This window comes from Bacillus sp. FSL R5-0654 (genome assembly GCF_038008745.1).
Taxonomy (GTDB): Bacteria; Bacillota; Bacilli; order Bacillales; family Bacillaceae; genus Bacillus; species Bacillus safensis.
The window spans coordinates 1091132-1148802 of the sequence record NZ_JBBOZV010000001.1 but is presented as its reverse complement, the minus strand read 5'-3'; the positions used below and the strand labels follow the sequence as shown (position 1 = coordinate 1148802).

Sequence of the window (57671 nt, the reverse complement as noted above, 5' to 3'; positions counted from 1 at the left end):
GCCGCACCTTTCATGAGATTGTCTATGACCGACACGATTGTCAGTCTCCCTGTTCGCTCATCTAAATGAAAGCCAATATCACAGAAGTTACTGCCGTATACTTCTTTCGTTTGTGGATAAACGCCGTGATCTCTCACTCTGACAAAATAGGAATCTTCATAAAAGTCTTTCATTCGCTTCATCAATTCTTCTTTTGTGACATCTGTTTTTAATTGTGTATACATCGTCGCCATAATCCCTCTTGTCATCGGGACAAGGTGCGTAGAAAATGTGACGTTCGCCGTCTGTGGATTCCATTCTCTTAATATTTGCTCTATTTCTGGCGTATGCTGATGCTCATTCACCTTATAAATTTTAAAGTTATCGTTTAGTTCTGAAAAATGCGTGCCAAGTGAGGCAGATCGTCCGGCACCGGACACCCCTGTTTTTGCATCTATTATAATCATGGATTCATCGATGACATTCTGTTTGATGAGCGGTGCTAAACCGAGAAGAACTGCGGTAGGAAAGCAGCCCGGGTTGGCAATCACTTCAGCCTGTTGAATTTTGTCACGATTCAGTTCGGATAAACCGTACACCGCTTGTTGAACAGATGCTGTATCCGCTGCCCTTCGTTTATACCATGCTTCATAGGTTGCTCCATCTTGAATGCGCAAATCACCTGATAAATCAATGATCGGCACTCCTTGATTCATAAGCTTTGGCGTCAGTTCACTTGATACGCCTGCTGGTGTCGCTAAAAACACAGCATCTGTCTCTCGCACAATGGCAGCCGGGTCAATGGCTTTTAATGTTTGGTCAGTAATCGTTGTCAGATGCGGATAAGATTGACTGTATGATTGCCCATCACCACTTGATGAATACAATATACATTCCTCCACATGCGGGTGATGCTTGAAGATACGAACCAATTCCGCACCACCGTACCCTGTAGCACCTATAATACCTATTTTCAACGTCAATACACCCTCTTGATCTTTGTGAAATTATTTAACATTATAACATGTATAAAAATTAATTCAATTGTATATTTAATATTTGTTTTCATTTTTTTTCAACAAAAAAACCGCATATCTTCATGAGACATGCGGATTTATCTTTCGTTTTTGATATAGAGGACCATGAGTGCACTGCATAAATATAATATGGAGCTTGCATAAAAAATGAAGTAAACGGTAAAGAAATCAGCAAACAGGCCGCCAAGCATAATGGCAATGGATGAAAATAGGGCTGTACAAAAATGATAGTGACCGACTTCTTTCATTCGTTTGTTCTCTGTTGTGAGATCAGTAACAAGCAATTTCTCCCCGTGTTTTTGAAAGCCGCCAAGTGCACCAAGTGCAAGCTGGATTATATACACTTGCCCCACTTCTGTTATATGCGGAAAAAGCAGTAAAAGAAACGCCATACCAAACGAATGAATGATTAAAAAGATCCTCCTGTCGGTGGTTTCTGGTAGTTTCCCTAATAGTAAATGAATAAACGCACCGCTTAAACCAAACAGACCATAGGCGAGTCCAAACTGTGAATAGCTTGATCCAACATTTTTAATAAAAAGAATGTAAAAAGGAAATATCAAACTGCTGGCGAAAAACAGCAGACTTTGTGAGTAGACAAACCATTTCATTGCTTTTGCATTCATTGTGTATTGTACCTCTCATAAAAGTAGTTGGTAAACGTACCATCTGGATCTGCTTGTTTTTTCTTTTGGAAAAATACATCAGTTTTAGGGTAAGCCCTCTTCATTTGCGCCTTCGTTTGATAAGGCATGTACGGTAAGTAATAGCTTCCATCGTGCCGCAGCGTGATATCTGTCATTTTTCGAATGATCCGCTCTGCTTCCGCTTTCTCTCCTTTTTCAAACCCGTAATTCACTAAAAGCACGAGGGCAAACATATCTTGTTTCGCATATGAGAGATCCGCTTTTTCATTTTTTTGAACATAGCGTATTGTGATATTCATTAGATTCAAATCTTCCTGTTGTAAAAAGGCTCTCATGTCATCGATGTACGCACGAAAACGGTCAACTGGGACGAAATATTCCTGCAGCACATCCGTGTCTGACTCATTTTCATATTCTAAAAAGGCTGAATCAGACCGCATCACATTGTTTCTTGTGATCAGCTGATCATTTTGACTTAGGAAATACTTCTTTTGCAAATTCCAGAGCAGATCTTTCCCCATATCAAATCTTCTTGAAAGGCCGAGCATAAATTTTAATGGCATGACGAGTTGATCTTCCTTAAGCTCTTGATATGATTCGATTTCTTGATCTGAAGTGAGAGAATAATTCGTCACATACATCTCTTTCAAAAAGTTTGTTTTTGCTGTGGAGATTCTGGCAAGATGCATGCGTACTTCTTTATTGTGGTTGACATGCTTTTGAAAATATTCCGTATACTCATCGTAACCCAGAGAGGTTGTCTCCATTTTATATAGTTCATCTTTTGTTAAAGATAGCTCAGCATCTAAAATGACACCGAACAACCCGTATCCCCCAATGACAGCAGTAAATAAATCATCGCCTGGTTTCACCGTGATAATCTCTCCGTCTGCTTTTAACAGCCTAAAGGAACGTACTGTATCAATGAGTGACCCGTAGCGAATGTCACGTCCATGTGCGTTTGCACTTAAAGATCCGCCAATTGTAAAGATATTTTGCGATTGCATTACCTTCACAGCAAGACCGTATGGATTCACATATTTTTGTATATCATCCCATGTAGCGCCGCTTTGAACCCGAATCGTTTTCTTCTTTGGATCAAACGCTAAAATCTGGCGGTATTCCGTCATATCGAGCACGATGCCGTTTTCATAATATGTGTGGCCGCCCATGCTATGCTGTTTACCGGCAATAGAAATCGGCAGGTGTTTTGCTTTTGCTTCTTTTAATACTTCTTTTAACGTGTCTATTTCTTTTCCTTGAACAACTTTTTTGATTTTGACAGGCATGAGATGACTGACATCTGTAAAAGCCTCAAGGTCCTGTTTTTTGTGTGCCTTGCCTTCTCGTATGGTGATTGATGCACAAAATGCAGCAGCATATACGATCAAAAGAACGATCCATAGCCATTTTCGTTTCATGATAGGTACTCCGTTCTATAAAATTACATCCATTATATCAAGCTACACTCTTCCTCCATCTTAATTTTTCATAAAAAAACCTGGCATGAGTTCAACTCATACCAGGCATTTTTCATTTTGCTTATTGAATACCGAGCGCAATTTTTGCGTATCTTGACATTTTGTCTCGTGTCCAAGGCGGATTCCATACGATGTGAACTTCTGTTTCTTTTACTTCTGGAAGATCACTTAATGCTTTTTTGACTTCATCCACGATAATTGGTGCAAGAGGACAACCCATTGATGTTAAGGTCATGGTGATATCCGCTTTTCCATTCTCATCAAGATCGACATCATAGACAAGTCCAAGGTTGACGATGTCGACATTCAGCTCAGGGTCAATCACCTGTTCTAGGGCGCCTAAAATATTTTCTTTCAATGCTTCATCCATGATATCCACTCCTTTTTCCATTAGTATAACGTACTTTTTCTTCTGACTAAACGTTTGTGCTTTTCAGATGTGTCACAAACCAATCAATCGTTTCAAACATCGCTTGTCTTGAGACTTTATGGCCTGCTTGTCCATCAGTAATAAAGCGAATCAGATGCGGATCCTGCTTATATTGTGTGGCCGCTAACTCATCATATAGGGATTTTGCGTGCCGGTAAGGGACGACAGGATCATTTTCTGCATGCCAGAATAAGAGCGGTCTTTTGTTTAATCGATCCGTTTGCAGCGTTAAATCATATGGGCGCAAGGCGTCTAATTGCAGATGAACCTCTTCGTCTGTAATGTCTTTCATTAACCCTTTGTGACGCATGTCCATGATTTGTGCTTTTAGAAACGTCGTATAGTTTGGACTTCCCATCAAGCTGACAGCGGCTTTGATCCAATCATGTTTGGCAAGTGCACCAAAGGTGGTGATGCCGCCCATGGATGTACCCGCAACGCCTATCAGATCGGCTTCAATCAATTGTTTTTCTTGAAAGTATGTTTTAAGTATATCGATTTCACGAATTTCGTTCAGCACAATTTCCCAGAACTTTGATGCCAGTTCCTCTAAGCTGAGGTTTTCTGACCTTACACCATGATAAGCACAGTCAGGCAAAATGACTCTCATGCCTTTTTCCGCCAAATGGAAGGCGAAGTGTAAATTATGCTCGCGTGCACTTGTAAATCCATGAATAAAAAATACAAGCGGCAGCGGTTTGTCTTTATTTTCAGCTTTTACGATATGTAAAAATGGAATATCGCGCGTAATTTGCTCATCAATGGTGATCACAGCCTATGAATCCTCCTTTATCATTCCCGTCTTTGTTTATTTTAACATGTAGACAACAAAGATGTGATAAAGATACACTATAGAAAGAGGCGCTAACATGAAATTGCCTCCTATCACTTACAGATCAAAGGAGATTTTATGGAGACTAAACCTTATCTAATCGCACTTGACCTGGATGGCACATTATTAAAAGATGATAAAACCATTTCTGCGCACACACTTGACGTCATTCAAAAAGTGAGAGACAGCGGTCATCACGTCTGTATATCAACAGGCCGGCCATTTCGATCCAGCTCTCCTTATTATCAGCAATTACAGCTTGATTCACCCATTGTGAATTTTAACGGAGCGTTTGTCCATCATCCTCTTGATGAAAAATGGGGCAGATTTCATACGTCACTTGATCTTCAAGTGGTCAAACAGCTTGTAGACATTAGTGAAGAGTATAAAGTGCACAATGTGTTGGCTGAAGTGTTAGACGATTTGTATTTCCATTATCATGATGAAAAACTCATTGATATCTTTAATATGAATGCAAACAAAGTCACCGTTGGAGACCTTAGGGACAACCTTGGAGAGAATGTGACGAGCGTGTTAATTCATGCAAAAGAAGAGGACGTCGGAGCCATTCGAAGCTATTTATCAGATGTTCATGCAGAAGTGATTGATCACAGGCGCTGGGCTGCCCCGTGGCACGTGATTGAAATCATTAAAACAGGCATGAACAAAGCCGTTGGACTGCAAAAGATCAGTGATTATTACGGTGTTCCTAAGGAGAGGATTGTGGCATTTGGAGATGAAGACAATGATTTAGAAATGCTTGAATTTGCTGGTTGCGGTGTAGCAATGGGCAACGGAATTGATGCCGTGAAACGTGTCTCAAATGAAGTCACTGATACAAATGAACAAGACGGAATTGCAAAGTTTCTAACGAATTACTTCTCGCTTTAATTTTTCCATTCATACATAGCAGATGGAAGCGGGCATACTACCGTTAGACAGGTTGTCCTGTCAGCTTGTGTAAAGGGGCGGATTCCGAATGGGTAAAAGAAGCAAATCGAAACGCTTTATACAACAAGGTAAAGATTCAGTCAGTCTTCATGACGCACGTTTTCCTTATCGTTCGACACTTGAAGAAGCGTCAGACAGAGGGAATATGAAGACTGATGCTTCTGGAGGTTCATTGTGAGAAACGAACTTTTTGATCAAGCCAAATCGTTTACTGAAGAAGCTCTTACTTCTTCATTTTCATCTGGGTTAGAGCGTCAGCAGGCAGTGAAACGGGCGAAAAACGCCGTATCGTCTGCATTTGCCAATTCGACAGATGCAGAAAGAAACCAGCTGCATACCTTCCAAGACTTGCTCGATGATCTCTAACATAAAAAAGCTGTCCACAATAGATGGACAGCTTTTTCTGATTCCTGCACTTATTTGACTTGGAATGTTTTCTTCTCCGTGATTTGTTTCAGCCCTTCTGCTTTTCCTTTAAACGTTACGACTGCTTCGTATGTTCCGGGCTTTACACCGTTTGACCATGTATCTTGAAAATCATAGGCCTCGCCTTTTTTCAGCACAAAAGTTTGGATGGCCTGTGTGAACATACGGTCTTTCGAATAGCGGTATTGTTCATTCCCGTTTTCGTCATACACACTAAGCTCGAATTTTTGGCTTGTGTTAAAGGTAAATTCAAAATCTCGATCTGATTCATTTTTCAGTGACATGTTAAATTGAACTGAAGAACCTTTCTGGACGGGGTCTACTGTGAGCTCAACCGTTTTTTCTCCCATTTGACCGGATACCTCCTTGTCTGGTTCATCCTTTTTTTGTTGTCCACAAGCGGCTAAAAACAATAGAATGAGAAGAAGCACCAACCCTTTTTTCATCTGCTACCCACCTTTTAATCTCGTCTGAAAAATCCAAGAATATTGGTTGTCTGCACAATATTTGTAAAGGCTTTTGGATCGACTTCTTTAATAATTTGTTCAAGTTCATATAGCTCATACCTTGTAATGACGATCACCATCATTTCCTTTTGTTCGTTGGTGAATGCGCCTTTTGCAGGTACAGTCGTAATGCCTCTGACCATTTTTCCATAAATGGCTTCTTTGATTTCATCTGCTTTCTTCGTGACAATCATCGCGGTCAGCTTCTCATGTCTTGTATGGATGGCATCAATGACCCTTGTGGTCACATATAATGTGACAAGGGTATATAATGCTTTCTCCCAACCTTGTAATAATCCTGCTGTAAAAATGATGATTCCATTTAAAATGAAGAAATACGTGCCAACTGGTTTATCCTTCCATTTCGCTAAAACCATAGCAACAATGTCAAGTCCGCCTGTCGAAGCCCCGTATTTGAGCGTGATTCCAATCCCTACTGCGGATATGACACCGCCAAACACAGCATTTAATAAAATATCGTGGGAAACACTCGTTTCTGGTAAAATGCCAAGGAAAATGGTCGTCAGTGCAACACTGATGATGCTGTACAAAGTAAAGGAACGGCCAACTTTCATCCAGCCTAAAATGCCGACTGGAATGTTCAAAATAAATAATAGAATCCCTGTTGATACATAAAATGGCGCATATTGATCGATTAAGCTGGATAACAGCTGGGCTACCCCTGTAAAACCGCTCGCATATACGTCAGCTGGGATTAAGAATAAATTCAGTCCAATCGCATTGAGTAATGCACCAATAACGACGACAATGAGTTTTTTTGCTTCTCCAATGAACATGTTGTCATTCCTCCACTTACCATTCTCTCTATGGTTTTCCCTAAAATTTAGAATTTGAACACGAAAAGATGATTTCTATGATATAGTTAGGCTAAAAAGATGTAAAATATGGCTTATTTTTTAGAAAGAAGGGATTTATATGACTGTTCATATCATAGCAGACAGTGCTGCTGATCTGCCTCTTTCTTATTATGATGAACATAACATAACGCTCATTCCGCTACGCGTGTTACTTGGCGAGCAGGAATTTGAGGATTTGATCACCATTGAACCAAAACAAGTATTTGATGCGATGAGACAAGGAGCCAGTCCAAAAACGTCACAGGCTTCACCAAACCGGATCAAGGAAACCTTTGTTTCCGCCGCTCAAACCCATACATCTGCCATCTATGTCGCTTTTTCATCAGAGCTTTCAGGTACATACCAGACAGCTGTGATGATGGCAAACGAAGTGAAGGAAGAATACCCTGATTTTGATTTACGAATCATTGATTCTAAATGCGCTTCACTCGGCTATGGGCTTGCTGTCAAACACGCTCAATCACTTGCCATTGACGGAAATACAATACAAGAAATTGAAACGTCTGTAAAGCATTTTTGTGAATCTTTACAACATATTTTTACTGTAGACGATTTATCGTATTTAGCAAGAGGCGGAAGAATCAGTAAAGCGTCCGCATTTGTTGGCGGTTTGTTAAGCATTAAGCCCATTTTACATGTCGAAGATGGAAAACTCATCCCGCTTGAAAAAATCCGCGGACGTAAAAAGCTGCTAAAACGCATTATTGAACTAATGAAAGAACGCGGAACGGATTGGTCGAACCAAACGGTTGGTATTAGTCATGGTGATGATGCTGCACTGGCGGAAGACATGAAACAGCTGATCGAAGCCGAATTTCATCCAAAGGAAATTGATATTCAGATCATCGGCGCCGCTGTTGGGTCCCATTCAGGACCTAGTACGCTTGCGATCTTTTTTACAGGCAAATGATCAGAAAAAGCACCCTTCCCTGACTCAACACGGGAAGGGTGCTTTTCTTATGAAAGTTTAAATCGCTGCACGGTTTCATTTAACCTCGCCGTCATACTCATCAATTCTTCGACCTGTTTGTTCATTTGATGGAACGATTGCAGCTGTTCATTGGCTGAGGCAGAAATTTCTTCGCTGCCAGCTGCTGTTTCTTCTACCACTGCACTAATATTTTCAATCGAGTGCAGCACTTGTCCGCCAAGTTCTGTTGATTGCATAATTTGGTCATTTAAGACCGCCATTTCTTGTTTAATATGCTGCGCTTTTGTTTCTATATCTTCAAAGGAGTGTGAGGTTTTGTCCATCGCATCCTGCTGCTGAAGTGAAAGCTTGACCCCTTCTTGGACCGTTTGACTAATGGATTGAATGCCTCTTTCAATATGACTGACCATGTCAAAGATTTGTCTTGTTGCATTAGACGATTCATCGGCAAGCTTGCGAATTTCATCCGCTACAACAGCAAAGCCTTTTCCAGCTTCGCCTGCTCTTGCCGCTTCAATGGCTGCGTTTAAGGAAAGCAGGTTTGTTTGGTCCGCAATGTCAGAAACCGTTTTGGCCATGGCCGAGATTCCGCTGGCGTATTGCGTGAATTCTCCGGCTGATTCTTCGATTTGTCTCGTCGCATGTGTATTTTTTTCAATCGCTTTTTTTGTTTCTGTTAACGTGTGCTTTCCGCTTTCTACGGCTTCGATGGCATCCTCTGTACTGCGGATGACCGTTTGTGAGCGTTCGGAATTTTTACGTCCATGCTGGTCCATTTTCTCAATCAAGCTGACGCCGTGCTGGAGATCTTCTGAAATCGCTTGTGATCCATTGGCCATTTCGTCTGTCGAAACAGATACTTGATTCGCAGACTCCATCATCTTTTTGTTTTCATCATTCAGGTGGATCGAGAATGTCTCTACTCGACTTGAGACATTGCTGATTTCTTTAATCAGACTAATCAGCTGCTCGGTCATTTGATTAAAGGATTCATTCAAGCCGCCGATTTCATCCTTACGCTGAATATCCATCCGCTCCACAGCAAGGTTGCCTTCTGCGATCTGCTTTGCTCTGTAGGATAATGATTTGATAGGTGTCACGATGGATCGTGTTAATCCAATATTCAAAAAGACAGCAATGACAATTAGTGTGAGGGCTGAGACGAGTGCACTTGTGATAATCCATTGGACATTGTCTGCTGCAGCCTCTAGATTTTGTTTATACGCTTCTTCTGCCCTTTTATTCATCGTATGCACATCGTTTAAAACGCCATCAATTCTTGCTGCCACACGTCTTGCATCCGATGCGTTTTTTTCACCAATGGCATTGTTTGCTTCCTTGGTCCACGTGTCATATTTTGAATTTAACCTAGTTAATGCCTCTTTGTTCATATTTCCTGCATGTTTGTTTAACGTTTGCAGCTGTTTCTTTGCTGTAGAAATATCGTTTTGAACGATCTCTAGCTGTTCATCTGAGAGTGTCATCGAATAATTGGTCATGGCTTGCTCGACACTTTCAAAGCCTGCCTTCGTTTTTTGTACATTTAATAGGGTTTGGACATCTGTCTCATTTGATGATTGGATTTTTGTCATGCTGACAATGATAAAGGCAATAACGCCAACTGCTAAAAGAAGTGAGATAAGTGAGTTGAGTAAAATTTTGACGCGTAAGCTCATGATGCGCCTCCCTCTTCTTTTAGAAGCGTCTGTTTCAGCCCATTTAATTTTTTAGTCAATGTCTCAGCATTTTTCAAAACCCGGATTTTTGCCATATCGATTCCATCATTGCTTAAGTCATAGACAACATGCCCGCTTTTCATTTGATTGTTCTTAACGAGCTGTTCGCTGAATTGATATACCACTTCATCGACTTTTTTCACCATAGACGAAATGACCGCTTTTTCAGCAGTATAGTACTGATCGCTGTCTACACCAATAGCATATTTACCCTGTGACTGTGCTTCTTTTAATACACCGACACCTGAGTAGCCGGCTGCGGCATATAGAACGTCTGCTTTCTTTTTGATCATGTCTTTGGCTATTTTACTCCCCTTGCCTGCATCACTAAACGTACCGGCATAGGTGGATAAGATCTTAATTTTCGGATTGACTGATTTAGCGCCTTTTTGAAATCCTTTTTCAAAACGATGGATGACATCTGCGTCAACACCGCCAACAAATCCAATGACATCGCTTTTCGTTGTCATTGCAGCAAGTGCTCCTGCTAAATAGCTGCCTTGCTCTTCTTTAAACGTCACAGAGGTCACATTTTTCAGCTCAGATACGGCATCAATAAGCAGGAACTGCTTCTTCGGATATTTCTTCGCGACTTTTTCTAGGTCTTCTTGCATACTGAAACCTACACCAATGATGAGATCATTTCCATCTTTCACGAGCTCTGTCAGCCCTTTTTCATATGTATCAGTTTCTGCAATTTCTCTATAATCAAATTCAATGCCAAGCTCATCACGTGCTTTTTCTAATCCTTTAAATGATGAATCGTTAAATGATTGATCACCAAGACCATCATCTGTGAGCATAACGCCAATATGCTTCGCAGTTGATTTTGGCGCCCCTTCCTGTTGATTACCGCATGCGGCGAGCATCATAAGCATGGCTGCCATCAGAAGTAATGATATTTTCACTTTCATCCAAAAACACACTCCTTTTATCATCCTTACTCCTTTTTTATCGGATTTGAGGGGCGTTGTTTCAATGATATAGTGAAGGTTTTTCATGACTTTTTTCATAGAAAAAATCCATTATTTAAGACAAAAATAAAAAAGTGAGCAAATGCTCACTTTTTCTCGTATGTCCAGCCTTCTTTTTGGTAAACTAGATCATTTTTCATGAGATGACCTAGTGCTCGTTTAAAGGCTGCCTTGCTCATTTGAAATCTTTCGCGGATATCCTCTGGATCACTTTTGTCTCCATAAGGCATGGCGCCATTTCTTGTTCTCATATAGGTTAAAATTTCTTCTGCATCGACAGATAATGCATCCTGTTTTCTAGGAAGCAGAGAAACGTTTACGGTTCCATCCTCTTTCACTGCAATGACGCGTCCTGTAACGGTCGATCCTAATCTTGGCTCTTCCTTTCGTTCCGTGCGGTGAATAAACCCTCGCACGCCTGTATCTGTCAGCATAAAGGAACCTGTCGCAATTAAACGATAAATGGTTCCAGTGATTTCTTTGTTCATTAAGGTTTCTGGTGCCTCAGTAAACAATTCACTGATCACGTCTTCTGTGGCTGGTTTTGCGAACATTCTGCCGTAGCTTGTGACTTTCAGCATACAGTAGAGTTTGTCTCCTTTTTTCGGCCATGCTTCCTCAAAAGGCGGGAGATGTTCTGTTGCAACAAGTGCATCCTTTGACAGCCCAACATCGACAAATGCGCCCATGTCTTCTACCACGTCCACGACTTCTACCCAGCCGTATGTATGTGCGTTAATTGTAGGTATTTTCATCGTGGCAGCGAGTCTTTCTTCATGATCTACATATAAGTAGACCTCTACTTCATCTCGGTCACCAATATCTTCTGTCATTTCACTGCGGTGTAAGAGGACCGAATCTTCACCGTCTGTCAAAAAGTAGCCGTATTCCATTTCATTCTCTATTTGCAAGGTCAGTTGCTCACCTGGTCTCATGTTCTCTTCCTTCCTATCTGCCCATAAAAGAGCGTTCGTTCATCTTTTGATTCACTCTATTCTACTATACTTCTCCCCGCATGAACATCTCTAGTTCTGTTAGCTAAAGTGGACAAATTGGACACGATTTATACGGTTGGCGGCTGTACTCTTTGATAAAGTTTTCTTCTTCTGCTATTTGCATGATAAAATAGACGCAATATCTAAACTTGGAGGTCATGTGTGATGGCAAAAGAAAGCTCATTTGACATTGTATCGAAGGTTGAACTGCCTGAAGTGCAAAACGCTGTTCAAGCAGCACTGAAAGAAATTAAAAACCGTTATGATTTTAAAGGAAGTAAAAGTGATATTTCTCTCGAAAAAGAAGAGCTCGTTCTCATCTCTGATGATGACTTCAAACTTGAGCAGCTAAAAGATGTGCTTGTGACAAAACTGATCAAACGAAATGTTCCAACTAAAAATATCGATTATGGAAAAACTGAGCATGCCCTAGGCGGTACAGTGCGCCAGCGTGCGAAGCTCATCAGCGGGATTGATCAAGACAACGCCAAAAAGATTAACGCGCTTATCAAGCAGTCTGGTATCAAAGTGAAATCACAATTTCAAGATGACCAAGTGCGTGTGACTGGGAAAAATAAAGATGATTTACAAGAGGTGATTTCTCTTATGCGCAAGGCTGATTTGCCGATTGATGTCCAATTTATAAATTTTCGATAAATTTCAAATTTTCCATTGATTATTTCTGCATTTTTCGTTACAGTTGATGGAAGTTCAATTCATTGACATGTTCATATTGCTTTCTTATCAAGAGAGGCAGAGGGACTGGCCCTGTGAAGCCTCAGCAACCGGTGTAGTAGAAATCTATTTTCTATGACCAAGGTGCTAAATCCAGCAAGCAACTGCTTGGAAGATAAGGAGAAGAATTACGATACAGCCAAAAAGTCTTCTTCTTATCAGAAGGCTTTTTTTGTTACATAGAAATAAGGAGGAATACAATGGGCCTATTACAAGACTTACAAAACCGCGTACTGATAGCTGACGGAGCGATGGGAACACTTTTATACTCTTACGGCATTGACCGCTGCTTTGAAGAATTAAATTTATCGAAAGAGGATGAAGTGAAACGCGTGCACGAAGCATATGTGCAGGCTGGCGCTGACATCATCCAAACGAACACATACGGCGCGAATTATATTAAACTATCCCGCTACGGCTTAGAGGAAGAAACGAAACGCATCAATACAAAAGCAGTACAAATCGCAAAAGCAGCCGCAGGCTCTGCTTATGTACTCGGAACAATTGGCGGCATTCGGACGTTTAACAAAAATGCCTACTCTATAGAAGAAATCAAACGAAGCTTTAGAGAGCAGCTGTACATCCTATTAAATGAAGAGCCTGACGGATTGTTGCTTGAAACGTATTATGATATAGAAGAAGCAAAGGCTGTTCTCCAAATTGCCCGCAAAGAAACGACTCTTCCGATTGTCATGAACGTCTCTATGCATGAACAAGGAGTCTTGCAGGATGGTACCCCGCTGAGTGATGGTTTATCTGAGTTATCAACTCTTGGTGCAGATGTCGTCGGCATCAACTGCAGGCTGGGCCCTTATCACATGATTCAGGCACTCGAAGGCGTTCCACTTTTGGAAAATTCACATTTATCTGTCTATCCCAACAGCAGTCTCCCCTCTCTTGAAGCAGGCAGACTCGTCTATGATACAGATAACGATTATTTCCGAAAAAGTGCACTTGAATTTAGAAATCAGGGCGCACGTATTATCGGAGGCTGCTGCGGAACAACGCCCCAGCATATTAGCGCAATGGCTGAAGCGGTCAAAGATTTAGCGCCGATCACTGAAAAAGAAGTAAAGGTGTTAAAAGAAGAAATCATTTCAATCCAAGATCAGCGCACTGAACCAGGTCTTGATGAGCTGGCTGTGAAAAAACGTTCGATTATCGTAGAGCTCGATCCGCCGAAGAAGCTGAACTTCGAAAGATTTCTCGTTGCTGCAAATCAATTAAAGAATGCTGGCATTGATGCGTTGACGTTAGCTGATAATTCTCTTGCGACTCCGCGCATTAGCAATGTCGCTTGCGGCGCATTATTAAAGCAGCAGCTTGATATGCGTTCTCTTGTTCATATCACATGCCGCGACCGTAATTTGATTGGGCTTCAATCTCATTTAATGGGGCTCGACACCCTTGGATTAACCGATATTTTAGCGATCACAGGCGATCCATCTAAAATTGGAGACTTCCCAGGTGCAACATCTGTATATGATTTAACCTCCTTTGATTTGATTCGTCTCATCAAACAATTTAACGAAGGCCTTTCTTTCTCAGGAAAGCCTCTTGGCAAAAAGACCAATTTTTCAGTGGCTGGCGCGTTTAATCCAAATGTGCGCCATATTGATAAAGCAGTCAAACGTCTTGAGAAAAAAATCGAATACGGTGCTGATTATTTTATTTCACAGCCTGTTTATTCTGAGGAACAGCTTGTGAAAATTCATGAGGAAAGCCGCCACTTGGATAAACAGATTTACATCGGCATTATGCCATTAACAAGCAGCCGAAATGCCGAGTTTATTCATCACGAAATTCCAGGCATCAAATTATCTGATTCTATTCGTGACATTATGGCCAAAGCTGGCGAGGATAAAGAAAAGCAGCGAGCAGAAGGCTTAGCGATTGCCCGCTCTTTATTAGATACAGCCTGCGAATTGTTTAATGGCATTTATTTAATTACTCCTTTCCTTCGATCAGATTTAACAGCAGAACTGACCACCTACATCCATCAGAAAGAAAAGGAGTCTAACATCCATGTCAACTATCACTGAACAGCTCAAAAAACGCATCCTCGTCTTTGATGGGGCAATGGGCACAATGATTCAAAACGCCAACCTGACAGCAGAGGACTTTGGCGGAGAAGAGTATGAGGGCTGTAACGAGTATTTGAATGTGACAGCCCCTCACATCATCTCTAAGATCCATAGGGAGTACCTCGAAGCAAATGCTGACCTCATTGAAACAAATACGTTCGGCGCGACAGAGCTCGTCCTTGATGAATATGGGCTTGGCCATCTTGCCTATGAACTCAATGTTCGAGCTGCGCAGCTGGCTAAGGCAGAAGCAGACCGTTTCTCCACACCGGAGCAGCCTCGTTTTGTTGTAGGCGCAATGGGCCCAACAACGAAAACATTATCTGTGACAGGCGGCACAACCTTCAGTGAGCTCGTCAGAAACTATGAAGAGCAGGCCCGCGCTCTGATTGACGGAAAGTGTGATGCCCTTCTTTTAGAAACAAGCCAAGATATGCTGAATGTAAAAGCTGGATTCAAAGGGATTCAAGAAGCCTTTCAGCAGACGGGCATTCAATTACCACTCATGGTATCAGGAACGATTGAACCGATGGGCACCACCCTTGCTGGTCAGGATATTGAAGCCTTTTATATCTCTCTTGAGCATATGAAACCCATCAGTGTGGGCCTTAACTGTGCGACTGGTCCAGAATTTATGACAGACCACATCCGCACGCTCTCCTCCATCGCAAAGTCAGCGGTGAGCTGCTATCCGAATGCTGGTCTCCCAGATGAAGAAGGCCAATATCATGAATCCCCTGCCTCTCTAGCTAAGAAAATCGCCGCCTTTGCTAAGGAAGGCTGGTTAAATATTGTCGGCGGCTGCTGCGGGACTACACCTGCGCATATTCAAGCATTGTCAGAGGAAGTACGCACGCTTCAGCCGCGTCATATCAATCGCGAATCACCGCAGCATACCGTATCAGGAATTGAGCCCCTTATTTATGAGGATTCGATGCGTCCTCTTTTTGTAGGTGAACGGACCAATGTCATTGGTTCTCGCAAATTTAAACGGCTCATTGCGGAACAAAAGTTTGAAGAAGCAGCAGAAATTGCTCGTGCTCAAGTGAAAAATGGCGCTCACGTCGTTGATGTGTGTCTCGCCGACCCAGACCGTGATGAGGCAGCAGACATGGAAGGCTTTTTACAAGAAGCCATGAAAAAGGTGAAAGCCCCTTTTGTCATTGATTCAACGGATAAACACGTGATTGAAAAGGCACTCACCTATTCTCAAGGGAAAGCCATCATCAATTCCATCAACCTTGAGGATGGCGAGGAACGCTTTGAAGAGATTCTTCCTCTTGTAAAGCTATATGGCGGTGCACTTGTTGTTGGCACGATTGATGAAATAGGAATGGCCGTGACAGCAGAACGAAAGCTTGAAATTGCTGTACGTTCTCACGATTTGCTAACGAGGAAGTATGGAATTCCCGCAAGTGACATCATTTTTGATCCGCTTGTCTTTCCTGTAGGCACTGGAGACGAGCAATATATTGGCGCCGCTGAAGAAACAATCAAAGGCATTAAAATGATCAAGGAAACCCTGCCTGAGTGCCTCACTATTTTAGGCATTAGCAACGTATCTTTCGGACTTCCGCCTGTTGGCAGAGAAATCTTAAATGCTGTCTATTTATATCATTGCGTGCAAGCAGGACTTGACTATGCCATTGTCAATACAGAAAAGCTTGAACGCTTCGCTTCCATTCCAAAGGAAGAAATCAAACTAGCTGAAACCTTGCTTTATGAAACAAATGATCAAACACTGGCTGAATTCACCCAATTTTACCGCGGTAAAAAGAAAACGGAGAAAAAACCAAAGGTCTCCTTATCACTTGATGAAAGGCTGGCGCTCTACGTCGTCGAGGGAACGAAAGAAGGTCTCATCGATGATCTATCCCTTGCTTTGGAGCATTATGAATCGCCGCTTCATATCATCAATGGCCCGTTAATGCAGGGAATGGCTGAAGTTGGTCGTCTTTTTAATCAAAACGAACTGATCGTAGCCGAGGTGCTTCAATCGGCAGAGGTTATGAAAGCATCTGTTTCGTTTCTTGAGCAATATATGGAAAAGCAGCATGCAAGCGGGAAAGGAAAGATTCTTCTTGCGACCGTAAAAGGAGATGTCCATGATATCGGGAAAAACCTTGTCGACATCATTTTGAGCAATAATGGCTTTCAAGTGGTCGACCTCGGTATCAAGGTGACACCTCAAACATTGATTGAAGCTGTGCAAAAGGAAAAACCAGATATGATTGGATTATCAGGCTTACTTGTAAAGTCCGCACAGCAAATGGTACTAACCGCTCAGGATTTACAAAAAGCAAACATTTCTGTTCCTATTTTGGTCGGCGGTGCTGCCCTTTCTCGTAAATTTACAAAAATGAAAATTTCGCCTCATTATGATGGGCCTGTTCTTTATGCAAAAGATGCTATGGACGGACTGTCATTAGCCAATGAGTTAAAAGCAAATCCACTGCAATTTCAAACAAAGCCGCCAGAAGAGCCAGCGGCACCTTTCAAGGAAAAAGAAGGAAAGCAGCCGAAAGCTGTCATTGAACTACTAGAAAAACGCGCAGCCCTCCCGCAAGCACCGGTATTTACGCCAGAAAATACCGCACGCCATTATGTGAGGGACATCGATTTGCATCATATTATGCCATATGTGAATGAACAAATGCTCATTGGTCATCATCTCGGTTTAAAGGGAAAGGTCAAAACCTTATTAGCTGAACAGCACCCAAAAGCATTGGAATTAAAACAGCTTGTCACAGATCTTCTAAACGAAGGCAGAGAGAAAAACTGGTTTGCGCCAGCATTTGTGTATCAATTCTTCCCTGCCAGTTCAGACGGAAATGATTTGCATATTTATGATCCCGAAGAACCTGACCGCATCATTGAAACGTTCCAATTTCCAAGGCAGGAGAAGCTCCCGTACCGCTCTATTTCTGATTATGTACGGAAAAGTGATGAAAACGAGAAAGATTATATTGCCTTATTCGCCGTCACAGCCGGCGCGCGTATACGTGAAGTCGCGCAGCAATTTAAGCAGGAAGGAGATTATTTAAAAATGCATGCTGTCCAAGCTCTGGCACTTGAGCTTGCAGAAGGATTGGCTGAAAGAACCCACCAAGTGATTCGTGACAAATGGGGATTCCCTGACCCAGTCGATTTTACAATGGAAAAACGATTCCAAGCGAAATATCAAGGGCAGCGCTATTCCTTTGGTTATCCAGCGTGTCCAAATCTTGAGGACCAAGAAAAGCTGTTCAAGCTGCTTCAGCCTGAAAAAATCGGCATCCATCTGACAGAAGGATTCATGATGGAACCTGAAGCATCTGTTTCTGCGATCGTCGTTTCCCACCCTGAAGCTCGATATTTTAATGTTCATTAAGACTAGAACCTCCGTCATTGGGAGTTCTTATTTGATACACGCTGAGAGGAAAAGGATCTTCCTTTTCCTTTTTCTTATGCCTTCATATGGTACGATACATATAGATGAAATCAGCTAAGAAGGAGTTGCGTGTATTGGAAAACGTTGTACAACGAACTTTAACACTTGATGACATACCCGATCTTATCGCATTGTCAAAAGAGGTCGACTGGCCTGATTACAATGCAGATGAGCTTACATCTCTTTTAACAAACGGATATTTTACAGGTTTTTCAACAACAGATGGACAAGTGATCTCATGTGCGGGACTTTTCCAATATGATAAAGCAGCATCAATTGGTGCCGTTATTGTATCTGAGACGCATCGCGGCTTAGGCCTTGCGCGGAAAATGATTGACACCCTGCTTCGCCGAAGCGATCAAAGTGTTCCTGTCGTTTTAACTGCTACTGTACAAGGACAGCCCGTTTACGAAAAAATCGGATTTCAAACGGCCGGCTATATTCATACATACAAAGCACAGACCACGAATCCATCGGCTTTTCGTGTGTCAGGCGGGATTCACCTTTCTCCTGCTGATGAAGCGGACCTTCCGTCTATTGAAGCACTTGACGAAAAAGGTGCAGGCACCAATCGATCAAGCTTTATAAGAAAGCGAATGGAACGAGCATCGTTCCGGCTGATCGCAAAGAATGCGCATCATGAAACAACTGGCTTTGCATTTGGCATCGAAACCCCTGCTAATCTAATGATTGGACCGCTTACAGCAAACGATGAACAAACCGCTCTCTCGCTCATCCAATCACTCATCTCGTCTTATTCAGGGGCAATTCGTTTAGATATGCAGGAAGAAACTGCTGAACGCCTGCATGAAACACTTGTTGAAGCAGGATTTACGAAAACAAACGTAGCCCATTTTATGATGATTCGCGGGAAAGAAAAACTAAATGATCCCGCCCTTTTCTATTTTCTTGCCTCTCAAGCATTTTCTTAAAAAACAAACAAGCTGTAGACACTTAATGTCTACAGCTTTTCTATTACTTCTCCCCAACTGACGAAAGAACATGAGCGAGTGCATTTGTGACCTTCCCATGCTCTGATGCATGCGGGCGGTCATCACCATCTCCATAGCCATAATCAATCATTCGATTACGATTTAAGCAAAGCTTTGTCAGCTTCGGCTGGAATAGATCAAATAATTCAAAACGGTCTTTTAGCTGCGGAAATTGCTTTTGATACTGCTGAATTTCTTCCGCAAGCAAACGCCAAAGAGTCGTTTCATCTAACAGATTGTGATTGTCTAATACGTTGGATACATAACGCAGATTGCAAATAAATAATCCTGTAAAGATAAATTGCACTAGACCTTCTGGCGGCTCACTGCGCAGCACTTCTTTTAAATCTTCTTCTAGTGAAGCTAATTCAGGCAGCGGCTGGTCACTTATATTCACATCATCAACGAAATCTTTGATCGCCAAACGATGCGGCTGATGATTTTTTAACACAAGAATTGTATTTTGCCCATGCGGTGAAAAAACTGTGCCGTATTGATACATAAAGTGCAGCAGCGGCGGCATCACGACATGGAAGAACTTCGCCATCCATTCTTTTGCTGAGAGACCTGATTTTTCAATCAGCTGCTTGATATACGGCTCACCTTCATGATCCTCGTAAGTAAGTGCCGCAAGTGTAACAGGGCTCTCCCCTTCTTCTAAGTACGTATAAATGCTTTCTCTAAAAATGACACCGAGCATCTCAAGATATTGATACGGCGCACCAGGCAGTTTGCTGTAGTATGGATGATCGACATTGATACTTGCATTTTCACCTGGTAAAATGACGCGGCACACATCAGATAAAAATGAGTCTTGATCGGCAATCCCTTTAATATGCGCTGTAATGCGCGGGGCAATGACCGTACGTTCTGATGGGAGTCCACGGTACACGAGCGTATTTAAAATACTCATTGGCAGTTTAATATGATGCTTGTCTTTATTTGAGATATTTGTAAAGGTTCTGATCGACTGCTGCGGGATATATTGATCCAGCCCCTCTCCCAAATACACAATCCGGCGCAAGGCCAAATCTTCAGGGAAATGCTGAATAATCATATGCGTCCACTGCCACTGATGAACAGGCATCATATAATAGTCAGCTGCATTCAGTCCTTCATCCTTTAACACACGCTGAAATTGACGAATCGTGACTTCATCTAATTCTTTGGCGATCACCTGCTCATAGTTTTCATGATCGACTGCATGGAATGTCGCAAGCTCTCTATGTACAGCAATCCAAGACAGCTGCACACATTCCTGCCGTTCTGGTGCATAGGCTAAGTAATCATCGTAGCTGAATCCTATACGTCCTTTGTTATACACAATCCAAGGATGGCCTGTCATTTCTCCTTCAATCCATGCATAATCCGTATCTGTCAGTTCATCCGCACGAAGTGCTTTTTTCGACAGCAAATGGACATCGGCTAACAAAGTATGGTGAAGCTCTTTGATAAGATGGCCTGTTGTGTCAGAGGACATTGGGATGATCGGCTGAATGTCTAGTAAAAACACAATGGCACTGACATCCTTTGACCATTTTCCATCTTGACAGCACTCAATTGATTCAGCGATTGTATCAAAACTATCAAACAACCGAGGTTTTGCCAGATAACGATATTTCTTATGTTCGTGAATGGTTAATTCATACTGCGCGATGCCATCCTTACAATCCAGCTCAACAGGATGAAGCATTGCCTCATACATATATTCAGACAGCATTTTAGCCACCATTCGCTGGTTTGCCTTTTTCCAAGCAGCAGGATTCACCGCTTTTTTCAATTCATCTTGCACATTCATCGCTTCATCCTCCTTAACCTTTGATTTCTTCAAATGTGTGTGCGTTCTTGTGTGTACCAAATGTCTGGAAGACGTGCTTTTGATAAAGTGGATACACAGTTTGACGAGCAAGTTCATTGATGATCACACTGTTTCGATAAGCCCCCAGCCCCAAATCTGGTGCGCCGACCCCATGAGTATGAAGCTCTGCATTTTGTACAAAAATATCATTTTCACCCATCATATTTGTTTTCAAACGATATTCACGTTCAACTTGGAATCTCCCTTGATCATCCCATTGAATGTGATGAGAAATAGGGTTGATAAATGGCGGCAGAACGGATTGATAGCCAGTCGCCAATACGACAATATCCGTCTCATGTGTAAAGGATTCTTCCTTGACCCATTGCGTGCATGAAAGTGATAACCCGCCCGCTGTTTCCTCAATCAAGTTGACCTCTGTCATGGCTTGAAGCACTGTGTTCAGCTGGTTTCCGCAGGCAGAACGTTCATAAAGCAAATGATAAATATCACGAATCATCGCCGAACTGATACCTTTATACAGCAAGTCTTGCTGTTTTAATAACGCATCCTTTTTGGCTTGCGGAAGCTCATAAAAGAAATCAATATAGTCAGGGGAGAAATACTCAAGTCCAAGGTTTGAATATTCCATTGGGAAAAATCCTTTTGATCGTGTAAACCAGTGAATATCCTTTGCCTCATCATCTGATAAAATGTCATAAAACACTTCTGCCGCACTTTGACCAGAGCCGATAACTGTTACAGATTTCCCTTTGAAACAGCCTTCTTTCTTTCGTTTTAAATAGTCAGCTGAGTGAAAAACCTTCTCTCCTAAAGCTGGCTGGAGCGATGCGGGTATCGCCGGCTGCGTGCCAATTCCTAAAACGAGATGTTTGCTTTCAAACACCTCTACAGTTTGGTTCTTTACATGACGGACATGCACTTCATACCACTTTTCCCCTGCCTTCTCGATCAGTGAGACAGATTCGACGTTCATGCCAAATCGGCAGGAATCTAACTGGTCAGCGACCCAGCGGCAATAATGACTGTATTCCTTGCGCGGGATATGGAAGTCCTCTAGAAAGTAAAATGAATACAAACGGTTTTGTTCCTGCAAATAGTTGAGAAAGCTATATTTGCTTTTCACATCTGCCATGCTGACAAGGTCCGCTAAAAATGGGACTTGCAGTGTCGTCCCTTCAATGAGCATCCCTGGGTGCCAGTGAAAGGCTTCACTTCTTTCAAAAAACAAAGCGTCGATTTCATTTACCTCTTCAGATAATGCGGCAAGCCCCAGGTTAAACGGGCCAATGCCGATCCCAATTACATCCACTATATTATTTTGCTTGTTGAACCGCGTCATGGTTATACTTCCTTTCGAATCGTTCTCGATCACAAAACATCAAAAGACCTGTTTTATCGGGTAATGTGACTGGTTTTACACGTTCGAAGCCGCATTTTTCAAATACATGAATCATTTTTTCATTGCGAATATCCGGCTCAGCAACGATTTTTTCTGTTCGTTTGTTCTGCTCAAATTGAAATGCTGTCATTGCCTGAAGGAGCGGCGCAGCAAATCCTTTTCCCACATAATCCGGCTCCCCTATTAACAGGTGGATGCCTTGATCATGCGGAGAAGGCTCATAGTAGGATTCAATGATATCCCCTTTCACGTTATAAGCCTCAAAATAACTCATTGGCGTCCCATCAATCGTGCCTAAATAAAGGGTTTGATGCGGATCATGTATCGCCTGATAAAAATGCTTTTCAAAATCAGAAAACGGAATATTCAAATGCCAAAATGGGTGAACATACTCTTCTTGCATCCACTTATGGACAAGCTGAACGTCTCTTTCATATTCAGCACGAATAAACCTAATACGATGCCTCATCCAATCAGCGCCTCCTTATGTAAAAAGAGCGGATTCAAGACAGCCGTGTAACGAGATTGTGTTTCCAGAGATCCGGTCAGCTCATCCATATCTTCAAATCGTGTCAGCAAATTCGCTTTTGAAGGAAGTTCTTTTGAGCGGAGAAGGCTGTTAGTCAGTTCAGATGCTCCGTATGTCTCCTCATGAGCGAGTAATGTATCTCTCACGAGTGCCAGCAAGTCTTCTTCCTTTGCAAGGGCTTCCGTGCCAAAGCCATTAATGAGACCAAATAAATGATTAAAGAAGAAATAATAACGGAGTCTCTCAACGGCTACATCATCCGAACAAATGGTTTCACTTCTTACGCTCAAGTTTTGAACTAGATTCGCGAGCTTATCCTTTTTCGATTCACTATAATAGTAGCCTTGGTTGTCACGGTAATAGAAGGTCTCTGGATAACCATCTTTCATTTGCACAACAGCATTTTGCTGATGGGCCTCGAGTGCAAGACCATACGTTTCAAACAGCCAGAGCATCGGCTTTAACGAAATAGTCAAATATTGTTTAAACCAATCTTGGCTGACCGCTTCTGTTGACCTGCCTTCTGCGCCTGCAAGTTTATGAATAATTCCTGCTAATCTCGATTTTCCTCCATACGCATGATCCTGACACAGCCCAGCAATTAAGCTTGCGCCTTTTTCACGATGCAAGAATGGATTTTGACGAATGACCACTTCAAAGCCAGATTCCGTTTCATCTCCTCGAATAGAGAGATATGCAGGATCTTCAATGACCCGGAATCCAGAGAATTTTTCATATAAAGAAACGCCTAATTCTGTTTTTAAGATGCGGGACATCTCTACTCCTCGATCCAGTTCCTTTTGTTTATTGATGCGTAACGAGTTTGTAATTTTCACAGGAACAGAGAATTTGAGCATGTAAGCAGAATCCTTTTGATAGACAGTTCTAAAGGATGAGGTCGCTGTGTATTCAGATCCCAGCGGTCCTAAATAAGTCAGTTTCCCTTCCTCTATATAACGCTTCACAAATGCCTTCTCCATGACCACTTTGACTTGCAGCGGATGAATCGGAATGAGCACATATTCTCCGTTTTCTGTTAACATATTTAGTCTCTCTGTTTCTTCTGGTACCTGACGCGAAAGCTCTTCTAACATGAGGCTTGCCGCCGGTTGTGAAATAGACGAATCCTGAAGCACAATCGAATGATGCGCTTTAAAGTAATGAAGCTGGAAAGCTCCTTTCAGCTCAGGAGAATAGACGGCTTCCTCTTCTTCTGTCATCCCTTGTCTGCTTTTTGGTGTTGGATGTGTTAAATGTCCAAGGAGAAGTGACTGCTCAGCCTCGATGTACTCAAAATCAGCTTGAGATAAAGCAGCTTGATCACTTTCTCTCTCCTTTAAGAATCGTTCAATATTTCGGCAGCTTAAAATGATGCGAAGCATGAATTCATCCTCTGCATCTGTGCGGCCATATTCAATGAGAAGCTCCTTTGAACATAAAGCAACAAGTGTCGTGTAATCGACGATCGTTCCCTCTTGCTCGCTGCCATGAGGACGAAAGCGAATCGGAAAATCAAAGAGATGGCGGCCTACAGATGAAAAATATCGGATCGGAATCACAAGCTCAAGGTCTTGCTTTGCTAGTTTTGCCACGAATACAAGCGAACCATCTGCTTTCGTCTCTTTTTTTGCAGATCGATCGATTCCTGTTTCACGTAAAAAACAGTTTAAAAAGCTTTGCATAGTTGCATTTTCAGCCATTTGTTTATATTGACTCAACGTAGTACCCTCCCGGATTGAATATGAGCAATCCCGATATCAACGATGTCAGAAAGGATTTCCTCAATATGTGTGATTGTCGTTCTCGGATTTAACAAAGTGAATTTTAAGCATGTTTGACCATCCACCACTGTTTTCGCAATGACAGCAGCTCCTGATTTGAACAGCGTTCGATGAATGATTTTATTGATGTCATCCGCTTGGTGATCATCCTTAAATCGAAACACAACTGCATTGATTTCTGGCTCAGGATTGATCACTTCAAGGTGATCATTTCTCTCGATAAGTGCTGCCACATCCTTCGCAAAATCAATGGTATGGTCAATGATGTCACCAAACCCCTCCTCTCCAATCAGACGAAGAGAAAGAAGCAATTTCAGTGCGTCGAACCGGCGCGTCGTTTGGACAGATTTATTGACGAGATGTAGAATTCCATCCAGTTCATCTTCCTTTGGGTTAAGATAATCTGCATGATAATTGATCAAACCAAAATGTCTTTTATCCTTCAGCAAAAATGCCCCGCAGGAGATCGGCTGATAAAATTGTTTGTGGAAGTCGATCGTGATTGAATCAGCAAGCTCAATACCGTCTAATTTACACCCGTAGGTTTCGCTTAATATAAGCGCACCTCCGTAAGCAGCATCTGCGTGAATCCATAGACCGTATGGCTTGACGATGTCATACACATCTCGAACCTGGTCAATACTGCCAAAATCAGTTGTCCCGCAAGTCGCCACTACCGCAAAAGGCAGGAGATCCTGTTCCTTTAACTCAACAAGTTTCTTCTTCAAATCGTTGAGGTCCATGCGGTGATGCTCATCTGTCTCTACTAGAACAACTGCCTGCTCCCCTAAGCCTATCTGTGATGCAGATTTCTTCACAGTGAAGTGAGCATTCTTAGAGCAAAGAATTCTCATGCGGTGAGCCTCACTCGGCAAGCCTTTCTGCTGAACATTCCATTGCCATGTGTTTTCACAAAATGCATCTCTTGCAAGAAGCAGTCCCATATAGTTAGATTGGGTGCCACCGCTCGTAAATGTCCCATCTGCTAGATTTCCATAAGAAAACTTCGCACATAGCCACTTTAAAATTTCCTCCTCAACCAAAGATGCAATACCGCTTTGATCGAAGGAATCCATTGATTGGTTAAAGGAGCTTACCATCACCTCTGCGGCAAGAGCAGGTATGAGCGGCGGGCAATGCAAATGTGCCAAGCATTTAGGATGCGATACATCAACGAGATGCGGCAAAAGATGCTGCTTTATATCTTGAAAGACAGATTCCATTGATTCGCCAGACGGTTGAAACTGAAATAAGGATTCGACACTAGCCGCTAATTTCCCAGGCAATATTCCGCTGTATGGTCCTTGGTCTTTTTGCCACTGATCCAGTAAGCTGTCGATAGATGTATGAAGAGCCGCTCGGAAGGACTCTCTTCCAAGCTGGCTTTGATTGATAAATAATGAATCCACAGAAGCTTTAGTTGATTGCATCGTAAACGGCCTCTTTGAAAATGGCGATGACTTGTTCAAGCTGTTCTTCTGTCATGATCAATGGCGGTAAGAATCGAATGACGCTGCCGAAACGGCCTCCTGTCTCTACAATTAAGCCTTTGTCGAAGCAATTCTTTTGAATGAGACTTGCTAGCTCAGGATTTGCTGGATAACTTCCATCCACATCCTGCTTTTCATTTGGATTGACAATTTCAGCACCAATCATTAATCCTCTTCCTCGAACATCACCGATAGCAGGTACATTTTTTTGAATGTCTTTTAAATAAGCCTGCATGCGATTACCTAACTGGTCTACATGATCAAGCAGATTGGTTTCTTTTATAAATTTAAGCGTAGCAGTTCCTGCAGCCATCGCCATTTGATTTCCTCTAAATGTGCCAATGTGTGCACCTGGATTCCATTGATCCAAATCTTGATCATAAATCACAACTGAAAGCGGCAGACTTCCACCAATGGCTTTAGATAATACAATAACGTCTGGCACAATTCCTGCATGTTCAAAGGCAAACATCTTACCTGTTCGGCCAATGCCTGATTGAACCTCATCGATAATGAGCGGAATGCCTTTTTCTTTTGTGATTCTTCTCATTTCTTTTATCCATTCAATAGATGCTGGAATTGAGCCTCCCTCACCTTGCACAGCTTCAAAGATCATACCTGCTGGCGGAAGAATACCACTTTCAGGATCATTTAATACACGCTCAATATAAGAACTGGAAATACGGTGTGAATCTTTACCGCCAATGCCAAATGGGCAGCGATATTCATATGGATAAGGCATGAAATGCACATCTGGAATTAACCCTTGCACTCTTTCCTTTGGAGACAAATTTCCGCTTAATGACATCGTGCCATGTGTCGCACCGTGATAAGCACCGTGGAAAGAAAGAATGGAACGATTACCTGTCGCTGTCTTGACTAATTTAATCGCAGCTTCTATGGCATCACCGCCAGTTGGTCCACAAAATTGAATTTTTGCTCTCTTTGCAAACTCTTCTGGCAGGTGAGAAAAAATTTCATTCACAAACTCTTCTTTAATTTCTGAGGTTATGTCCAACGTATGCAATGGTCTTTTTTCATGAAGCATACGTTCAATAGCTTCTATAACAACCGGATGATTGTGACCAAGTGCAAGTGTTCCTGCGCCTGCCAGACAGTCATAAAACTCTCTGCCATCTGCATCTGTCACGATCATACCCTCGGCTTTTTGCATGGCTAATGGGAACCGTCTCGGGTAAGACCTTGCATTAGATTCTCTTTGACTTTGCTGTTCTAAAAATTGCTGATTTTTAGAAACGGTTTTGATGGACATAATAAAACACTCCTCCAATTGATAAAGATTATCATTTTCATTTATTAGCCTAGAGGATGTGAGATAGGAAAGTCAATTGTATTCAAAAAGATGATTCAAAAAGCATATGAATGCAATATTCTCTTTTTAATGAGTATTTTCGAGTAATTTTTACAAACCTTACTGCCATAAGGGGATGGAACGCATGAGACGGTTTGATATTGAAAAAAATTACAAATCATTCTTCCTGGTTCTTTTGTTCTATTCAACTCAAAGCGCTCATTTTATGAAGAAATTTGGATGAAATGAAGGTAGAAAATTGAAGAAGTAACACCATTTTTTCTTGATATAAATGGTTTGGATGGTATAATTTCTCTGAAACATAAAGGAATGGAGGGGAATTTGATGATTTTTACAAAGCACGATCTTCACCATTACTTAATGCAGGATAAGAAAGCATTAGCGATTACGCGCAGAAGACCAAAGTGGTTTGGGGACGATATATGGAAATATCAAAGGTATTTGCGAAAATATGAATACTATTCTAATAGCGGCGCTCTACTGCGCAAATGGTTTTATCGCTATTTACATAAAAAGAAAGGCATGCAGCTTGGCTTTGATATTCCGATTGGCGTCTTTGGCCCCGGCCTTAGAATCAATCATAGTGGTCTCTTAATTGTGAATAAGCACGCAAAAATTGGGGCATTTTGTGATATTCATCAAGGGGTGAATATTGGACAAAACCATTCCGAAAAGGATGTACCAACCATTGGAGATCACGTATGGATTGGCCCCGGTGCTAAGCTGTTTGGAGACATTTATATTGCAAATCATATTTCAATCGGAGCAAATGCCGTAGTGAATCGTTCCTTTCATGAAGAGCAGATCGTCATTGCTGGTGTACCGGCTCAAAAGGTAAAAGAAAAAGGCCCTTCTTCATGAGGGCGCCTGATAAAAAAGAATAACACCGATCAAAACAGAGATGAGCAGCATGAGATAAAACAAGATGGTTAAAATCAAGATCGTCCAGCCCAGCCCCTTCCTCTCTGTCTTGATCAAATAAATACCGAGTACGATGGTACTAAATAGCACGCCTAAAATGGCCCACAGCCATTTGTCTTTGTTGTGCTTTGGCGCATCAAACCATAAATAGATGGCAACAGCAAGTGAAACGAATAGACCCGTTAATCTCATATTTAAATTCCCCCTTATGTATACGCGCTCTCTATGATGCGTTTGAGTATCCGAAGATCAGCAACAGGAAGTAAAAGACAAAGACTAGTATAACAATAGAATAGATGATGATGGACACGATCAGAACTGTCCAGCCCAATCCTTTTCTTCCTGTTTTGATGAGGTATATCCCAAATGCAAAGAGCCCGAATAAAAGACCTAAAATAGACCATAACCATTTATTTTTCCCATGTTTTGGTGCATCTATCAATAGATAGATTGCGACTAAAATAGAAACAAACCATCCAGTTATCCAGCCCACATTCATCTGCCAACCTTCTTCTTCAGTTTATTCCATTATATGATACTTTTGTCCTAAAAAATAATGATTCAGAGGATATTGCGCGGGAGGCTTTGCCATTCCTCTCTCAGCATCCCAAAGCGCATAGAGTCATAATACTCTCCTTGATAATAACGGACCTTTCTCAGTCTCCCCTCAAGGACAAATCCGCATTTCTCTGCGCACCGCATCATCCGTTCATTCCCTGACCAAGTTGTTAAACCAATTCGAGGGATATCAATATGCGTAAATAACACATCAATCCATAGATTTAATGCCTTTGTCCCAATACCCCCGCTCCAAAAACGTGAGTCATAAATGATAATGCCGCATTCAAGCCACCTCGTACGTTCATTCTCCCAATAATATGATACGGTGCCTTTGATATCACCATCTATTTCAATGCCATATAGCTTTTGGGGAATGGATTCTTCCTGTAAGTAACGTTTCTTAAATGCAGCAAGCGGGATTTCGTGTTCATAAAAATAAGGGGCATTCCATTTCCGATAGGACTGGTCTGATGCTTTAAATTTTAAATGCCACACCGTCTCTAAGTCCGTTTCGGTTAATGGACGTATGTTCACAAGCTCTTCCTTTTCACTTTTCATCTGTTCACGTTCCTTTACTTTGTCGTTCTTTTTGCTAAATGACGGTACTCGATCGGCGTCATGCCTTCATTTTGCCGAAACAGCTTAGAAAAATAAGTAGGGTCGTCAATACCTACATGATCTGCAATAGCAGCGATTTTTTCATTCGTTGACGCCAGCATGCTTTTGGCTTTTTCGATTTTGAGACGATGGCTGTACTGGTTTGGCGTCAATCCATATACTGTCTGCATACATCTTGTCATGTAGTCAGGATGATAGTGCAGTTTCTCTGCAAGCTGCTCCATGTGTAATTTCTCCATAAAATGATGCTCAAGATAATGAACCACTTCTGATGCAACGGTCTCCTTTGCACTTGGAATATGGAATGCTTCCTTTTGCAGGTGAATGAGCAGTTCCTCAAATAGAAGCTGTTTTTTCAGCGGAAGTTCAGATGCATCATGATTTAGTGCTCTCATCGCTGAAAGGTGTTTTTCTAACACACTTCGTCCTTTCACTTTTCCTAAACGGGGCAGACTAAATTCATAGGTTGCCGGCTTTTCGAAGGTAGCTTGATTTTGTTTCATATCAATCCAGTGTTCTCTCGGCCGGTTCGTCAGCTCAAATCGGTCAATTGAGAAATGCAGCCACTCATAGTGGGTTTCCTCTTCACATGGCAGATGTCCACCATGAGACAGGCCCGGTGAGAGAATCGTATATTCACCTTCTTTTACATGAAAAGCCTCCTCGCCCTCTGTCATCCATAGTTCACCTTTTGTGACATAGAGAAGATCAAATACAGTGAAGGTTCTTGAGATGTGTCTTTCTCCTTGATGAAATACCCCTTTACCTGAAGCAATATATATAGGAAACGGCGGTACAGTAAATGTAATAAATCGATCCATATTCAACCCCTTATGAAGTCGGATTTCTCCAATAAGTTTCGGTTTCGTCTCTTCTTATTATAGTCGATGCACGGTACACTATAAATCGGATTTATACGAAAGGGGGCTATGTGATGAAATCTCAAACCCTGTCATATGAAAAGGTTCAAGCAAAAGATGAGAAAACACACCCTTCATTATTTGCATTAACTTGGCCTATTTTTATCGAAATCTCTTTATATATGCTCATGGGGAGCGCTGATACACTCATGCTCAGCCAATACTCCGATAACAGTGTGGCCGCAGTAGGTGTAAGCAACCAGCTCCTGAATTTATTAATTGTCATGTTCAGCTTCATTACAACAGGAACGACCATTGTGATTGCTCAGCTTTTAGGAGCTGACCGCAAGCAGGAAGCGACTCAAGTTGCCTATGTCTCTCTAGGAACCAACTTCTTAATCAGCTTGATCATTAGTCTCCTCATGTTTGTGTTAGCTGTTCCAATCCTGCACATGATGGGCTTATCAAGTGAACTCATGCCGGATGCGACGGTCTTTTTACAAATTGTTGGGCTGCTTTCTTTTATTCAAGCGCTCATTATGACGTATAGTGCTATTTTAAAAAGCTACGGATATACAAGAGACACGATGTATGTCACCATCGGAATGAATTTGCTAAACGTTGCCGGCAATTATTTGGTCATTTTTGGTCCGTTTGGCTTTCCGGTATTAGGTGTCATGGGTGTTGCCTTTTCTACCTCACTCGCTCGGTTGATCGGATTGATGGCGATGATTCTCATTGTCGGCCGACGAATTGGATTGCGCTTTTCTTTGAAGAGTATGTTTCACATCCAGCGGACGCATTTAAAAAAGCTGCTGAAAATTGGAATCCCTTCTGCTGGAGAGCAGCTTTCTTATAACGGCTCCCAAATGATCATTACACTGTTTATTACATTTATGGGAACGCAGGCTTTAGCAGCAAAGGTCTACACTCAAAATTTGATGATGTTCATTATGTTGTTTGGTGCAGCGATTAGCCAAGGGACACAGATTTTAATCGGGCGCCATATTGGAGCGAAAGAATTTGATGCTGCCTACCGCAGATGTATGAAAAGCTTATACTGGGCCATTGGGATCTCTCTTCTTTCTTCCACTGCTTTATCTTTATCATCGACGCATTTGCTTACCTTTTTCACTAGCAATCGTGAAATCATTCAAATCGCCGCTACGCTTCTCCTATTGACGATCATTTTAGAGCCGGGACGCTCTTTTAATATGGTCATTATTAATTCATTGCGGGCGGCTGGTGACGCGAAGTTTCCAGTGTATATGGCGATGATATCAATGTGGGGAATCGGGCTTCCGATCGCTTACTTGCTAGGCATTCAGCTTGAAATGGGTCTCATTGGGATTTGGATTTCTTTTATCGTGGATGAATGGGTCAGAGGCATCTTCATGTATAGGCGCTGGCGTTCCAGAGTATGGACGGAGTATCGCTTTTCTTCCACATAAAAAAGGACTGGGTGCAGTCCTTTTTTACGTAATATCTTCTAAAATAAGTGCTTTTTCCTGTTTTGAAATAAATGCTCGCTCGGTAAAGACGCGGTATTCGTTTTCTCTTGTTTTATCTAAAATGGCTTTATAAAAGTGAGCTGCTGCTTTCACCGGTATTCGTGAATACAGCGGGAATTCATGAAGATGGTCAAAAAACTCCTCGTAGTATGCCTCTGCCTCAAAGGCAATGTACTCCCAGACGTGCTGGAAGGCTTGATTGACAATCCCTTCCTGCAATTCTTGCTCTGTGTACCCGAATTGATCCATCACCTGCTTTGGCAAATAAATGCGGTCTCTTTCAGCCTGATCTTCCCCAATATCTCGAAGAATGTTGGTTAGCTGCATAGCGATCCCTAACGAAATGGCTGCTTCTTTTAGCTGCTCTTTTTTACGTGGTGCAATAATGGGAAGGAGCATGAGTCCAACGGTACTAGCAACATGATAGGAATAGATGAGCAGTTCATCTAACGTTTCGTATCGCTGCTGCTCTAAATCCATCTCCTGTCCTTGGAGCAGGTCACGAAACGGGGCTTCATCCATCCGAAACTCTTGAAATGTATGCTCTAGCGCCACCCATATCGGATCATTTCGGTCTACCTCACCTTGTAAAAATCGATCAAACGTCTCCCGAAAGGATGCAAGGTCCTCTTGTGGCGTAGGCGACTCATCTACAATGTCATCTGCTCTCCGGCAAAAAGAATACACGGCCCAGACGGCCTGTCTTTTCTTTTTAGGCAGCATGGAAAAGGCCCGGTAAAACGTTTTAGAATGGGTTTGAATGGTTTCCTCACACACTTTTAATGCTGTTTGTACATCAACCACTTAGCTTCACTTCCTTTCTATCATTCAAATCTTTTAGTAGTACAGAGGCCATGAGCTTCGCACTTTGCATCACGATTGGCACCCCGCCGCCCGGATGCGTGGAAGCACCTGCCGCATAAAGATTATCTGTCTCGCTGACCTTCACTTGCGGGCGGAAGACACCTGATTGAAACAAATTAGGTGCAAGTCCAAAGCTGCCGCCTTCAAACAATCCTTCTCGCAAGGAATCATTTGGTGTTCTGACCTTTTTCCAAACAATCGACTCTCGCAATCTCGGAAAGCCTCTTTTCTCAAGGCGCTCCACCATGTTCTCGACAAAATCTGTCTCCTCTTCCCAGTTGATATGATCTCCTGAAGGAACGGGAACGAGCATGTATAGAACACTACAGCCCTCTGGGGCAAGAGATGGATCAATGATCGATGGATTAAATGTATAAAATGACGGGTCTTGAGGAATCGTTTTCGTTTGAAAAACCTCTTTCATATGCTGATCAAAGTGTTCTCCCATAAAAAATTGATGAACAGGTGCTTCATGATACATTTTGTTTAACCCGAGATACACCATCACACAGCCAGAGGAAGGCACGTATTTCCGGCGATCTTGTTCGTCTAAACCAAACTGTTTTAACGCAGCTGGATAATCTCCATTGATTACAAATGCATCAGCAGCTACATGTTCATCATTTACTTTTGCTTTGACTGCCCGTTTTCCCTCAAACACCAATTGTGTGACTTCTTCATTTTTTCTTACATGCACACCCATGTTGATGAGCTGCTCTTCCAATATATCTACTAAACTCGCATAGCCGCCTTTTAAATAGTAGATTCCATGTGCGTGCTCACTATAGGACACAAGCGAATAAATAGCCGATGCTTCATACGGGTTTCCTCCAACATAGAGGGTTTGAAGTGCGTATGCATCTCGCAGGCGTTCGTCTGAGAAATATTTTTTCAGAGCGCTTTGTACCGTTCGATACGCCTTTAATTTCATTAAAATCTTCATATTCGCTTTTGTAAAAAATGTACGTTTTTCGTGAAATGATTTTTCTAGAAAGGCTTTCTGTCCTTCTTGAAACCGGTCCGTCATTTCTTCCATAAACCTCTGGAACCCTTGATCTTCTTTTGGAAATACACGTCTGATTTCATCTAACTGACGGAGTGCATCAGAGTACTTCGTATAGGAGGTTCCATCTTGATATTGAATGGTATACAGCGGATCAAGCTCCACAAGATCAAGAGATGATTCGTCAATTCCTACCTCATGTAAAATGCCTTTTAACATGTCAGGAAGTAGGACAATGGTCGGACCTTCATCTACTTTATATCCTTTCTCACGTACAAAAGCAAGTCTCCCGCCAAGCCGTTCATTTTTTTCGACAAGGGTGACATCATGTCCCGCTTTTTTTAAATAAAGCGCTGAGATCATTCCGCCAATACCGCCACCTGCAATCAATATATGTTGTTTCATGAGGCGCTCCCCTTTTCTTGATGCGGCATTGTTTTGTGTGAATGTTTCTCTTTTTTAAGAATGGCATTTGTCGTGATACGTGCTGATTCTAAAATGGTTGGCAGTCCGCTTCCTGGATGTGTTCCTCCTCCAACAAGCCAGCAGTTCTTTAATTCATCAAATTCATTGTGCGGCCTTAGGACCATCATCTGCGTCAGCTGGTGGCCGAGGTTAAATGTAGCTCCTTCATAAACGTAAAGGTCTTCCTCCCATTGCTTCGGTGTGATCATCCGCTCGACTTCTATATGCTGTCTCACATCTTGAAAGCCGGTTTTCCGCTCCAATGTATCCAGCACAAGCTCTCTAAATTCATCTTGATGTGCTTCCCAGTCAATACCGCTTTGGTTATTAGCAACTGGAGCCAGCACATAAAGAGCTGATTTTCCTTTTGGAGCAAGTGAGTCATCGGTTACACTTGCATTTTGAATATAAATAGACGGATCATCTGGCAGCTCATATGTTTTCGTAATGCCTTTGACAAATCGAGCATAATCATCGGAAAAAACGATGGTATGGTGCGGCTCATCATACATGGTATCCAGTCCTAAATAAAGCATAAAGGTAGAGCATGAGAATTTTTTCTTTTTTAATTTTTTCTCGCTGTATTTCTTTAAGAGTCCTGGCTCGACAAGCTTTGTCATCACATGTGCAAAGTCTCCATTGACGACAACCTCATCTGCTTGTATTTCTTCCCCAGATTCTAAACGAATGCCTTTTACTTTCCTTCCCTCCGTGAGCAGCTTTTCAACGCCTGCTGACAGATGAATCTCTGCCCCAGCTTCAAGCGCCGCCTTTGCCATCGCTTCTGACAGCTGATTGACACCGCCCTTCGGATGGAATACACCTGTGTCATGTTCCATAAACGAAAGAATCGAGAACGCACCAGGGCATTCCCACGGTGACATTCCTAAGTACTTTGATTGAAATGTAAAAGCATATTTCACTGATTCATTCGAAAAATAGTCTGACAGCACATCATACAAACTTTTATTTAGTGAAAGCTGTGGAAGTGCTTTGATCACCTTCGGACGAAGGTAATGATGAAAGCGGTCCATTTTACTTTGTAAAATTGGTGTCAGACGATCCATTTTGCGCTTTGTATCATTCATAAATCTTAGATATCCTTCGCCCTCACCAGGTGCAAAGGCTTCTAATCGTTTGTACATTTCATCGCGATCCCGGATCATATCCAGCTGATTGTCTTGAAATATTAATCTATACATCTCTTTTAATTCAATCACATCAATATAGTCATAAAGATTTTTACCAGCAAAGGTGAACAGCTCCTCTGCAATATGAATCATGCTGAGAAAGGTAGGACCTGTATCAAACGTGAAATCACCAAGTTGAAACTTAGCGTTACGCCCGCCGACAAAGGGCTGCTTTTCGTATACATGAACGTCATGTCCTTTGCTTTGAAGCATCATAGCTGCTGCAAGGCCCCCTGGTCCCGCTCCAATCACAATGATTTTCATTATCCTTTTTCCTCCAAATTAATTCACTTTAAGTTAATTATACAAATTAGAAAGATTAGATCAACTTTTGATGTGCTGAAAAAGTCTCATGTTATGTATCAAAAAAGCCGGCTTCCTTTCAACATGTGCAAGAAAGCCGACTCTTTATTACGCTTCTATATCAATTCGATACGTTTCAAACCAATGATGAATCTGTGCTAGATGGGCAATCAACTGCGGGCCCTTCATGAGCTGGCCATACCATGGCACATGAAAGGAAGCCCCTTCCGTTTCAATCAGTTGCTTTAATTGATGTGGATCTAAAAATTCGTGAAGTACAGAGTCTTTTTGCGCGAGACAGTCTGTGAGCATCTCTTTCACAGCCTGAGTATAGGCTGGATGATGTGTTTTAGGGTAAGGACTCTTCTTTCGATAAAGCACTTCATTCGGTAAAATTCCCTCTAATGCTTTTCGTAAAACCCCTTTTTCACGATTTCCATGCATTTTCATTTCCCAAGGAATATTCCACACATATTCGACAAGGCGATGATCTGCAAATGGCACCCGTACCTCAAGACTAGCCCCCATACTCATTCGATCTTTACGGTCAAGCAGTGTTGTCATAAACCAGATCATATTTAAGTAAAAAAGTTCTCTCCGGGCTTTATCGACGCCGGTTTCTCCATCTAAAAGAGGCGTTTCTGCTACCGTTTCTTCATATTTGCTTTGCGCGTATTCCTTAAGTGACAGCTTTTTTTGCCACGAGTCTTGCAGGAGCTGCGTTCTAGCTTCAGTCGATCTCATCCAAGGAAAACCATTCGTTTCATTTTCCATATGGAACCACGGATAGCCGCCAAAGATTTCATCCGCACATTCACCTGACAAGCCAACAACGAAGTCCTTTTTAATTTCTCGGCAAAACCAAAGCAAGGAAGAATCAATATCTGCCATACCCGGTAAGTCTCGAACCTCAACGGCTTCCTTCAGATAGGAAGCGAGTTCTTTTTGCCCAATGATACAGCTGTGATGATTCGTTTGAAACGCTTTGGTCATTTGATCAATCCAAGGACCGTCAGCATTCGGCTGGAATTGATTTACCTCAAAGAATTGATCGTTTCCTTCGTAGTCAATGGAATACGTATGAAGCGGTGCTTCCCCTATTTTCTCAAAGTGCTTAGCGGCAATGGCAGTAATGGCACTAGAATCGACGCCCCCAGATAAAAATGTACATACAGGCACATCAGAGACGAGCTGTCTTGTCACGGCATCTGTAAAGAGATGCTTAATGTGCTGTGCGGTGTCATCAAGTGAATCAGTATGTTTCTTGCTTTTGACATTCCAGTATCTCCATACGCGCAGACCGTCTTTTGAAAAGGTCAAGGCATGTGCAGGTCTCAGCTCTTTTATCCCTTTAAACACGCCTTGACCTGGTGTTCTTGACGGTCCTAAGCCAAAGATCTCCGACAGCCCTTCATGATCGACTTTTGCTTTGATATCAGGGTGAGCAAGAAGTGCTTTGATCTCTGAACCAAATAAGAAGGAATGATGACGTTCTGTATAGAAAAATGGCTTGACGCCTAGCCGGTCTCTCCCTGCAAATAACAATTCACGCTCACTATCCCAGATCACAAATGCAAAAATGCCATTAAAATGAGAGACACACTCTTCCTTCCATTCTGTATAGGCATGAAGAAGAACTTCTGTATCAGAATGCCCAAGAAAGCGGTGCCCCCTTTTTAACAATTCTTTTCTTATATCCTCCGTGTTATAGAGCTCTCCATTGTATACAATCGTATAAGCATGGTTTTGATGTGTATATGTCATCGGCTGCTTTCCGCCTTCTACATCTACCACCGCTAACCTTTTATGCCCGAAAAGAACGTGCTCACTTTTCCATGTATTTGTATCATCTGGCCCTCTTTTAGATAATGTATCTGTCATTTGATTGATTACATGATCCTGTTGGATGAGCGGCTTTTTAAAGTCTGCCCAGCCTGTAATTCCACACATCATCATCAGCTCCCATCCGTTTTTCCTCAAGTGTTCTCATTCAGCCTTTCTTAGTTTATGCATCGTCTCCTTGATAGTTGATTTGTCCTTTTTTCCCGGCGTATAGGACAAGCTTGATTTGGTAAGAAAAGAAAGAGGAAAGGAGCTTTTGCAAATGGAGAATCGAATGAGACAGCTTGAACGCTGCAGCAGAAGATGGTGTAATGGGTATTTGCTCATTGAAAACGGGCATTGCCTGATTGAAGATGATGAAGGAGAGATCATGCTGCCAGAAAGTCTTCAAAGCACAATGATCTGTTTGAAGGAAAATGACAAATGGACAAAAGGGGAATTGCTCGGTTCTATGATTCTTCATGAAAACGGGCAGCTAATAGAAGTACAGGGAGGAGAAAACATTCAATATACGGCGTCTCTTGCCAAAGGCTGGCTTGATCTTCTCATGTTCGTACCGGAAAACGTTTTTGATCACATCCTTGACCAGATAGAGCAGCTTGGTTTTTCCGTCTATGATTGTGTTTTCTCTTCCTTTCATTCATTGCAGCGCGTCTCTTTCTTTCAGTTTTCGGCAGATACGCAATCACTTGCACTTCAATGTCACCATGAGCCAGCAGCCAATCACATTCTTTTTGAATGGACCACTTCAGACGGACAACGGATCGTTTCACAATTTGATGCCACATAAAAAGGACACTGCTTCGTATAAGCAATGTCCTTTTTATATTAAAAGATATGGAAACCGATCGGCAGACGTAAACCGAGAAGAATGGTCACAATCGCAAATACGATAAAACCAATCAACACACCAGTCACCGATTTTCCTTTTTTCTTGCGCACTAGGACCATTTCCATGAAACCGATCACGAGGATACCAAGAATCATTTTTCCAATATACTCGCCCCCGTAACCTGGAATTTTCATTCCTGTGCGAACATACAGCTCTACGCCTGTTGCAATGATGATCAAGTAGAATAAACGAACGATCATGTGCACAATTTTAGCGCCTTTGTCATTTTTACCTGCTAGAGCAAAGGCTACGAAGAATAAAATAATCCCCAGCACCCATGCTGTGATATGTAAATGTGTTCCCATTTTTGATTTCCCCCTTTATCAGAACAAGTACCTTCTCATCGTACCACGAAATAAGTCGAACACAAAGCGACAATCCTGTGTCATCACGCGCTTTATTTGACATGATTTGTCAGCGTTCCAATCGGTTCAATCGTGATGTCAATTCGATCTCCAGAAGCTAAAAACTTAGGCGGTTCAAAGCCCTTCCCTACCCCAGAAGGTGTACCTGTTGCAATGATGTCACCCGCTTCTAATGTCATCCCTTTTGAAAGAGTGGAGACAATGTCCTCAACTGTGAAGATCATTAATTCCGTACTGGCAGACTGACGAACCTCTCCGTTTACCTTTGTTTCCACATGGAGCGCACCATGATCCTCGATCATTGACTTATGAACGATATAAGGTCCTATCGGGCAGGTTGTATCTAAGCTTTTACCAATGAAAAATTGTTTATGTTTTTTCTGCAAATCTCTTGCCGTCACATCATTTAAAATGGTGTAACCGAATATATAATCTTGGACCTCTTCAGGAGCAATGTTTTTTCCTGATTTGCCCATCACGATGGCAAGCTCTCCTTCATAATCCAATTCACTTGTCACAGCTTCATGAAGAAGAATGTCCGCTTCGTGTCCAATGACAGAAGTAGGTGCCTTTGTAAAAATCATCACGTCTTCAGGAATATCCGCCGCACTTCCCATCTCCATCACATGATCTTGATAATTCTTTCCGACACACATGATGTTTTTAGACGGCTTTGGAATCGGGGCATGGAGTTTCACGTCCGAAAGCGGATATACATAAGAACCGCGGTCTTCTTCTTTTTTCTCAGCCCAATCAAGAAGCTGCCCGACATGTTCAACAAACTTGTCCCCCATTTTGATACACTCAGATAAAGAGTTTGGCAGTGTCTCAAGCTCAAATAATTTGGCTTCTGCCTTTTTGACGTCCATCACCCATTCATCATCAATGACTACCCCAATAAACATGCTGCTATGTATTTCACCTGTAAAAAACTTCATGTCTTCCCCTCACAATCTTCATTTCGCTAAGTTATGATGTCTCATTTTATTTCTCTATGAAACAAAAAAAACCCTTTTTTATCATACTCTCTTTTAAAAAGGGTTTCAAAAATGATGATCTAACGCTTAGCGAAAACGGCGGTACTCCCACATGTTTCCTTGATCCCATTTACGCTCAACATTTCCTCTATTTCGGGAACGATGCGTTTTCTTTCCACATCTTCGGCAAGATCGGCTGCGTTTATGGTGATGAGAACGTTTAGATCGATGACTGCGACGTGACTTGCGGCTCTTCTTATTGTGGGATCTGTATTTGCTGCGATGTGACTTGCGGCAGCTTTTCTTATGATGAGATCTGCATTTGCTGCGGTGTGATTTGCGGCAGCTTTTCTTATGATGGGATCTGCATTTGCTGCGGTGTGACTTTTTCGGTTCGCTCTTTTTGCTTCTGTAAGATTTTTTGCTTTTATATGACTTTTTACTCTTCATGCTTTTCTTCGAGCGATAGCTTTTCTTAGAGCGATAACTTTTCTTTGAACGATAGCTTCTGTAACTTTTTTTACTGCGGCGTGATTTACGGCGTCCACCACCACCAAAGAACCAATGACCGCGACTTGAATGACGAGAACGAGCTGACTTATGCGAACGTCTCGATTCTGGTTCACGATCTAAGTGATGATCACGTCCCTCACTTCGAAGTGAAGCTACTGCATGTTCAATGTGTGAATGATCAATTGTACTCACGAACAATTCCCCTCCCAGTCTATGCTTCGACAAAACAAACAGACAAAGCTGTTTATCTTCTCTGCTTTATGTTACGAGACTCGGTAGACAAGTGTTCGTGACGAATGCCTCTTTCCTTTAAAACTCCATGAATACCTACCAGCCGGTACAGGACATTCCTTCACTTTCATATCGTAAAGAAGAGCATATAGGAGGCTGATGAACGTATGAACACAGAATCTTTAAAACAACTTGATATGTGGATTCATCCAAAGGACCTGATTGAATTAAAAAAAGACATTTGGAACGATGAACCTGTTGAAGCTATTCTAAAAACCGGCCAAACCAAATCACATATTTATGCTTCATACCGCGGATCACACATTAGAAAGCTTAAGAAAAAGTCCTATCAAATTGAATATCGAAAGCCGAAACAAAGACAAGGCGAATCGATCTTTCATTTAAATGCAGAGTACAATGATCCTTCGTTTATCCGAAACAGGCTGTCCTTTTATTTCTTTGAGCAGATGGGGGTGCATAGCCCCGCTGCTTCTCATGTGTTTCTCAACATAAATGGAAGAAAAGAAGGGATTTATTTAAAAATAGAATCCGTCGATGAGTTCTTTCTTCAAAAACGGCAGCTTTCAGGAGGCGGCATTTATTATGCGGTTGATGATGACGCGAACTTCTCACTTTTGAGTTCTTTTGATAAAAAACCAAAAAAGCACCTTCTTCTCGGATACGAGAAAAAAACGGGGACTTCTCAACATGATCAGCAGCTGAGTGAATTTATTTACTTTCTCAACACAGCGAAAGATGACACTTTTGCAGAAAAAATTGAACAATACCTAGATGTGACACAATATTTCCGCTGGCTCATCGGTGTGGTATGCACACAAAACTTTGATGGTTTTGTTCATAACTACGCTCTTTATGTAAATGAACAAGGGAGGTTTCAAGTACTTCCTTGGGATTATGATGCAACATGGGGTCGTGACATTCATGGAGAAGAAATGCCGTTTGATTATATCCCAGTAAACGGCTTTAATACATTAACTGCTAGATTACTAGATATCCCTTCGTTTAAAAGAGCCTATTACACACTTTTCCAGCATGTACTCGATACACATTTTGTAGAAGACCGGCTCTGCCCAATCGTCGAGAAATGGCATGAATCGATTGAGAATCGAATTGGAGATGATCCATATACGAAAGATCGAAAAGACGTCTTGCAGTCTGAAAGAGACTTAATCCGGCAGTATATCAACAAAAGACGACGTTATTTACAGACTGAGATCAAAAAAGAAATATTTGGTACGTAAGAACACTTTCGAATTTTGTCACTTTATTACTCATATTGACGAAACAGCTTTTTTTATAGAAAAATAGGGTATACTAACCATATCCTTCTATTTGATAAAAAATGTGAGAGTTGGCGTCCGTTATGATCAATTATGAAATTGAACAAAAAAGATTACATTTAATTGAGACTGCAAAAAAATTCGGGATGAATGCCGAAGAAACGATCAGGTGCAGTCAAGAGCTTGACACACTCTTAAATAAAGGCATCAAATCCACCTCTAAAGATTGCTCAAAAAAAGGGTAAGCCATACATCTAATTCCTCTCATCAAAAGCTTTCAAAAAGACAATCACACATTAAAAGACCCATCATAAGCTATGGTGAAACGCCCAAAACAAGTGCCCTAATTTTATAAAGGATGTGCACCGCTATGCCGGCTATTGTGGGAGCCTTTAAAGTAAATGCCGTCGGAACGAGCGGAGTCGTTCATGTTGGAGACTGCATCACCATTTCTCCAAATAGTCAGGTTAAAACGTTTGCTGGCGCAGGCAGTTTTAATACAGGTGATCAATTACAAATTAGCAACTACAAAAGTGTGACAAATACGTACGACAGTGATGTCATTGATCAACCGCTTGTTGGTAACTTGTAAGGAGTGAGGATCCGTTGAACTTCTATATTAATCAAGCGATACAAATTAATTATTTACGTGTAGAGTCTGTGAGTAACTCCTCTGTTCTGCAAATTGGGAGTGCTGGATCCATCAAGGCCCTTTCCAACCTGTATAACACGGGAAGCTATGTAGAAGCAGCGCCTGCCGCAGCAGGTACACAAGGTATTGAAGAATCTCAAGGCGCAAGCACAGCACCTTTTGTACCGCTTCAGTCACCAACAACTTAAGCCATCTGCAATCCCCGGAGGTGTATGTAAATGTATGATTATCAGAGCAACGCTTCACAAGTATATGGCATCATTCAAAAACACTCGCAACAAATCATGATGCTTGAAAAAAGGCTTAACGAGCTTCAGCAGGAAATACAAATGATCAAAGATAAACCGACAACGAATATTGAACGGATTGATTATCAATTTGATCAACTGAAAATCGAACGGCTGGAAGGAACGCTGAATATCGGCCTCAATCCATCTGATCCAAACAGTGTTCAAAACTTTGAAGTGGGCCAAACAACAACCCCGGGAATTGGAATGATGCAGCAAGAAATGGCTGGTCAATTTTTCAATCAAACACGGCAGCTTGTCGATGCATTTTTAAATGAAGAAGCACCAGAACTTCTTGAAGAACTAGAACAGCGATACGAAGGGTCCCTCGATGAAAGCAACAAACACCATATCATTGAGGATATTCGCAAGCAAATTGACAGCAGGATCAAATACTATGCGGGACAGCTGCCACACCGGGAAGATATGACACCGCTGCAGCGTTCAGAGCAAATTGCTGAATATGTGAAGCATGATGTAAAGCGAGCGATTGAGCACTTTTTAGCCCATATTCCAAGTGAAACGAAAGGAGAGGAAAACGGATGAATTTCACAGTTGTCAACCGCAACATCGAGACTGGAAGCATTAAAGTAGTCGGGGTATCGTCTTCTTCCCTGTTTATCATCGGGGACACAGACCATGTACAATTATCCTCAATTTTTGATACACCGCCAGAATCTCTGATTATTGGCCCGTTTGTTCCTCTGGCGCCTCGATAATGATCAAACGCACATCTCAAGTGAAGTTCTCAAAGGTGAATTCTGTCGGGATTTCGAGTGTGGTTCAAATTGGTGATACTCAGGAGCTATGCCCGAAAGTCAAGGTATTAGCTGTTCAACGAACCATTAGTTTGTTTTATGGCTATGAAGCAGAAAATTTAGATGCGAAAGAATTTGAAGTGTATTATGAGCCCATTCCTTTGATGCTGCCAGAACGATCAGTGAGAACAGCATTTTACCATGAAAAGCCTGTGATTAAAGTGTCTTCAATCCATGTAGAAGGGGTATCATCGTCCTCTGTCTATCAAATCGGCTCTACTTGTAGAATGAATGGCGTTGCGCGAGTGAAGCATATTAGAGAGCTGTTTAGCAATGATGAAAGTCCGCAAAACTCACAAATGGACCTACCTGCGCATATGATGGTGATATGACTTCGAATAAAGGATGTCGATTATGCCAGCAATTGTCGGACCCATTTACATTAACTCTATTTCTGGAGGCGTCGTAAACGTCGGTGACTCATTCTACCTGTCGCCTAAAAGTTCGTCAAAATCTGCTTTAGGCTCTGGAGCGGGGAATACCGGAGATTTCTTGATATTAAATAATGGCATTAGCGCCACCAACTATGTGGATCCTGACTTAAATGATCAGAATATGGTAGGCAATGCATAAAGCAGCTCCTCTACATCCATTTCAAATAGAGGAGCGCTTTTTTATGCTTATTTCTTTCTGCGCTGTCTCGATTTTTTTGTTTTGACCAGCTTGCTTGCCGGCTGTTTCCGAATCCATTTGATGTACGAAGCAAGCTTTTCATCCTGCCTCAGCGCATCAATTGTGTTCAAACGTGCGGCAAGCTCCTGGTTTGTATAGAGGGCATGTACTTGTTTATGACAAGGGATACATAGGTAGGCAGTCGGTAAAAAAGCCCCGCCTTCTTCTCTTGGCGTTAAGTGATGTTCTGTGAGCAGGACATCTTGTCTTCCGCACAGCTCACATAATCCAATTGTTTGCTTTGCCACCCGTATCATCACCTCAATATTTACATTAATTCCATTGAGACTGTTGTCCCTTTCCCGCTTGGATCTGCCGGATGGACAATCAGTTTTTTCGGCAGCCGCATTTTCAATTCTTCCACATGGCTGATGACACCAACAGCTAAGTTTTGAGACTGTAATTTCTCTAATGCAGTAATCACTGTATCAAGCAAGTCTTGATCAAGGGTACCAAAGCCTTCATCAAGGAAAAAGAATTGCAGCGGGAACTCACCTCTCAGCTGAATCTGCGCTGAAAGAGCTAGCGCAAGCGCAAGCGACGTCAGGAAGGTTTCCCCGCCGGACAAGCTGGACACTGGACGTCGGACACCGCCATTCGCATCATCACGCATGACAAAACCGCCTTCTGAATCAACCTCAATCGCATACCTTTGTCTTGTCAAAATACCAAGACGGGCAGATGCATCACGACTGACACTTTCCAGCTGTTCTTCTGCTAAAAACTCAACAAATGTATTTCCTTTAAACACAGTTTGCAGCTTATCGAGCCGATCAATTTCTTGCTGCAGCTCCGCCAAGCGTTCATGAATACTTGCAAATCGCTGGTGATTTTCTTCCATTACACGTAGATGTTCATATGCAGAGCCGCTCATCACTGTTGCTTCTTCCAATGCCTTTTCTGCCGCTTCTTTCCTCAGTTGAATGTCAGTCCATTGCTTTTCATCTAGTGACTCATCTTTCAGCAGTTCAGAAATTCGCTTTAAGTTTGCGGCACATTGCTTTCTTTTATCCTCAAATTCGTCAATTTCTTGTTTAACAGATTGACGTACTGATTGATTCATGAAAGCAGATTCAATCTCTTGAGGCTTATCAAAAGGAGAAGACTCCGATTCTTTAGTCCATGTTTCACTTGCTTCTTGTTTTCTCCGGTCAGCCTCTTGAAGCTGACGCTCACAGCTTGAAAAATGACTTTGTGCTTCACTAAAGAGCTCCTGCGCTTGCTGTAATTGCTTGTACGATTGCTGTTCCATTTCATTGAGACGAGCAAGCGTGTGTTCAACCTCGATCAATTCATCAGCAATGGAGACAGCTTTCAATGGATATCTCCCTAAATCTGTTTCATATTGATGAATGAGCTGCTGCTGGCTTTCTAGCTGATGCGCTAGTTTATCAAGTTCCTTCTCTACATCGTATATGGCTGTTTGCAGCTGTTCTTTTGCCTGCTGTTTTTCTTCCAAAAATGAAATACTTTTCTCAATACGCTCTTTATAGCCTTCCGCTTGCTGGTCCTTTTCGTCGATCTGCTTTTGCATCTCTTGTACTTGGTGCAATGTAAAGTGCGGGAAGGTCTGTTCAAATTGAGACGTTTGCTCTGAAAGCTCAGACTGAAGCTCCTTGATCAGCCCGTCTAATTCTTCGATACGCTGCTGTTCAAATGTCATTTGATCTTTCATCTTGCTTATCTCTGTTGCTTGATCATATGTTTCATCCATTAAACGAGCTCGTTTACGTTCAACTTCTTGAATATCTTGTTTCAAGCCTTTCCATTCTTGCATGAGATACTGCAAGGACTCCGGCTTTTGCACTGCTTCTACTGCTGCTGCAACTTCCGCACCTGGAGCTTTCTGAGATAAAAAGGCAAACTGCTTTACTAATTGATTGGCGTGCGTTTCCAATAACTGCTTGGCTGCATACATGTCTCTTGTATATTCCTCTGCCTGCTTGAGCTCTATGTCCATCCGTTGAATCACTTCATCGATTTGTGCCACTGTTTCTTCATGGTCATTGTTTTCCAGTGCCTTTGGGTCATGATGAATCGATCCACAAACAGGACATGGCTCACCATCTACGAGCTCTGCCGCTAATTCTTTTCTTAATTCTGCCGCCCTAACAGCATCACGCTGTTTTAATTTTTCGAGCTTCTGACTTTGTTCTCTTTTACTCCATTCTGTAAAAGCCCGTTCGAATTCACATACATAGAAATAAAGCTGTTCAATCGCTTGAAACGATTGGTCTATTTTTTCATGATGGTCTTTTTGCTGTTTTTGAAGCTTTTCAAATGCTGCTGCGGTCTGTGATGATCGCTTTTTGAGCTCCTCCATCTTTTGTTCTTCCTTGTGTATGCTTTGGTGTATTCTTTGAACATTTTCGCTTAAACGCAAAGCATCCTGTACACTTTTCCGTTCTTTTACAGAGACTTGTAATTGCTCGAGCTCACGCTTCAGCTGTGTTTGTTTTGCCAGTGCACGTTCTAACAAAGATTGGAGATTGTCTGCTTCTTCTTTTTTTTGTAATAATTGCTGCGTTGTATCGTTTTTTCGCTGTTCGATTGCCGTCTTTTCCTGAAGAGCCGCCTCTTTTTTCCGTTCAATTTCCTTTAGCTGAAGCAGCTGCTCTTTCTTTTGAAGAAGTTCTGGCTCAGTTTCTATTTTCTTTTGCCTTGCTTGCTCATAGTTCTGTGTCATTTGATCATAGATCGTTCGTTGATGCAGTAGCTGATTTTCTGCTTCCTGCTTCTCTTTTAATGCTTGAGAAAGCTGATTTTCAGCCTTTGTTAGTGCATCCGCATAAGGCTTTAATGCCTCTGCCTGCTCTGCAATATGAAGCTTGGCCTTTTTCTCTTCCATTGATGGTGCCAGTTGATTCAGATGGTTTAGTTCCGTCTCATAAGCTTCTCGTTCCTTTTGATACTGCCAAATTGTTTGCGCCTTTGTAAAAGCAGTGAACGCTTCATCCCGCGCTTGTTTTTTCTCATGAAAAATAGCCTTTGCCTGCTCAGCCGCTTCCTTTGCCTTTGCGAGCGCCTCTGGGCCAGCTTCTCCTAAGCCATTCAGCTCAGCAAGCAGTTCATTTTTTTGTCCATACTGATTCTGCGCCTTTGCGCGCAAACGTTTAACGAGCTGATCCCCATACTTCTCCAGGTTAAACAAACGCTGAAGCATTTGTCGTCTATCGGCTCCTTTTAGAGAAAGGAATTCTGCAAACTTCCCTTGGGGCAAGACAACCGCTCGCGTAAAATCATCAATGGTTAACCCGAGTAATTCTTCTATTTTACGATTGACTTCACTCGCTTTATCTGCAAGAACTGTCTGCGTATCCCCAATTTCAATCAGACGGCATAGTGTCGTTCTGACTTTCATTTCATCTGCCCGCTTGAAAGCACGTTCGACTTTATAAGAAATGTGGTGTTCCTTTTGTAAAGCGAATGTAAAGGAAACTGACAGCTTCTCTTCCGCTTGGTTCAAAATACCATGTGTATTATTTAACGCACGTTCCACTTTTCCATAAAGCGCCAGGGTCATGGCATCTAATATGGACGACTTTCCGCTTCCTGTCGGTCCAAAAATGCCAAACACACCTGCATCACATAATGAGCTAAAGTCAATTGTTTGTTCTTCTCTGAAGCTATGAAGTCCTTTAATGGTTAGTGTAATCGGCTTCAAGTCGCTTCCTCCTCTTGCATTTCATTGGCGAGCTCCAAAAACAGCTTGACTGTTTTTTCATCAGGAAGACCGCCGCCTGTCTGGCGCTCATAAAATTTCACGAACCGCTCTTCGATTGAGAGCTTTTCGGCTTGCTTTTGTTCTTCCATTTGCTGAAGTTCTTTAAATTTCGGTCTAATATGGACAAACCCGCTATGCTGCTTTCGGAGCTGATGAATCTCTTCTATGGAGAGCTGATCTGTTAAATGAATCTCTAAATCAATCCATGCCTGAAGATCCCGTTTTTCATCCAGCCACTCGTGTACTTGGCTCAATCCTTCAGTTGCCTTCCATTTCACAAGTGGTTTTCCGCTTGATAACAACACTTCTTTCCAGCTTGCTTTTTCATTAGGTTTTGCCTCTACAATCGTGACTGATTTGGCATATCCTGATTCAGAAAAGCTGTAAGCAAGAGGGGACCCGGAATAGCGGGCAATCGTTTTGGCACGTTTGATGGTTTGCGGGCGGTGCAAATGACCAAGGGCCACATAGCAGGCTGCTTCTGGCAGACTTTCAGCCGCAACGGTATATGCACCGCCTACTTCAATCGGTCTTTCTGAATCTGTTTGACTTCCTCCTGCCACATAAATATGGCTTGTTGCGATATTGACCGTATCGGCTTGAAATTGAGCGCTTAAATGTTGGAACGCTTGCTGTATTTTTAAATTGTAATGATCACGAAGCAACTTCTCTTCAAATGTTTCAGCCAGTACCTCGTTAAGTCTCGCTTCAGATGGATAAGCGAGTGCTGCAATGGATAAACGTTCACTCGAAGAAGGAACATCGACGCGGATGATGTCATTTGTCGGATATCCAATTAAATGAATCCCCTGATCATTTGTTAAAGGAGATGCGGCAGATAGTCGATCCGGATTATCATGGTTGCCTGAGATGACCACGACCTGACGTTTTCCTTTATCAGATAAGGCAGATAGACTTTCATAAAAAAGCTGTTCTGCTCTAGCAGGCGGATTCACTGTATCAAAGGCGTCTCCAGCCATGACAATGACATCAATGTGTTCGTCTTTTACGATTTGATACAGCTCATCTAAAAACTGTGCTTGCTCATCAAGCCGGCTCCGGCCTTCAAGGGTTTTTCCTAGATGCCAATCTGCCGTATGCAAAATCCTCATGTGATTCACCTCTCATTCCGATACATTTATAATGAAATTTCTAAATTCCCATCAAAGAAATAAAGAATTTTCTCCTCTAATGTTCTGTTTGTTAAACGTTCCACCGCTTGTGCATACAACGCTATTTGAGTTTCATAGCGCTTTTTCAAAATAGGTACAGCTGCTTCAAGACCGCCTGTATATCTGCCTTGCACTCTATCTGTTTTATAATCTAGTAAATATAGTTTTCCATCCGTTTCAAATAAACAGTCAATCATCCCTTGAATAAGGACAGGCTCCCCCTCTGCATCAATATGGCTGTATACCTCTTTAACAGGTAACACCATACTAAATGACACTTCTCGTTTCACCCAGTCCGCTTTCAGCAGCTTTTGACCAATAGAAGTAGAGAAAAAAGCTGAAATTCCTTCTTGATCAATTGACTGAACTTGCTCATTTGTTAGCAAGTCTCGCTGCTGTAAGAAATCGAGCAGCTGATGTATACGGATTTCATCGAGGGGCTCGTCAGAAGAAAGCGGAATATGCTGCATGACTGTATGCATTGCGGTGCCTTGCTCTGCGGCAGTGAGTGCTTTTTTCTTCATGAAAGCCGGCCGGTCATACAACGTTGCATGAGCTCTTCTAAGAGAAGAAGGAACACTGTACTCATCCTGTATTTCTTTCATTCTCTTTATCTCTGAAACAGACTGCTTTGTGCCGACTTGTGAGGCCGCTAGATACGGGTATCTCCATGAAAGTCTCTCTGCTACTTTCTCATCAGCATCACCATAACCTTCAACAGGTAAGCCGTCCATCAATGCTTGTACCACCTCATCTTGCTGCTTCTTTTCAAGTGACATATCTTCTTTTAGAAGATCGGAAGCTTGAGTAAATGAGATTGTGAATGCTGATGGGTGCGAAAGAACAACATCACCTGTTTCTTCTAAAATAGATGACATTGCTTGGTGACGGATGAGAGCAGGACCAATAAAATCTAAGTATGTTTTCGATTGATAACGTTCAAAATCAGGGAGGAGCCAGTCCTCTCCGGTTGCAGCATTTTGCCATTTGCTTAATGCCTTCACCTGATTTTTGACAGAGCCGACAAGAAATAATTTTTCCTTAGCCCTTGTGAGCGCTACATATAGAACTCTCAGCTCTTCAGATAATAGCTCTTTCCTCATCTTTTTTTTCATCGCAACAAGCGGTAATGTTGCATAACTAATTCTCAGCTCTGGATGAATATATTTGCTTCCAAAGCCTAATTCTTTATCAAGCAAGTAGGACTGGTTTAAGTCCATCATATTAAAGTTTCTGCCGAGTCCTGCGGTAAAGACGACTGGAAATTCTAATCCTTTACTGCTGTGGATCGTCATCATGCGAACAACGTCCTCTGTTTCACTGAACGTTTTTGCCGCCCCAAGATCATCTCCACGCTCCTGCATTCTTTCGATAAAGCGAAGAAAACGGAACAGCCCTCTAAAAGCAGCTTTTTCATACTGCTTCGCTCGATCATAAAGAGCACGGAGATTCGCCTGTCTCTGTTTGCCTCCAGGCATCCCGCCGACGTAATCTAAATACTGCGTATCGCGGTATACTTCCCAAATCAATTCCGCTACTGAATGATTCATAGAGAAATCACGCCACTTACGCAACAACCTGAAAAATCGTTCTAGTTTTTTGCATGTAGGGTGATCTGAATGAGTCCCACTCATAAATGCTTTCACAGCATCATAATAGGTGCCTTTTTTATCACTCGTGCGGATCAGTGCCATTTCATTTTCGTCTAAATGAACAATTGGTGATCTTAATACAGCTGCAAGCGGGATATCTTGATATGGGTTATCAATGACTTTTAACAGAGAAAGAATCACAGACACCTCTGTTGCTTCAAAATAACCAGAGGAAAGATTCGCATACACAGGGATTCCCTGCTTCTTCAATTCCTCCATCATTTGCGGTGCCCACGGCATGGAGCGAAGCAAAATCACAATGTCCCGATACTGCAAGTTACGAGTCATTTGCTGTTTTGAATCGTACACTTGAAATGGCTGCTCTACTAATTGTCTTATTTTTTTAGCAATGACTCTCGCTTCAAGCTGTACGGTTTCTAGCTCTTCTCGCTCTTCGTCAGTTTCTGCTTCCTGTTGATCTAAATGTACAAGAAGCATTTCTGTCGTTGTATCTTCGCTTTCTGGATAACTCGCTCCAAGCTTTAATTCAGCTTGTTCATCATATTCAATTTCTCCAACTGTTTCCCCCATCAGCTGTTTGAACAAAAAGTTCGTACTGTCTAACACATCTGAACGGCTGCGGAAGTTTTTATTTAAATCAATTCTCTTCCCTGTTTCTTTGCCGTCTGGTGTAAATTGTTTATATTTGGTTAAAAAGAGCATGGGCTCAGCCAGTCTAAAACGATATATGGACTGCTTTACATCACCAACCATAAACAGGTTGCCCTCTGCAGCATGTTCCCCTTTAGATACAAGCTTTAAAATCGTTTCTTGCACAAGGTTTGTATCTTGATATTCATCAACGAGTACTTCTTCAAACTGCTGTTGATAGTACTTGGCCGCTTCTGTTTCGATCAAATTTCCTTCCGCGTCCTGCTCTGCTAAAATGCGTAAGCAATAATGCTCTAAATCCGAAAAATCCACGATTGATTTTTCTTGCTTCGCTCTTTCGAAACGCTGTCCAAATTGGATGACAAGCTCCACAAGTGTCTCGACCACCGGCTTCATTTCAGCTAAGCTTTTCAAATGCTGGGCCGGACTGCGCATAAAGTATTCATCTTTAAGCTTTTCTAAATGTTTTTTTGCTTGATTGCGTGCATCTGTGGCTTTTTCTAACAGCACAGGGTCATATTCGTCCCCTTTACATGTTTTGAGCCTTTTAAAATTGATGTTTGGCAAAAGCTCGTAAAGCTTCTCAAAATCATCTTGGTGCCTGATTAATTCATTGACTTGCTCTAAATCATCTATAAAATTTTCTGCTCTCGGTGCCGGCCCGCCCGGTTCTTTTGATAGGGTGAGGGCTCGTTCGAGCAGTTCCAGACAGCTTCGAAAAACGAGAGAAAGATCCTCTTTGATATATGGGTAAAACGGTAATTGTTCTACTTTTGTTTGAGCATCTACATCATAAAGAGAAAGGAATGCCCTCATCCATTGCTCAGGTGAAGGGTGAGATCTGGAAAACTCATAAATTCTCTTCACAAGCCATTGCAAGTCTAAATCATGACGATCAGAAGTGTAACGATCAACCAGTTCAAAGAACGCTGGCTTTCCAGCCTTATATTCATCCTCAAACAGTTCATCTAACACTTCATCTCCTAATAATTCTCCTTCTGTTTGATCAGCCAAACGAAAGCCTGGATCAAGGTCAATCTCATAGTAAAAGGTGCGCAAAACCTGCAAGCAAAAGGAGTGCAGGGTGGAAATATTGGCACGATTCATGAGCGACAGCTGTCTTCTCATATGAAGGGACCCGGGGTTTTTGGCTAACTCCTTTTCAAGTGCTTCTGTGATCCGATGCTTCATCTCTACCGCAGATGCATTTGTGAAAGTCACAACGAGCAGACGATCCACATCAACTGGATCTTCAGGACGGGTCATTTTTCGAATCAGCCGTTCAACCAAAACAGCTGTTTTACCTGACCCTGCCGCCGCCGCAACAAGGATATCTTGTCCTTCTGAAACGATGGCTTCCCACTGGTCATCCGTCCAAGTACTGTTATTCGGTTTTGGTATTTGCATACTGATCCCCTTCTTTTTTGATCCGGTCTATCACAACATCATCCTTTTCAGATGAAAGCACTCTAAATTCATTATCTTCTATCGATTCATCAAATTGGCAAATAGACTTAAATGAACAAAAGCGGCATGGTGTTTGATCCTTCAATTTATATGGATTAATGGCTACCTCGCCATTTGTAATTCTTTCGCCGGCCTCTTCAAACGTGCGCCGAACATGCTGTGTGAGTATATGGAAATGATCTTCACTTAAAACAGCAGAGTCAGAACGGAAAGACCCATCTTTTTTCAAGCCGGCTTGAATGACTTGTGATCTTCCTGATTCAAGCGTTTGATCCATTAGCTTTACCGCTTCTACATCTTCAAGCAATAGACCTTTCATTTTAAATTTCTTGAATATTTCCTGCTCAATTTCATCCTCTGCAAGCGGAATCGGTGCTTGAATGAGCGGATCATGAATATGGAAATATAAAATGCCAGCTGGTGTTGCTTCTACACCGAGCCACTCCTTCGAATACGTAATGGTCAGGTCTAAGTATGTGAGCATTTGCAAGGCCAGCCCATAGTATACTTCTGCTAGATCAAGACCTTTCTCACTCGATTTGTAGTCGACGATTCTCAACAGCAGCCCTTTTGAACCTTCTGCTTTATCCACCCGGTCAATTCTTCCGACAAGCTCCATCGTGCAGCCATTTTTCAATTGAAAAGTAAACGGCGGAAGTGGTCCTTGGCCGCCAAAGCCTAACTCAAGCCCAACGGGAGAAAATCCACTCACTCTTGCATGCTCACTTAATATAGAAGAGACTCGAATCAAGATTTTCTGGAGTTTTTCTTTAATATAAGCATGCCGGTTAGAGCTTAATAGGATTTCCTTTTGAAGACGCGGAGCAAGCTGTTCGATTGCATGTCTTGAATAGTTGACACAGTCATCCTTCGTTAGGTTTTTCCAATCCTTTTTTTGTTCAACAAGCGTATCTGAAATATGCTTTAAGGCCGAGTGAAACAGCTGGCCGATATCGGGTGCTTCCAATTTATAAAATTGCCGGTCCTTTAGTTTTAACCCGTGGGAAGCAAAGTGAGAAAATGCACACGCATTGAATTTCTCCATTCTTGAAACACTGCCTTGAATGTGATCACCATAAAGTTCTTTTATGACGTTTGGTTTTAAGCGTTTCGCTCGATTTGTAAAAAACAAACTCGACAAGATGTTTTTTGATACATCCCGATGAGATGACGTCATCAAATAATTATAGACACTCCACCATACACCACTAATGGGATATTGGTTGAGCCATTGCTGTAGCTGCGAGACAGTATACGATAACGAGACATGCTCATTCGCTACAAATTTTAATTGCTCCTTGTCATCCAGTTGTTCCGGGTCTAACACATACAAAGCATGCTCATGATTTGGCATAAGCTCCTGACAATACTTGATAAGAGTCGAAGGCAATAGAGAGCGCCCCTCTTCATCTGACACTGAATAAGACAGATACAAATGATGAGATGGACTCGACAGCGCCTGGTAAATTAAAAATTGCTCATCTAGCAGCCGTTCCTTTCCTGTCTCTGCCAGCTCTGCTCCTGCTCGTTTTAACCATTCCCTGTCATCCTCAGACAATACACTTTCGTCAGAAGGGCGTGCGGGAATAACGCCATCATTTACCCCAATGATAAACATACACTTCACTTGATACATTCTGGATAAATCCATACTTCCGATAAATACTTGGTCGAGTGAAGGCGGAATTAAAGCGAATTTTAAAGAGGCCAATCCTGTATCCATCATCTGTTGGAATAAAGGAAATGAGAGCTCCTCCTCACCGAGCATTTCAACAAATTCATCCATTAATTGAATAACAGCATCCCATACTTGTCCATGCTGCATGGCTTCAGCTAATCTACCTGCTTCTTCAGCTTCCAGCCTAGCCTTTTCAAGTTTATCCGGCACTTGTATTTCCTCTAAAAAGACATAGACTGCCTCTACCATGTCTTTGACCTTTTGCGCTTTTTTCAGCCTTTTTTGCAATTGGAAAAGCGGAGGTGCGATCCATTCCTTTACATCATTCAGCATCTGTTCCATTTCAATTTCTTGATCTGTTTGTCCAAAATCCTCATCTAAGGATTGGAACCGCCTGTAATGGAAACGAGAGCCGTTTGTCCAGCGTTCTCCTTTTACACCATAAGCAATACAGTAGTTTTCAAGCTGATCTGCCTGTTCTCTCGCTTTGTTTTTGGCAAGTTCGAGCGGAAATAAGAACTCTGTCTTCACGCATCGAAACACGGCCTCATACCGCCAGTTTCCTTTTATGACATCCAAGCTCGAACGAATTAATTCAATGAGCGGATGATACTGCATCGATTCATTTCCATCAATAAAAAAAGGAATATCGTAATCTCGAAAAACCTCTTTTAACGTATCTTTATAGTCGTCTACATGCCGCGCTACAATCGAAATATCTCGCAGTCTAAGTCCTTCTTCTCTCACTAAATGAAGAATTTCTCTCGCTACTCCCTCAATTTCAGCTCGTTTACTTGCACTTTTAGATACTGTGAGATGAGGAGTGACTTCCTGATATGGCTGCACCGGTCTCTGTTCATATTGCTGTTCTAAATAAGCAAGATCCGGCGTATGAAGATGACGGTTATTTCCCTCCAAAATGTGCTCAGAAATGGCCGCTCCGCACTCTTTGGCAAGCTGATAGAGCTGGAAATACGTTTTACCTGTCATACGAAATAAATCAAGTTCATTTGGCTGCTTATCATGATAGGAACGATCCACTGTGAAAGCAGCCGTTATTTTCTCAGCATGCAGCAGAAGCTGTTCAATGACGAGGAGCTGCTGTGGTGTAAATTGATAAAAACCATCTATATAAATGTGTGCTCCTTTTATTTCTTCAGATAAAGGAATTTGCTGCGTGAGAAGTGTCAAATAGTCTTCTGAGTGCACATATTCATCTTGTAAATGCTGCTCCATCTGCTGATAAAGAACATGCAGATCATGCAATTTCTCGGCTGCCCGTCTTTCTTCTGTATACTCTGAATGCATGCTCGATAATGAAATTTTTTCAATATCCTCCGGCAGCATGCAGTATCTCTTGAACTCAGCCATCGTCTTTTCGATTTGCTCCACAAACCCCGGCTTATCACTCGCTTTTTTGAATACCTTAAACTTTTCTTTCTCCTCTTCAATCACTTTTCTTAAAAGCATTTGAATTCCTGTGCTTGTCACAAATTGCCGGTTCGCTCCGCCAGTCTGCTGTAAAATAGACCAAGCAAGACGCGTGAAACTAAATACTTTGGCCCTGATCATCCCGCCAGCTTCAGACGTTTTTGCAAGCTCGTATTCCATTAAGAATGTCATTTGATCCGGGACTAAAAAAATGATTGGCGGACCCAACGGATCAAGCCGAAGCTGTTCTTTGATTTCCTCTAAGATTGCAGTCGTTTTCCCACTCCCCGATCTGCCTGCTAAAAACTGAATCTCCACGCTCCACAACACCTTTCTTATGTACTCATATTCTAGCGAAAATAAAAGTAAATAGCTATTTTCCCCTTCTCCTTCCTAAAAAGATATAGGCACCTTTCCTTACTCTTCTCATATCATAAACCATCATGAACTCAAAGGAGGCTGGCAATATCATGTATTACGGTTATTATGACTACTCACCATATGACATGCGCCAAAACACAAGAATCATTTCAGATCTTGAAAAAGCAATCAATGGTGAATATTCTGCGATCCAATGCTACGAAAAACTTGCCCAAAGAGCAAAAACTCCTGAGGCAAAAAAAATCATTCAAGAAATACGCCAGGATGAAGTCAGACACTATCAACTATTTTCAAAGCTATATTATTCTTTAACAGGTAAAAACCACAAACCAAGCATAACAGAACCTTGTCCAGATCAATTTAGAGAAGGGCTTCTTTTCGCATTTAAAGATGAACAAAGAACGGTCGATTTTTACTTAACGATATCAGATTATGTCCGGGATCAAGGAACAAAAGAGCTGATGAAACGTATCGCTCAAGATGAACAGCAGCATGCTGTATGGTTTTTATATCTTTTAACGCACCATGTGTCTTAGATAGTCCTATTTTAATAGGAGATCGTATGTTCCGTCAAAAAATGAAATTGTCTTTTTATTCATTCAATCTATAAAATAAAGGACGATTCTCAGCAAACCTCTCATCTCTTTCACTTTTTCAAACGTGAAAACGACAATTTGATAAATAAAAAAACTCCTCTGCCACAAATAGCAGAAGGAGTTTTTTTCATGATCGCTTAATGAAATTTTGCTTCATTGCTTTGCTGCTGATGTTTTAGCATCCCATCAATGGACAGCATCTTACTGCCGCTAAGTGTTAAATAAAGCGCCATGACAAGCAGCGATAGTTCAAATTCATAACCGCCAACAAATCCTTTAGAAAAACCAACCGTCATAATCGCCACAGCCATAATGGGTACAAATAAGGCTGCGAAAATACGTGTTCCTAGACCTAAAATCAAGGCGATACCACCGACCAGTTCAATTGTCTTCACAATATAGGCCATAAATTCCGGTATACCGATTTGTCCAAAGAATGCCGCTGTTCCTCCCAGACCTCCTTGATATGCCTGAAGTCCGTGTAGAAAGAAGATGATACCTAAAATAACACGTACGAAAAGTGTTCCTATTTCTTGATTCGTTTTCATATAGTGATTTCCTCCTGTTTTTACACTACATAATGTAATGTTAATAAGTAAAAAAAATTAGTAATTTAGATTAAGCATAATGATTAAGGCCACCATGAGAATCGTTGATGTGACAATGGGAATGATGGGTACATTGAAAGGAATATTGTATGTTGGGTTTAAGATC

At 41.9% G+C, this 57671-nt stretch carries 54 protein-coding genes and 1 riboswitch (2 of these 55 running past the window's edge); of the genes, 20 read left to right on the top strand and 34 right to left on the bottom strand.

Going from position 1 to position 57671, the window contains the following annotated elements:
* From argC to NSS76_RS05570, 5 genes are all read right to left on the bottom strand, one after another.
* Nucleotides 1–956, bottom strand: the 5' portion of a protein-coding gene (gene argC / locus NSS76_RS05590; RefSeq protein ID WP_025093394.1) for an N-acetyl-gamma-glutamyl-phosphate reductase. The gene continues 82 nt to the left of window position 1, outside the view; only the first 956 of its 1038 coding nucleotides appear in the window; its start codon is at nucleotides 954–956; the stop codon falls past the left edge of the window.
* Nucleotides 957–1093: 137 nt separating this feature from the next.
* On the bottom strand, nucleotides 1094–1642 hold the full coding sequence (locus NSS76_RS05585) for an MFS transporter (protein WP_056766139.1): 549 nt from the start codon (nucleotides 1640–1642) through the stop codon (nucleotides 1094–1096).
* Nucleotides 1639–3084 carry an FAD-binding oxidoreductase gene (locus NSS76_RS05580; RefSeq protein ID WP_073204683.1) on the bottom strand — a complete coding sequence of 482 codons (1446 nt, stop codon included), beginning with the start codon at nucleotides 3082–3084 and terminating at the stop codon, nucleotides 1639–1641. Before NSS76_RS05580 ends, NSS76_RS05585 begins: the two co-directional genes overlap by 4 nt.
* Before the next feature lie 121 nt (nucleotides 3085–3205).
* Nucleotides 3206–3514 carry a metal-sulfur cluster assembly factor gene (locus NSS76_RS05575; protein ID WP_024425066.1) on the bottom strand — a complete coding sequence of 103 codons (309 nt, stop codon included), beginning with the start codon at nucleotides 3512–3514 and terminating at the stop codon, nucleotides 3206–3208.
* Between the two features lie 46 nt (nucleotides 3515–3560).
* Nucleotides 3561–4346 (bottom strand): alpha/beta fold hydrolase, encoded by a 786-nt coding sequence (locus tag NSS76_RS05570; RefSeq protein ID WP_024425067.1) that lies wholly within the window; start codon nucleotides 4344–4346, stop codon nucleotides 3561–3563.
* A gap of 138 nt (nucleotides 4347–4484) precedes the next feature.
* On the opposite strand from NSS76_RS05570, the gene NSS76_RS05565 reads away from it, so the two are divergent.
* The 3 genes from NSS76_RS05565 (at nucleotide 4485) to NSS76_RS05555 (ending at nucleotide 5723) form a co-directional block, all read left to right on the top strand.
* Entirely contained in the window at nucleotides 4485–5297 is an 813-nt protein-coding gene (locus NSS76_RS05565) for a Cof-type HAD-IIB family hydrolase (protein WP_024425068.1), read from the top strand.
* Nucleotides 5298–5385: 88 nt separating this feature from the next.
* Nucleotides 5386–5535 (top strand): hypothetical protein, encoded by a 150-nt coding sequence (locus NSS76_RS05560; RefSeq protein WP_024425069.1) that lies wholly within the window; start codon nucleotides 5386–5388, stop codon nucleotides 5533–5535.
* The gene (locus tag NSS76_RS05555; protein ID WP_024425070.1) at nucleotides 5532–5723 is read left to right on the top strand and encodes a DUF3813 domain-containing protein; all 192 of its coding nucleotides are present in this window, start codon (nucleotides 5532–5534) and stop codon (nucleotides 5721–5723) included. The genes NSS76_RS05560 and NSS76_RS05555 overlap by 4 nt, the downstream gene beginning before the upstream one ends.
* A gap of 50 nt (nucleotides 5724–5773) precedes the next feature.
* Here the strand turns inward: NSS76_RS05555 and NSS76_RS05550 are convergent, their stop codons facing one another.
* Together NSS76_RS05550 and NSS76_RS05545 are read right to left on the bottom strand one after the other, a co-directional pair.
* Entirely contained in the window at nucleotides 5774–6229 is a 456-nt protein-coding gene (locus tag NSS76_RS05550; RefSeq protein ID WP_024425071.1) for a BsuPI-related putative proteinase inhibitor, read from the bottom strand.
* A gap of 14 nt (nucleotides 6230–6243) precedes the next feature.
* Entirely contained in the window at nucleotides 6244–7086 is an 843-nt protein-coding gene (locus NSS76_RS05545) for a YitT family protein (RefSeq protein ID WP_024425072.1), read from the bottom strand.
* Between the two features lie 139 nt (nucleotides 7087–7225).
* On the opposite strand from NSS76_RS05545, the gene NSS76_RS05540 reads away from it, so the two are divergent.
* Complete coding sequence (locus tag NSS76_RS05540) at nucleotides 7226–8077, top strand: DegV family protein (RefSeq protein WP_341081204.1); 852 nt, start codon at nucleotides 7226–7228, stop codon at nucleotides 8075–8077.
* 47 nt (nucleotides 8078–8124) lie between these two features.
* Here NSS76_RS05540 and NSS76_RS05535 read toward each other — a convergent pair whose 3' ends face one another.
* The 3 genes from NSS76_RS05535 to NSS76_RS05525 all read right to left on the bottom strand — a co-directional run bounded on the left by NSS76_RS05535 (nucleotide 8125) and on the right by NSS76_RS05525 (nucleotide 11743).
* The gene (locus NSS76_RS05535; RefSeq protein WP_024425074.1) at nucleotides 8125–9774 is read right to left on the bottom strand and encodes a methyl-accepting chemotaxis protein; all 1650 of its coding nucleotides are present in this window, start codon (nucleotides 9772–9774) and stop codon (nucleotides 8125–8127) included.
* Nucleotides 9771–10748: a BMP family lipoprotein gene (locus tag NSS76_RS05530; RefSeq protein WP_332284613.1), complete on the bottom strand. Its 978-nt coding sequence runs from the start codon at nucleotides 10746–10748 to the stop codon at nucleotides 9771–9773. Before NSS76_RS05530 ends, NSS76_RS05535 begins: the two co-directional genes overlap by 4 nt.
* A 146-nt stretch (nucleotides 10749–10894) precedes the next feature.
* Nucleotides 10895–11743 (bottom strand): CvfB family protein, encoded by an 849-nt coding sequence (locus NSS76_RS05525; RefSeq protein WP_025093387.1) that lies wholly within the window; start codon nucleotides 11741–11743, stop codon nucleotides 10895–10897.
* Between the two features lie 225 nt (nucleotides 11744–11968).
* Between NSS76_RS05525 and NSS76_RS05520 the strand changes: the two genes are divergently transcribed.
* The 4 genes from NSS76_RS05520 to NSS76_RS05505 all read left to right on the top strand — a co-directional run bounded on the left by NSS76_RS05520 (nucleotide 11969) and on the right by NSS76_RS05505 (nucleotide 18984).
* On the top strand, nucleotides 11969–12460 hold the full coding sequence (locus NSS76_RS05520) for a YajQ family cyclic di-GMP-binding protein (protein ID WP_012009527.1): 492 nt from the start codon (nucleotides 11969–11971) through the stop codon (nucleotides 12458–12460).
* An 81-nt stretch (nucleotides 12461–12541) separates the two neighbouring features.
* Nucleotides 12542–12660, top strand: a riboswitch (SAM riboswitch).
* Nucleotides 12661–12738: 78 nt separating this feature from the next.
* A complete protein-coding gene (locus tag NSS76_RS05515; protein ID WP_341081198.1) occupies nucleotides 12739–14580 on the top strand; it encodes a bifunctional homocysteine S-methyltransferase/methylenetetrahydrofolate reductase in 1842 nt (613 codons plus the stop codon).
* Nucleotides 14564–17992, top strand: a complete 3429-nt coding sequence (gene metH, locus NSS76_RS05510; RefSeq protein ID WP_341081195.1) for a methionine synthase — start codon at nucleotides 14564–14566, stop codon at nucleotides 17990–17992. The genes NSS76_RS05515 and metH overlap by 17 nt, the downstream gene beginning before the upstream one ends.
* A 134-nt stretch (nucleotides 17993–18126) precedes the next feature.
* On the top strand, nucleotides 18127–18984 hold the full coding sequence (locus tag NSS76_RS05505) for a GNAT family N-acetyltransferase (protein WP_341081192.1): 858 nt from the start codon (nucleotides 18127–18129) through the stop codon (nucleotides 18982–18984).
* 43 nt (nucleotides 18985–19027) lie between these two features.
* Here NSS76_RS05505 and NSS76_RS05500 read toward each other — a convergent pair whose 3' ends face one another.
* From NSS76_RS05500 to NSS76_RS05475, 6 genes are read right to left on the bottom strand one after another with little or no spacing between them, the layout of a single operon-like run.
* Complete coding sequence (locus tag NSS76_RS05500) at nucleotides 19028–20842, bottom strand: IucA/IucC family protein (RefSeq protein ID WP_341081190.1); 1815 nt, start codon at nucleotides 20840–20842, stop codon at nucleotides 19028–19030.
* A gap of 13 nt (nucleotides 20843–20855) precedes the next feature.
* Nucleotides 20856–22205, bottom strand: coding sequence for a lysine N(6)-hydroxylase/L-ornithine N(5)-oxygenase family protein (locus NSS76_RS05495; protein WP_341081187.1), 1350 nt, complete (start codon nucleotides 22203–22205; stop codon nucleotides 20856–20858).
* Nucleotides 22180–22734 carry a GNAT family N-acetyltransferase gene (locus NSS76_RS05490; RefSeq protein WP_025093381.1) on the bottom strand — a complete coding sequence of 185 codons (555 nt, stop codon included), beginning with the start codon at nucleotides 22732–22734 and terminating at the stop codon, nucleotides 22180–22182. The genes NSS76_RS05495 and NSS76_RS05490 overlap by 26 nt, the downstream gene beginning before the upstream one ends.
* Nucleotides 22731–24512: an IucA/IucC family protein gene (locus NSS76_RS05485; protein ID WP_341081180.1), complete on the bottom strand. Its 1782-nt coding sequence runs from the start codon at nucleotides 24510–24512 to the stop codon at nucleotides 22731–22733. Before NSS76_RS05485 ends, NSS76_RS05490 begins: the two co-directional genes overlap by 4 nt.
* Nucleotides 24509–26005, bottom strand: coding sequence for a pyridoxal phosphate-dependent decarboxylase family protein (locus tag NSS76_RS05480; protein ID WP_341081178.1), 1497 nt, complete (start codon nucleotides 26003–26005; stop codon nucleotides 24509–24511). Before NSS76_RS05480 ends, NSS76_RS05485 begins: the two co-directional genes overlap by 4 nt.
* Nucleotides 25992–27338, bottom strand: coding sequence for an aspartate aminotransferase family protein (locus NSS76_RS05475; protein ID WP_024425084.1), 1347 nt, complete (start codon nucleotides 27336–27338; stop codon nucleotides 25992–25994). The genes NSS76_RS05480 and NSS76_RS05475 overlap by 14 nt, the downstream gene beginning before the upstream one ends.
* Before the next feature lie 384 nt (nucleotides 27339–27722).
* On the opposite strand from NSS76_RS05475, the gene NSS76_RS05470 reads away from it, so the two are divergent.
* Entirely contained in the window at nucleotides 27723–28259 is a 537-nt protein-coding gene (locus tag NSS76_RS05470) for a serine O-acetyltransferase (protein WP_044334187.1), read from the top strand.
* On the opposite strand, the gene NSS76_RS05465 is transcribed toward NSS76_RS05470, so the two are convergent.
* The 4 genes from NSS76_RS05465 to NSS76_RS05450 all read right to left on the bottom strand — a co-directional run bounded on the left by NSS76_RS05465 (nucleotide 28254) and on the right by NSS76_RS05450 (nucleotide 30319).
* Nucleotides 28254–28511: a hypothetical protein gene (locus NSS76_RS05465; RefSeq protein ID WP_024425086.1), complete on the bottom strand. Its 258-nt coding sequence runs from the start codon at nucleotides 28509–28511 to the stop codon at nucleotides 28254–28256. The genes NSS76_RS05470 and NSS76_RS05465 overlap by 6 nt on opposite strands.
* Nucleotides 28512–28542: 31 nt before the next feature.
* Nucleotides 28543–28818: a hypothetical protein gene (locus NSS76_RS05460; protein ID WP_024425087.1), complete on the bottom strand. Its 276-nt coding sequence runs from the start codon at nucleotides 28816–28818 to the stop codon at nucleotides 28543–28545.
* Nucleotides 28819–28880: 62 nt separating this feature from the next.
* On the bottom strand, nucleotides 28881–29438 hold the full coding sequence (locus tag NSS76_RS05455; protein WP_024425088.1) for a GNAT family N-acetyltransferase: 558 nt from the start codon (nucleotides 29436–29438) through the stop codon (nucleotides 28881–28883).
* 14 nt (nucleotides 29439–29452) lie between these two features.
* On the bottom strand, nucleotides 29453–30319 hold the full coding sequence (locus NSS76_RS05450; protein ID WP_197172763.1) for an AraC family transcriptional regulator: 867 nt from the start codon (nucleotides 30317–30319) through the stop codon (nucleotides 29453–29455).
* A gap of 113 nt (nucleotides 30320–30432) precedes the next feature.
* On the opposite strand from NSS76_RS05450, the gene NSS76_RS05445 reads away from it, so the two are divergent.
* A complete protein-coding gene (locus tag NSS76_RS05445; protein WP_341081168.1) occupies nucleotides 30433–31809 on the top strand; it encodes an MATE family efflux transporter in 1377 nt (458 codons plus the stop codon).
* 24 nt (nucleotides 31810–31833) lie between these two features.
* On the opposite strand, the gene NSS76_RS05440 is transcribed toward NSS76_RS05445, so the two are convergent.
* The 4 genes from NSS76_RS05440 to asnB form a co-directional block, all read right to left on the bottom strand.
* Nucleotides 31834–32673, bottom strand: a complete 840-nt coding sequence (locus NSS76_RS05440; protein WP_281237244.1) for a phytoene/squalene synthase family protein — start codon at nucleotides 32671–32673, stop codon at nucleotides 31834–31836.
* Nucleotides 32666–34141 (bottom strand): phytoene desaturase family protein, encoded by a 1476-nt coding sequence (locus NSS76_RS05435; RefSeq protein ID WP_326160994.1) that lies wholly within the window; start codon nucleotides 34139–34141, stop codon nucleotides 32666–32668. The genes NSS76_RS05440 and NSS76_RS05435 overlap by 8 nt, the downstream gene beginning before the upstream one ends.
* Nucleotides 34138–35655, bottom strand: coding sequence for a phytoene desaturase family protein (locus NSS76_RS05430; protein WP_044334175.1), 1518 nt, complete (start codon nucleotides 35653–35655; stop codon nucleotides 34138–34140). The genes NSS76_RS05435 and NSS76_RS05430 overlap by 4 nt, the downstream gene beginning before the upstream one ends.
* Nucleotides 35656–35802: 147 nt before the next feature.
* Nucleotides 35803–37644 carry an asparagine synthase (glutamine-hydrolyzing) gene (gene asnB, locus NSS76_RS05425; protein WP_341081153.1) on the bottom strand — a complete coding sequence of 614 codons (1842 nt, stop codon included), beginning with the start codon at nucleotides 37642–37644 and terminating at the stop codon, nucleotides 35803–35805.
* Between the two features lie 154 nt (nucleotides 37645–37798).
* Between asnB and NSS76_RS05420 the strand changes: the two genes are divergently transcribed.
* Nucleotides 37799–38326, top strand: coding sequence for a DUF2777 family protein (locus NSS76_RS05420; protein WP_044334171.1), 528 nt, complete (start codon nucleotides 37799–37801; stop codon nucleotides 38324–38326).
* A gap of 38 nt (nucleotides 38327–38364) precedes the next feature.
* On the opposite strand, the gene NSS76_RS05415 is transcribed toward NSS76_RS05420, so the two are convergent.
* From NSS76_RS05415 to cotG, 3 genes are all read right to left on the bottom strand, one after another.
* On the bottom strand, nucleotides 38365–38733 hold the full coding sequence (locus tag NSS76_RS05415) for a YisL family protein (protein WP_024426524.1): 369 nt from the start codon (nucleotides 38731–38733) through the stop codon (nucleotides 38365–38367).
* 92 nt (nucleotides 38734–38825) lie between these two features.
* On the bottom strand, nucleotides 38826–39731 hold the full coding sequence (locus NSS76_RS05410) for a fumarylacetoacetate hydrolase family protein (RefSeq protein WP_341081147.1): 906 nt from the start codon (nucleotides 39729–39731) through the stop codon (nucleotides 38826–38828).
* A gap of 126 nt (nucleotides 39732–39857) precedes the next feature.
* Nucleotides 39858–40475 (bottom strand): spore coat protein CotG, encoded by a 618-nt coding sequence (cotG, locus tag NSS76_RS19620; protein WP_133744014.1) that lies wholly within the window; start codon nucleotides 40473–40475, stop codon nucleotides 39858–39860.
* Nucleotides 40476–40681: 206 nt separating this feature from the next.
* Here cotG and NSS76_RS05405 point away from each other — a divergent pair, with 206 nt between their 5' ends.
* The 8 genes from NSS76_RS05405 (at nucleotide 40682) to NSS76_RS05370 (ending at nucleotide 44145) form a co-directional block, all read left to right on the top strand.
* The gene (locus NSS76_RS05405; RefSeq protein ID WP_341081145.1) at nucleotides 40682–41776 is read left to right on the top strand and encodes a CotH kinase family protein; all 1095 of its coding nucleotides are present in this window, start codon (nucleotides 40682–40684) and stop codon (nucleotides 41774–41776) included.
* 122 nt (nucleotides 41777–41898) lie between these two features.
* On the top strand, nucleotides 41899–42060 hold the full coding sequence (locus NSS76_RS05400) for an aspartyl-phosphate phosphatase Spo0E family protein (protein ID WP_029707539.1): 162 nt from the start codon (nucleotides 41899–41901) through the stop codon (nucleotides 42058–42060).
* 125 nt (nucleotides 42061–42185) lie between these two features.
* Nucleotides 42186–42407 (top strand): spore germination protein, encoded by a 222-nt coding sequence (locus NSS76_RS05395; RefSeq protein ID WP_024425506.1) that lies wholly within the window; start codon nucleotides 42186–42188, stop codon nucleotides 42405–42407.
* 14 nt (nucleotides 42408–42421) lie between these two features.
* Entirely contained in the window at nucleotides 42422–42655 is a 234-nt protein-coding gene (locus tag NSS76_RS05390) for a spore germination protein GerPB (protein ID WP_003210877.1), read from the top strand.
* A gap of 30 nt (nucleotides 42656–42685) precedes the next feature.
* Entirely contained in the window at nucleotides 42686–43300 is a 615-nt protein-coding gene (locus tag NSS76_RS05385; RefSeq protein ID WP_024425505.1) for a spore germination protein GerPC, read from the top strand.
* The gene (locus tag NSS76_RS05380; protein WP_003210893.1) at nucleotides 43297–43473 is read left to right on the top strand and encodes a germination protein GerPD; all 177 of its coding nucleotides are present in this window, start codon (nucleotides 43297–43299) and stop codon (nucleotides 43471–43473) included. The genes NSS76_RS05385 and NSS76_RS05380 overlap by 4 nt, the downstream gene beginning before the upstream one ends.
* Nucleotides 43473–43904, top strand: coding sequence for a spore germination protein GerPE (locus NSS76_RS05375; RefSeq protein ID WP_024425504.1), 432 nt, complete (start codon nucleotides 43473–43475; stop codon nucleotides 43902–43904). Before NSS76_RS05380 ends, NSS76_RS05375 begins: the two co-directional genes overlap by 1 nt.
* A 22-nt stretch (nucleotides 43905–43926) precedes the next feature.
* Nucleotides 43927–44145: a spore germination protein gene (locus tag NSS76_RS05370; RefSeq protein WP_003211468.1), complete on the top strand. Its 219-nt coding sequence runs from the start codon at nucleotides 43927–43929 to the stop codon at nucleotides 44143–44145.
* 47 nt (nucleotides 44146–44192) lie between these two features.
* On the opposite strand, the gene NSS76_RS05365 is transcribed toward NSS76_RS05370, so the two are convergent.
* Genes NSS76_RS05365 through addB form a run of 5 tightly spaced genes read right to left on the bottom strand, consistent with a single transcriptional unit; the run spans nucleotide 44193 to nucleotide 56298 of the window.
* The gene (locus NSS76_RS05365; protein WP_151862953.1) at nucleotides 44193–44492 is read right to left on the bottom strand and encodes an HNH endonuclease; all 300 of its coding nucleotides are present in this window, start codon (nucleotides 44490–44492) and stop codon (nucleotides 44193–44195) included.
* Between the two features lie 20 nt (nucleotides 44493–44512).
* Nucleotides 44513–47908 carry an AAA family ATPase gene (locus NSS76_RS05360; RefSeq protein ID WP_151862952.1) on the bottom strand — a complete coding sequence of 1132 codons (3396 nt, stop codon included), beginning with the start codon at nucleotides 47906–47908 and terminating at the stop codon, nucleotides 44513–44515.
* Entirely contained in the window at nucleotides 47905–49080 is a 1176-nt protein-coding gene (gene sbcD, locus NSS76_RS05355; RefSeq protein ID WP_024425501.1) for an exonuclease subunit SbcD, read from the bottom strand. The genes NSS76_RS05360 and sbcD overlap by 4 nt, the downstream gene beginning before the upstream one ends.
* A 26-nt stretch (nucleotides 49081–49106) precedes the next feature.
* Complete coding sequence (gene addA, locus NSS76_RS05350; RefSeq protein ID WP_341081141.1) at nucleotides 49107–52811, bottom strand: helicase-exonuclease AddAB subunit AddA; 3705 nt, start codon at nucleotides 52809–52811, stop codon at nucleotides 49107–49109.
* Nucleotides 52789–56298: a helicase-exonuclease AddAB subunit AddB gene (gene addB / locus NSS76_RS05345; protein WP_341081139.1), complete on the bottom strand. Its 3510-nt coding sequence runs from the start codon at nucleotides 56296–56298 to the stop codon at nucleotides 52789–52791. Before addB ends, addA begins: the two co-directional genes overlap by 23 nt.
* 152 nt (nucleotides 56299–56450) lie before the next feature.
* On the opposite strand from addB, the gene NSS76_RS05340 reads away from it, so the two are divergent.
* Nucleotides 56451–56897: a ferritin-like domain-containing protein gene (locus NSS76_RS05340; RefSeq protein ID WP_044334155.1), complete on the top strand. Its 447-nt coding sequence runs from the start codon at nucleotides 56451–56453 to the stop codon at nucleotides 56895–56897.
* 197 nt (nucleotides 56898–57094) lie between these two features.
* Here the strand turns inward: NSS76_RS05340 and NSS76_RS05335 are convergent, their stop codons facing one another.
* Both NSS76_RS05335 and NSS76_RS05330 read right to left on the bottom strand, forming a co-directional pair.
* On the bottom strand, nucleotides 57095–57505 hold the full coding sequence (locus NSS76_RS05335) for a DoxX family protein (protein ID WP_024425497.1): 411 nt from the start codon (nucleotides 57503–57505) through the stop codon (nucleotides 57095–57097).
* 57 nt (nucleotides 57506–57562) lie between these two features.
* On the bottom strand, nucleotides 57563–57671 hold the 3' portion of the coding sequence (locus tag NSS76_RS05330) for a M56 family metallopeptidase (RefSeq protein ID WP_024425496.1). It continues 731 nt past the right edge of the window; the window shows 109 of its 840 coding nt (coding positions 732–840); its start codon lies beyond the right edge, outside the window; the stop codon is at nucleotides 57563–57565.

Bases quoted from the DNA above. Each gene is read 5' to 3' on its own strand.
- NSS76_RS05480 (WP_341081178.1), bottom strand. From the start codon at position 26,005: ATGCAATCAACTAAAGCTTCTGTGGATTCATTATTTATCAATCAAAGC.
- NSS76_RS05450 (WP_197172763.1), bottom strand. From the start codon at position 30,319: ATGGATCGATTTATTACATTTACTGTACCGCCGTTTCCTATATATATT.
- NSS76_RS05430 (WP_044334175.1), bottom strand. From the start codon at position 35,655: ATGAAAATCATTGTGATTGGAGCGGGACCAGGGGGCCTTGCAGCAGCT.
- NSS76_RS05465 (WP_024425086.1), bottom strand. From the start codon at position 28,511: ATGAGATTAACGGGTCTATTCGTTTCACTTGCTGTTGCCATCTATTTA.
- NSS76_RS05500 (WP_341081190.1), bottom strand. From the start codon at position 20,842: ATGAATGTGCAAGATGAATTGAAAAAAGCGGTGAATCCTGCTGCTTGG.
- NSS76_RS05565 (WP_024425068.1), top strand. From the start codon at position 4,485: ATGGAGACTAAACCTTATCTAATCGCACTTGACCTGGATGGCACATTA.
- sbcD (WP_024425501.1), bottom strand. From the start codon at position 49,080: ATGAGGATTTTGCATACGGCAGATTGGCATCTAGGAAAAACCCTTGAA.
- NSS76_RS05550 (WP_024425071.1), bottom strand. From the start codon at position 6,229: ATGAAAAAAGGGTTGGTGCTTCTTCTCATTCTATTGTTTTTAGCCGCT.
- NSS76_RS05475 (WP_024425084.1), bottom strand. From the start codon at position 27,338: ATGTCCATCAAAACCGTTTCTAAAAATCAGCAATTTTTAGAACAGCAA.
- NSS76_RS05415 (WP_024426524.1), bottom strand. From the start codon at position 38,733: ATGGGAACACATTTACATATCACAGCATGGGTGCTGGGGATTATTTTA.
- NSS76_RS05435 (WP_326160994.1), bottom strand. From the start codon at position 34,141: ATGAAACAACATATATTGATTGCAGGTGGCGGTATTGGCGGAATGATC.
- NSS76_RS05525 (WP_025093387.1), bottom strand. From the start codon at position 11,743: ATGAGACCAGGTGAGCAACTGACCTTGCAAATAGAGAATGAAATGGAA.
- NSS76_RS05370 (WP_003211468.1), top strand. From the start codon at position 43,927: ATGCCAGCAATTGTCGGACCCATTTACATTAACTCTATTTCTGGAGGC.
- NSS76_RS05410 (WP_341081147.1), bottom strand. From the start codon at position 39,731: ATGAAGTTTTTTACAGGTGAAATACATAGCAGCATGTTTATTGGGGTA.
- NSS76_RS05405 (WP_341081145.1), top strand. From the start codon at position 40,682: ATGAACACAGAATCTTTAAAACAACTTGATATGTGGATTCATCCAAAG.
- NSS76_RS05340 (WP_044334155.1), top strand. From the start codon at position 56,451: ATGTATTACGGTTATTATGACTACTCACCATATGACATGCGCCAAAAC.
- metH (WP_341081195.1), top strand. From the start codon at position 14,564: ATGTCAACTATCACTGAACAGCTCAAAAAACGCATCCTCGTCTTTGAT.
- NSS76_RS05470 (WP_044334187.1), top strand. From the start codon at position 27,723: ATGATTTTTACAAAGCACGATCTTCACCATTACTTAATGCAGGATAAG.
- NSS76_RS05515 (WP_341081198.1), top strand. From the start codon at position 12,739: ATGGGCCTATTACAAGACTTACAAAACCGCGTACTGATAGCTGACGGA.
- NSS76_RS05420 (WP_044334171.1), top strand. From the start codon at position 37,799: ATGGAGAATCGAATGAGACAGCTTGAACGCTGCAGCAGAAGATGGTGT.
- NSS76_RS05490 (WP_025093381.1), bottom strand. From the start codon at position 22,734: ATGAGGCATCGTATTAGGTTTATTCGTGCTGAATATGAAAGAGACGTT.
- NSS76_RS05375 (WP_024425504.1), top strand. From the start codon at position 43,473: ATGATCAAACGCACATCTCAAGTGAAGTTCTCAAAGGTGAATTCTGTC.
- NSS76_RS05495 (WP_341081187.1), bottom strand. From the start codon at position 22,205: ATGACGCGGTTCAACAAGCAAAATAATATAGTGGATGTAATTGGGATC.
- NSS76_RS05535 (WP_024425074.1), bottom strand. From the start codon at position 9,774: ATGAGCTTACGCGTCAAAATTTTACTCAACTCACTTATCTCACTTCTT.
- NSS76_RS05460 (WP_024425087.1), bottom strand. From the start codon at position 28,818: ATGAATGTGGGCTGGATAACTGGATGGTTTGTTTCTATTTTAGTCGCA.
- NSS76_RS05580 (WP_073204683.1), bottom strand. From the start codon at position 3,084: ATGAAACGAAAATGGCTATGGATCGTTCTTTTGATCGTATATGCTGCT.
- NSS76_RS05400 (WP_029707539.1), top strand. From the start codon at position 41,899: ATGATCAATTATGAAATTGAACAAAAAAGATTACATTTAATTGAGACT.
- NSS76_RS05380 (WP_003210893.1), top strand. From the start codon at position 43,297: ATGAATTTCACAGTTGTCAACCGCAACATCGAGACTGGAAGCATTAAA.
- NSS76_RS05445 (WP_341081168.1), top strand. From the start codon at position 30,433: ATGAAATCTCAAACCCTGTCATATGAAAAGGTTCAAGCAAAAGATGAG.
- NSS76_RS05455 (WP_024425088.1), bottom strand. From the start codon at position 29,438: ATGAAAAGTGAAAAGGAAGAGCTTGTGAACATACGTCCATTAACCGAA.
- NSS76_RS05560 (WP_024425069.1), top strand. From the start codon at position 5,386: ATGGGTAAAAGAAGCAAATCGAAACGCTTTATACAACAAGGTAAAGAT.
- asnB (WP_341081153.1), bottom strand. From the start codon at position 37,644: ATGTGTGGAATTACAGGCTGGGCAGACTTTAAAAAGCCGCTCATCCAA.
- NSS76_RS05540 (WP_341081204.1), top strand. From the start codon at position 7,226: ATGACTGTTCATATCATAGCAGACAGTGCTGCTGATCTGCCTCTTTCT.
- NSS76_RS05530 (WP_332284613.1), bottom strand. From the start codon at position 10,748: ATGAAAGTGAAAATATCATTACTTCTGATGGCAGCCATGCTTATGATG.
- NSS76_RS05385 (WP_024425505.1), top strand. From the start codon at position 42,686: ATGTATGATTATCAGAGCAACGCTTCACAAGTATATGGCATCATTCAA.
- NSS76_RS05395 (WP_024425506.1), top strand. From the start codon at position 42,186: ATGCCGGCTATTGTGGGAGCCTTTAAAGTAAATGCCGTCGGAACGAGC.
- addA (WP_341081141.1), bottom strand. From the start codon at position 52,811: ATGCAAATACCAAAACCGAATAACAGTACTTGGACGGATGACCAGTGG.
- NSS76_RS05545 (WP_024425072.1), bottom strand. From the start codon at position 7,086: ATGTTCATTGGAGAAGCAAAAAAACTCATTGTCGTCGTTATTGGTGCA.
- NSS76_RS05585 (WP_056766139.1), bottom strand. From the start codon at position 1,642: ATGAATGCAAAAGCAATGAAATGGTTTGTCTACTCACAAAGTCTGCTG.
- NSS76_RS05520 (WP_012009527.1), top strand. From the start codon at position 11,969: ATGGCAAAAGAAAGCTCATTTGACATTGTATCGAAGGTTGAACTGCCT.
- NSS76_RS05335 (WP_024425497.1), bottom strand. From the start codon at position 57,505: ATGAAAACGAATCAAGAAATAGGAACACTTTTCGTACGTGTTATTTTA.
- NSS76_RS05575 (WP_024425066.1), bottom strand. From the start codon at position 3,514: ATGGATGAAGCATTGAAAGAAAATATTTTAGGCGCCCTAGAACAGGTG.